Annotated in this window: 57 protein-coding genes, 1 tRNA gene and 3 pseudogenes (1 of these 61 running past the window's edge); 43 read left to right on the top strand and 18 right to left on the bottom strand. The window is 63.6% G+C overall.

Annotated features, from left to right (window positions below; all coding sequences use genetic code 11):
* Both YA0848_RS02895 and ung read right to left on the bottom strand, forming a co-directional pair.
* Positions 1–1,056, bottom strand: partial view of a hypothetical protein gene (locus YA0848_RS02895; protein WP_169903308.1) — the 5' portion only. It extends 909 nt beyond the left edge of the window; only the first 1,056 of its 1,965 coding nucleotides appear in the window; its start codon is at positions 1,054–1,056; its stop codon lies beyond the left edge, outside the window.
* 230 nt (positions 1,057–1,286) lie between these two features.
* A complete protein-coding gene (gene ung / locus YA0848_RS02890; protein WP_034096376.1) occupies positions 1,287–1,979 on the bottom strand; it encodes a uracil-DNA glycosylase in 693 nt (230 codons plus the stop codon).
* Positions 1,980–2,116: 137 nt separating this feature from the next.
* Here ung and YA0848_RS02885 point away from each other — a divergent pair.
* From YA0848_RS02885 to YA0848_RS02845, 9 genes and pseudogenes are all read left to right on the top strand, one after another.
* A pseudogene (locus tag YA0848_RS02885) lies at positions 2,117–2,392 on the top strand (enoyl-CoA hydratase/isomerase family protein); the annotation flags it as partial.
* Between the two features lie 176 nt (positions 2,393–2,568).
* Positions 2,569–3,768 carry a tyrosine-type recombinase/integrase gene (locus tag YA0848_RS02880; protein WP_023101691.1) on the top strand — a complete coding sequence of 400 codons (1,200 nt, stop codon included), beginning with the start codon at positions 2,569–2,571 and terminating at the stop codon, positions 3,766–3,768.
* A complete protein-coding gene (locus YA0848_RS02875) occupies positions 3,765–4,829 on the top strand; it encodes a PDDEXK nuclease domain-containing protein (protein ID WP_023101690.1) in 1,065 nt (354 codons plus the stop codon). The genes YA0848_RS02880 and YA0848_RS02875 overlap by 4 nt, the downstream gene beginning before the upstream one ends.
* Positions 4,830–5,181: 352 nt before the next feature.
* On the top strand, positions 5,182–5,691 hold the full coding sequence (locus YA0848_RS02870; protein WP_023101689.1) for a JAB domain-containing protein: 510 nt from the start codon (positions 5,182–5,184) through the stop codon (positions 5,689–5,691).
* A gap of 279 nt (positions 5,692–5,970) precedes the next feature.
* On the top strand, positions 5,971–6,321 hold the full coding sequence (locus tag YA0848_RS02865; RefSeq protein WP_023101688.1) for a DUF2958 domain-containing protein: 351 nt from the start codon (positions 5,971–5,973) through the stop codon (positions 6,319–6,321).
* Positions 6,322–6,386: 65 nt separating this feature from the next.
* A complete protein-coding gene (locus YA0848_RS02860; protein ID WP_023123544.1) occupies positions 6,387–6,665 on the top strand; it encodes a hypothetical protein in 279 nt (92 codons plus the stop codon).
* 719 nt (positions 6,666–7,384) lie between these two features.
* A complete protein-coding gene (locus YA0848_RS02855) occupies positions 7,385–8,215 on the top strand; it encodes a DUF932 domain-containing protein (protein ID WP_023101686.1) in 831 nt (276 codons plus the stop codon).
* A 75-nt stretch (positions 8,216–8,290) separates the two neighbouring features.
* Positions 8,291–10,357: a ParB/RepB/Spo0J family partition protein gene (locus YA0848_RS02850; RefSeq protein WP_023123543.1), complete on the top strand. Its 2,067-nt coding sequence runs from the start codon at positions 8,291–8,293 to the stop codon at positions 10,355–10,357.
* A 63-nt stretch (positions 10,358–10,420) separates the two neighbouring features.
* Positions 10,421–10,630, top strand: coding sequence for a hypothetical protein (locus YA0848_RS02845; RefSeq protein WP_023101684.1), 210 nt, complete (start codon positions 10,421–10,423; stop codon positions 10,628–10,630).
* A gap of 128 nt (positions 10,631–10,758) precedes the next feature.
* On the opposite strand, the gene YA0848_RS02840 is transcribed toward YA0848_RS02845, so the two are convergent.
* Positions 10,759–11,277, bottom strand: a complete 519-nt coding sequence (locus tag YA0848_RS02840; RefSeq protein WP_023101683.1) for a GNAT family N-acetyltransferase — start codon at positions 11,275–11,277, stop codon at positions 10,759–10,761.
* A gap of 826 nt (positions 11,278–12,103) precedes the next feature.
* Between YA0848_RS02840 and YA0848_RS02835 the strand changes: the two genes are divergently transcribed.
* Positions 12,104–12,418: a DUF736 domain-containing protein gene (locus YA0848_RS02835; RefSeq protein WP_023101682.1), complete on the top strand. Its 315-nt coding sequence runs from the start codon at positions 12,104–12,106 to the stop codon at positions 12,416–12,418.
* Positions 12,419–12,776: 358 nt separating this feature from the next.
* On the opposite strand, the gene YA0848_RS02830 is transcribed toward YA0848_RS02835, so the two are convergent.
* The gene (locus YA0848_RS02830) at positions 12,777–13,073 is read right to left on the bottom strand and encodes a helix-turn-helix domain-containing protein (RefSeq protein ID WP_023101681.1); all 297 of its coding nucleotides are present in this window, start codon (positions 13,071–13,073) and stop codon (positions 12,777–12,779) included.
* 242 nt (positions 13,074–13,315) lie between these two features.
* On the opposite strand from YA0848_RS02830, the gene YA0848_RS02825 reads away from it, so the two are divergent.
* The 10 genes from YA0848_RS02825 to YA0848_RS02780 all read left to right on the top strand — a co-directional run bounded on the left by YA0848_RS02825 (position 13,316) and on the right by YA0848_RS02780 (position 20,790).
* Positions 13,316–13,666, top strand: a complete 351-nt coding sequence (locus tag YA0848_RS02825; RefSeq protein ID WP_023101680.1) for a DUF2958 domain-containing protein — start codon at positions 13,316–13,318, stop codon at positions 13,664–13,666.
* A gap of 109 nt (positions 13,667–13,775) precedes the next feature.
* On the top strand, positions 13,776–13,955 hold the full coding sequence (locus tag YA0848_RS02820) for a hypothetical protein (protein WP_071560086.1): 180 nt from the start codon (positions 13,776–13,778) through the stop codon (positions 13,953–13,955).
* Between the two features lie 54 nt (positions 13,956–14,009).
* Positions 14,010–14,780 carry a DUF7011 domain-containing protein gene (locus YA0848_RS02815; RefSeq protein ID WP_023101679.1) on the top strand — a complete coding sequence of 257 codons (771 nt, stop codon included), beginning with the start codon at positions 14,010–14,012 and terminating at the stop codon, positions 14,778–14,780.
* Between the two features lie 126 nt (positions 14,781–14,906).
* On the top strand, positions 14,907–15,173 hold the full coding sequence (locus YA0848_RS02810; protein WP_020228437.1) for a helix-turn-helix domain-containing protein: 267 nt from the start codon (positions 14,907–14,909) through the stop codon (positions 15,171–15,173).
* A gap of 26 nt (positions 15,174–15,199) precedes the next feature.
* Complete coding sequence (locus tag YA0848_RS02805) at positions 15,200–16,057, top strand: replication initiator protein A (RefSeq protein WP_023101678.1); 858 nt, start codon at positions 15,200–15,202, stop codon at positions 16,055–16,057.
* Positions 16,058–16,310: 253 nt separating this feature from the next.
* Positions 16,311–16,949, top strand: coding sequence for a ParA family partition ATPase (gene parA, locus YA0848_RS02800; RefSeq protein WP_016452353.1), 639 nt, complete (start codon positions 16,311–16,313; stop codon positions 16,947–16,949).
* Positions 16,946–17,230: a hypothetical protein gene (locus YA0848_RS02795; protein WP_023101676.1), complete on the top strand. Its 285-nt coding sequence runs from the start codon at positions 16,946–16,948 to the stop codon at positions 17,228–17,230. The genes parA and YA0848_RS02795 overlap by 4 nt, the downstream gene beginning before the upstream one ends.
* Positions 17,227–17,790 carry a DUF2840 domain-containing protein gene (locus YA0848_RS02790; protein ID WP_023123541.1) on the top strand — a complete coding sequence of 188 codons (564 nt, stop codon included), beginning with the start codon at positions 17,227–17,229 and terminating at the stop codon, positions 17,788–17,790. Before YA0848_RS02795 ends, YA0848_RS02790 begins: the two co-directional genes overlap by 4 nt.
* Positions 17,787–18,362, top strand: coding sequence for a S26 family signal peptidase (locus tag YA0848_RS02785; protein WP_023123540.1), 576 nt, complete (start codon positions 17,787–17,789; stop codon positions 18,360–18,362). The genes YA0848_RS02790 and YA0848_RS02785 overlap by 4 nt, the downstream gene beginning before the upstream one ends.
* 424 nt (positions 18,363–18,786) lie before the next feature.
* The gene (locus YA0848_RS02780; protein WP_000132148.1) at positions 18,787–20,790 is read left to right on the top strand and encodes a relaxase/mobilization nuclease domain-containing protein; all 2,004 of its coding nucleotides are present in this window, start codon (positions 18,787–18,789) and stop codon (positions 20,788–20,790) included.
* A 66-nt stretch (positions 20,791–20,856) separates the two neighbouring features.
* On the opposite strand, the gene YA0848_RS02775 is transcribed toward YA0848_RS02780, so the two are convergent.
* From YA0848_RS02775 to YA0848_RS02735, 9 genes are all read right to left on the bottom strand, one after another.
* Positions 20,857–21,456, bottom strand: a complete 600-nt coding sequence (locus tag YA0848_RS02775; protein WP_003124411.1) for an ABC-type transport auxiliary lipoprotein family protein — start codon at positions 21,454–21,456, stop codon at positions 20,857–20,859.
* A 92-nt stretch (positions 21,457–21,548) separates the two neighbouring features.
* Positions 21,549–22,478: an MlaD family protein gene (locus YA0848_RS02770; protein ID WP_000433686.1), complete on the bottom strand. Its 930-nt coding sequence runs from the start codon at positions 22,476–22,478 to the stop codon at positions 21,549–21,551.
* 91 nt (positions 22,479–22,569) lie between these two features.
* Entirely contained in the window at positions 22,570–23,382 is an 813-nt protein-coding gene (locus YA0848_RS02765) for an ABC transporter ATP-binding protein (protein WP_024944155.1), read from the bottom strand.
* A gap of 5 nt (positions 23,383–23,387) precedes the next feature.
* Positions 23,388–24,545, bottom strand: a complete 1,158-nt coding sequence (locus YA0848_RS02760) for an MlaE family ABC transporter permease (RefSeq protein WP_000063629.1) — start codon at positions 24,543–24,545, stop codon at positions 23,388–23,390.
* Positions 24,542–25,162: a DUF3313 family protein gene (locus YA0848_RS02755; RefSeq protein WP_000837791.1), complete on the bottom strand. Its 621-nt coding sequence runs from the start codon at positions 25,160–25,162 to the stop codon at positions 24,542–24,544. Before YA0848_RS02755 ends, YA0848_RS02760 begins: the two co-directional genes overlap by 4 nt.
* A gap of 15 nt (positions 25,163–25,177) precedes the next feature.
* Positions 25,178–25,525: a DMT family transporter gene (locus YA0848_RS02750; RefSeq protein ID WP_038421338.1), complete on the bottom strand. Its 348-nt coding sequence runs from the start codon at positions 25,523–25,525 to the stop codon at positions 25,178–25,180.
* Between the two features lie 80 nt (positions 25,526–25,605).
* Positions 25,606–28,710: an efflux RND transporter permease subunit gene (locus tag YA0848_RS02745; protein ID WP_095158519.1), complete on the bottom strand. Its 3,105-nt coding sequence runs from the start codon at positions 28,708–28,710 to the stop codon at positions 25,606–25,608.
* Positions 28,711–28,734: 24 nt separating this feature from the next.
* Positions 28,735–29,766: an efflux RND transporter periplasmic adaptor subunit gene (locus YA0848_RS02740; RefSeq protein ID WP_225984323.1), complete on the bottom strand. Its 1,032-nt coding sequence runs from the start codon at positions 29,764–29,766 to the stop codon at positions 28,735–28,737.
* A gap of 131 nt (positions 29,767–29,897) precedes the next feature.
* Positions 29,898–30,539: a TetR/AcrR family transcriptional regulator gene (locus YA0848_RS02735; protein WP_023093369.1), complete on the bottom strand. Its 642-nt coding sequence runs from the start codon at positions 30,537–30,539 to the stop codon at positions 29,898–29,900.
* Positions 30,540–30,639: 100 nt separating this feature from the next.
* On the opposite strand from YA0848_RS02735, the gene YA0848_RS02730 reads away from it, so the two are divergent.
* From YA0848_RS02730 to YA0848_RS02715, 4 genes are all read left to right on the top strand, one after another.
* The gene (locus YA0848_RS02730) at positions 30,640–32,043 is read left to right on the top strand and encodes an efflux transporter outer membrane subunit (protein ID WP_000078291.1); all 1,404 of its coding nucleotides are present in this window, start codon (positions 30,640–30,642) and stop codon (positions 32,041–32,043) included.
* 93 nt (positions 32,044–32,136) lie between these two features.
* Entirely contained in the window at positions 32,137–33,042 is a 906-nt protein-coding gene (locus YA0848_RS02725; protein ID WP_000405670.1) for a LysR family transcriptional regulator, read from the top strand.
* Positions 33,043–33,074: 32 nt separating this feature from the next.
* Entirely contained in the window at positions 33,075–33,338 is a 264-nt protein-coding gene (locus YA0848_RS02720) for an EexN family lipoprotein (RefSeq protein WP_000717310.1), read from the top strand.
* Between the two features lie 58 nt (positions 33,339–33,396).
* Positions 33,397–33,714: a DMT family transporter gene (locus YA0848_RS02715; protein ID WP_000539741.1), complete on the top strand. Its 318-nt coding sequence runs from the start codon at positions 33,397–33,399 to the stop codon at positions 33,712–33,714.
* A gap of 228 nt (positions 33,715–33,942) precedes the next feature.
* Here YA0848_RS02715 and YA0848_RS02710 read toward each other — a convergent pair.
* The 3 genes and pseudogenes from YA0848_RS02710 to YA0848_RS02700 form a co-directional block, all read right to left on the bottom strand.
* A pseudogene (locus tag YA0848_RS02710) lies at positions 33,943–34,122 on the bottom strand (integrase core domain-containing protein); the annotation flags it as partial.
* Between the two features lie 101 nt (positions 34,123–34,223).
* Complete coding sequence (locus YA0848_RS02705) at positions 34,224–34,754, bottom strand: hypothetical protein (protein WP_000043569.1); 531 nt, start codon at positions 34,752–34,754, stop codon at positions 34,224–34,226.
* 281 nt (positions 34,755–35,035) lie between these two features.
* Positions 35,036–35,941 (bottom strand): LysR family transcriptional regulator, encoded by a 906-nt coding sequence (locus tag YA0848_RS02700; protein WP_023093368.1) that lies wholly within the window; start codon positions 35,939–35,941, stop codon positions 35,036–35,038.
* Positions 35,942–36,246: 305 nt separating this feature from the next.
* Here YA0848_RS02700 and YA0848_RS02695 point away from each other — a divergent pair, with 305 nt between their 5' ends.
* From YA0848_RS02695 to YA0848_RS02630, 14 genes and pseudogenes are all read left to right on the top strand, one after another.
* Entirely contained in the window at positions 36,247–38,244 is a 1,998-nt protein-coding gene (locus tag YA0848_RS02695) for a conjugal transfer protein TraG (RefSeq protein ID WP_001163195.1), read from the top strand.
* Positions 38,241–38,717 carry a ribbon-helix-helix protein, CopG family gene (locus YA0848_RS02690; RefSeq protein ID WP_000085131.1) on the top strand — a complete coding sequence of 159 codons (477 nt, stop codon included), beginning with the start codon at positions 38,241–38,243 and terminating at the stop codon, positions 38,715–38,717. The genes YA0848_RS02695 and YA0848_RS02690 overlap by 4 nt, the downstream gene beginning before the upstream one ends.
* Positions 38,714–39,784, top strand: a complete 1,071-nt coding sequence (gene trbB / locus YA0848_RS02685) for a P-type conjugative transfer ATPase TrbB (protein WP_023093367.1) — start codon at positions 38,714–38,716, stop codon at positions 39,782–39,784. Before YA0848_RS02690 ends, trbB begins: the two co-directional genes overlap by 4 nt.
* Positions 39,781–40,167: a TrbC/VirB2 family protein gene (locus tag YA0848_RS02680; RefSeq protein WP_000150010.1), complete on the top strand. Its 387-nt coding sequence runs from the start codon at positions 39,781–39,783 to the stop codon at positions 40,165–40,167. The genes trbB and YA0848_RS02680 overlap by 4 nt, the downstream gene beginning before the upstream one ends.
* Positions 40,164–40,433: a VirB3 family type IV secretion system protein gene (locus tag YA0848_RS02675; RefSeq protein WP_003092280.1), complete on the top strand. Its 270-nt coding sequence runs from the start codon at positions 40,164–40,166 to the stop codon at positions 40,431–40,433. The genes YA0848_RS02680 and YA0848_RS02675 overlap by 4 nt, the downstream gene beginning before the upstream one ends.
* Positions 40,434–40,445: 12 nt before the next feature.
* On the top strand, positions 40,446–42,896 hold the full coding sequence (gene trbE / locus YA0848_RS02670; protein WP_095158518.1) for a conjugal transfer protein TrbE: 2,451 nt from the start codon (positions 40,446–40,448) through the stop codon (positions 42,894–42,896).
* On the top strand, positions 42,893–43,636 hold the full coding sequence (gene trbJ / locus YA0848_RS02665) for a P-type conjugative transfer protein TrbJ (RefSeq protein ID WP_003092277.1): 744 nt from the start codon (positions 42,893–42,895) through the stop codon (positions 43,634–43,636). Before trbE ends, trbJ begins: the two co-directional genes overlap by 4 nt.
* A gap of 12 nt (positions 43,637–43,648) precedes the next feature.
* Positions 43,649–43,975, top strand: a complete 327-nt coding sequence (locus tag YA0848_RS02660) for a hypothetical protein (RefSeq protein WP_014603538.1) — start codon at positions 43,649–43,651, stop codon at positions 43,973–43,975.
* Positions 43,972–45,339, top strand: coding sequence for a P-type conjugative transfer protein TrbL (gene trbL, locus YA0848_RS02655; RefSeq protein WP_001000746.1), 1,368 nt, complete (start codon positions 43,972–43,974; stop codon positions 45,337–45,339). Before YA0848_RS02660 ends, trbL begins: the two co-directional genes overlap by 4 nt.
* 18 nt (positions 45,340–45,357) lie before the next feature.
* Entirely contained in the window at positions 45,358–46,062 is a 705-nt protein-coding gene (gene trbF, locus YA0848_RS02650; protein ID WP_001211312.1) for a conjugal transfer protein TrbF, read from the top strand.
* Positions 46,059–47,051 carry a P-type conjugative transfer protein TrbG gene (trbG, locus tag YA0848_RS02645; protein WP_000776560.1) on the top strand — a complete coding sequence of 331 codons (993 nt, stop codon included), beginning with the start codon at positions 46,059–46,061 and terminating at the stop codon, positions 47,049–47,051. The genes trbF and trbG overlap by 4 nt, the downstream gene beginning before the upstream one ends.
* A gap of 2 nt (positions 47,052–47,053) precedes the next feature.
* Complete coding sequence (locus YA0848_RS02640) at positions 47,054–48,334, top strand: TrbI/VirB10 family protein (protein WP_003092274.1); 1,281 nt, start codon at positions 47,054–47,056, stop codon at positions 48,332–48,334.
* Complete coding sequence (locus YA0848_RS02635) at positions 48,331–48,576, top strand: DUF2274 domain-containing protein (RefSeq protein ID WP_198712311.1); 246 nt, start codon at positions 48,331–48,333, stop codon at positions 48,574–48,576. Before YA0848_RS02640 ends, YA0848_RS02635 begins: the two co-directional genes overlap by 4 nt.
* 288 nt (positions 48,577–48,864) lie before the next feature.
* Positions 48,865–49,707 (top strand): annotated as a pseudogene (locus YA0848_RS02630) (enoyl-CoA hydratase/isomerase family protein); the annotation flags it as partial.
* Between the two features lie 4 nt (positions 49,708–49,711).
* Here the strand turns inward: YA0848_RS02630 and YA0848_RS02625 are convergent.
* Complete coding sequence (locus YA0848_RS02625) at positions 49,712–50,146, bottom strand: DUF3757 domain-containing protein (RefSeq protein WP_034112381.1); 435 nt, start codon at positions 50,144–50,146, stop codon at positions 49,712–49,714.
* Between the two features lie 144 nt (positions 50,147–50,290).
* On the bottom strand, positions 50,291–50,674 hold the full coding sequence (locus YA0848_RS02620; RefSeq protein WP_034137340.1) for a hypothetical protein: 384 nt from the start codon (positions 50,672–50,674) through the stop codon (positions 50,291–50,293).
* 316 nt (positions 50,675–50,990) lie between these two features.
* On the opposite strand from YA0848_RS02620, the gene YA0848_RS02615 reads away from it, so the two are divergent.
* From YA0848_RS02615 to YA0848_RS02595, 5 genes are all read left to right on the top strand, one after another.
* A complete protein-coding gene (locus tag YA0848_RS02615; protein ID WP_169903309.1) occupies positions 50,991–52,613 on the top strand; it encodes a methyl-accepting chemotaxis protein in 1,623 nt (540 codons plus the stop codon).
* Between the two features lie 84 nt (positions 52,614–52,697).
* Positions 52,698–52,910 (top strand): cysteine-rich CWC family protein, encoded by a 213-nt coding sequence (locus YA0848_RS02610; RefSeq protein ID WP_034096371.1) that lies wholly within the window; start codon positions 52,698–52,700, stop codon positions 52,908–52,910.
* Positions 52,910–53,602: a pseudouridine synthase gene (locus YA0848_RS02605; RefSeq protein ID WP_034096370.1), complete on the top strand. Its 693-nt coding sequence runs from the start codon at positions 52,910–52,912 to the stop codon at positions 53,600–53,602. The genes YA0848_RS02610 and YA0848_RS02605 overlap by 1 nt, the downstream gene beginning before the upstream one ends.
* Positions 53,603–53,906: 304 nt before the next feature.
* On the top strand, positions 53,907–54,791 hold the full coding sequence (locus YA0848_RS02600; protein WP_034096369.1) for an alpha/beta fold hydrolase: 885 nt from the start codon (positions 53,907–53,909) through the stop codon (positions 54,789–54,791).
* 140 nt (positions 54,792–54,931) lie between these two features.
* Positions 54,932–55,005 (top strand) — tRNA-Gly (locus tag YA0848_RS02595).
* Positions 55,006–55,064 lie beyond the last annotated feature (59 nt).

Below are 55,064 nucleotides of genomic sequence, written 5' to 3'. Positions count from 1 at the left end.
CTGCTCAAACCCCTCGGCTGAAAGGATCTCCCACTTCACAGGTACACGGATGGGCCAAGCGTGGGCCACCCCAATTGTCACGACGGCAAGCGTATGGGTATTCCACCAAATGACGAGTGTGTCGTTCGGCTGCGCCCCGAAAATCTGTTCGATTTCGACAATAACGCCTGTACGAGCATCGTCCAGGTTTATAAGGCCGTCGTCTTCACCCAGGGGCACTTCAGCACGGGGAAGATCCGGCAACATTATGGTGCTGACTTCAATTTCGGTGGGCGCGGAGAACGGGCCGATATTACCTGCACGGTCGATCAGCCGATAAGAGGCGGACCTGAGGCCTGGCCCACTCTTACGAATAAAGTCTTCAGGGAAATGGATCAGAATCGGCGCACCCGCCACATGATTTGGCCCGATGATCAGCTTACCCACAAAATTGACGTTGGCTACCGCTCCCCAAAAGAACTCGACCTCATCTTCAAGGCGAATATCCGTCCAACGCTCGACTTCTGCCCCTATACCGTTGTTTGCCACCAGTTCATCGTCGGTGACAATGCCATCTGCCACTTCAGGGCCAAAAATCAACTCCGGACCTGGATTATTATTATTGGGTTCAGTCTTGTCGACGTTGATCATTGTGATAAACGAGGAAGTCGTCGTTAGCAACGGCGCACTCACCTGATATCTGAGCTGGCGTATACCGCCAGTACTTAACACGCTTGCCGGCAAGTACTCAACCAAAGGAAACACAGCATTGGGATCGTAAGGCCCCACGATTTCACGGCGATGAACTTCAAGGTTCTGCCAAAAATATACAACCGTTGTAGTCATGGCGACGTGAGAATAGTGGACTGGCCATACGTCTTCGATCGTCACCGCCAACGGTTGATTCTGGAGGTCCGAGTGAATCGTCCAAGCCGCCTCGTCCGGCAGTAATGGCAACGCTTCAGGCACTGTTGGCATCTGGAGGGTCTTGGCGGAACCCGAGCGCTTGCGCCCGGACACGTCGACATTTTTTGAGCCCATCGCCTCCGCATTTGAAGAAACTTTAGAATTAGACATTTCTACTCTCCTCAAGCATTGAACCAATGATTGACCACTGACAAGCGAGCTGGCGCGTACCAGACCGACGAGGCCAGGGAGATTATTTAATGCTGATACAAGAAGGTCGGATACTGTCAGGAATAACAGGTACCCCTTGATGCATACACATCAAGAGGCCGCAGGTCATCACGCAAGCATCGAGTTACGCGAGGCGCATGGTTAATGAAATGGCATGCCGGGCGGCGTGCTCAGACAGGCGGCAACCGCCACTCAATTGGGGTTTCGCCGTTCTGCTCAAGGAACTTGTTAGCGCGACTGAAATGCCCACAACCGATAAACCCGCGATACGCCGACAGCGGCGACGGATGCACCGATGTCAACACCAGATGCTTGGTGGCATCGATCAGCTTCTGCTTGCTCTGGGCGTGGGCGCCCCACAGCAGAAACACCAAGTGCGGCTGGTGCTCGCTGACCACTTCGATAATCCGGTCGGTAAAGAACTGCCAACCCTTGCCGGCATGGGCGTTGGCGTTGGCGCGCTCCACCGTCATGGTGGTATTGAGCATCAGCACGCCCTGCTCGGCCCAGCTCTGTAGGTAGCCGTGGTTGGGAATGTCGATGTTCAGGTCGCGCTTGAGTTCTTTATAGATATTGACCAGCGACGGCGGCGCCGGCACCCCCGGCTGCACCGAGAAGCACAGGCCATGGGCCTGGCCGGGGCCGTGGTAAGGGTCTTGGCCGAGAATTACCACCTTCACTTTGTCCAGCGGCGTGGAGTTGAGGGCGTTGAAAATCAGCGGGCCAGGCGGGTAGATCTGTTTACCGGCGGCATGCTCCTGGCGCAGGAATTCGCGCAGCTGGGCCATGTAGGGCTTGTCGAACTCATCGCGTAGGGCATGTTTCCAACTGGGTTCGAGTTTGATGCGGTCGCCGTCGGTCATCGTTGAAGTGTCTTGTAAAAAAAGAATGAGGCGAACCCTAGGAAAGCCGCCTCCGCTTGTCAATTGATCTGACACACCACCGGCACTTTCCCACCAAAGGATCATACTGATTTTTCACTTTCTCGATTGAGGTCACGATGAATCTGCACTTCGAAGAACTCACCGGCAGCGGCGGTGCCCGTATCGGCATCGCCAGCCTGGACGCTGAAAAGTCGCTCAACGCCCTCTCCCTGCCGATGATCCTGGCCCTCGGCGACCGCCTGGAGGCCTGGGCCAAAGACCCGCAAATCGTCTGCGTGTTGCTGCGCGGCAATGGCGCCAAGGCGTTCTGTGCCGGTGGCGAGGTACGCAGCCTGGCCCAGGCGTGCCTTGAGCACCCGGGCGAAGTACCCGCCCTGGGCGCGCAGTTTTTTGTTTGACGATGACTCCAGCCCGGTACTTCGCTGGACTACGCCGAAGCTCGATACAGCAGGTTTATCAATAACTTAGGCGCGTCCATCATATGCCGGTGCTTTCTGAAACTTGACCCGGTTTCCCCTCGCGCCGCTCCTATGTGGCTCTTGGAACCGGGTCGTTCCAAGGAGTCATCATGGCAAAGATCAAGCTCACCAAGACCGCCGTAGAGGCGGCGCAACCCCAGGCCAAGGACGTCGAACTGCGGGATACCGTAGTGCCCGGCTTCCTGTGCAAGATTACCCCAGCGGGCCGCAAGGTGTTCATGCTCCAGTACCGCACGAACGCCGGTCAGCCCCGCAAGCCCTCGCTGGGGCTGTACGGGGAACTGACCGTGGAGCAGGCGCGCGTCATGGCGCAGGACTGGCTGGCCGAGGTTCGCCGGGGTGGCGACCCCGGCGGCGCCAAGGCCGAGGCGCGCAAGGCGCCCACGATGGAGGCGCTGTGCAAAAAGTTCATGGAGGACTACTCCAAGAAGCGCAACAAGCCCACCACGCAGCGCGGCTACCAGGCCGTCATTGACCGCTGCATCGTTCCGGTGCTGGGGCGCAAGAAAGTGCAGGACGTGAAGCGGCCCGACATTGCCGCGTTGATGGAAAAGTTCGCCTACAAGCCGGCCGAGGCGAACAACGCCTTTGGCGTGCTGCGCAAGATGTTCAACCTGGCCGAAGTGTGGGGCTACCGCCCGGACGGCACGAACCCGTGCCGCCACGTTCCGATGTTCCCGCCCGGCGAGGAAACCCGGCTCATCGTTGACGACGAGCTGGCGCTGATCTTTCGCCAACTGGAGAAGCTGGAGGCCGAAGGGCTGGAGAACTACGTCATCCCGCTGGCGATCCGCCTGCAATTCGAGTTCGCTGGCCGCCGTTCTGAAATCTGCACGCTCGAATGGAGCTGGATCGACCTGGAAAATCGCCGCGTCGTGTGGCCCGACAGCAAGACCGGCGGCCTTTCCAAGCCCATGAGCGCGGAAGCCCATCGGCTGCTTTCGACGGCCCCGCGCCGGGAGGGTTGCCCGTATGTCCTGCCGTCTCCCAACGACCCGGCCCGGCACCTGACCTTCGGCGAGCACTATGGCGGCTGGTGCCGGGTACTCAAGGCCGCTGGCGTCCCGCATGTCGGCACGCACGGCATCCGCCACCGCTCCACGACCGACATTGCCAATTCGGGCGTACCGACCAAGGTAGGCATGAAGCTGACGGGCCACAAGACCGTGGCGATGTTCATGCACTACGTCCACACCGAGGACAAGCCGGTGCGCGATGCGGCCGAGCTGGTGGCCAGCCGACGCCAGGCCATCACTGGCGCACGGCAGGCCGAAGGAGTGGCGGCATGAACCAGCGCAAGGCATCCGTAGCGTCACCCGCAGCGCCTTCGGCGCTGCTGGGCGACATTCGGGCACTGATCGAGGCGGCGCGGCAACGCGCCGCCTCGGCGGTGAATAGCGAGTTGACGATGCTCTATTGGCGCATCGGCCAGCGCATCCACACGCAGGTCTTGGAGGGCCGGCGAGCCGACTACGGCGAGGAAGTGGTGTTGACCCTGGCGGCGCAGTTGGTCAAGGAGTACGGCGGCAGTTTCGCGGTCAAGAACCTGCGCCGCATGGTGCAGTTCGCCGCCGCCTACCCGGACGAGCGAATTGTCGTATCACTGATACGACAATTGAGCTGGACGCATTTCATCGCCCTGATCCCGCTGAAAGACCCGCTCCAGCGGGACTACTACGCGCAGATGGCGAGCGCCGAACGCTGGAGCGTGCGAACGCTGCGCGAGCGCATCGACTCGATGCTGTACGAGCGCACGGCGCTGTCGCAGAAGCCAGGGGAGATGATCGCGCAGGAGCTGGCGACGATGCGCGATGCGCAGCGCATGTCGCCCGCGCTGGTCATGCGCGACCCGTACATTCTCGACTTCCTGGGGCTGCGTGACACTTGGCAGGAAAGCGACCTCGAAGCCGCGATCATTCGTGAAATGGAGTCATTCCTGCTGGAGCTGGGCGCAGGTTTCAGCTTCGTGGCCCGGCAGAAGCGCATCCCGATTGACGACGAGGATTTCCACCTCGACCTGCTTTTCTACAACCGCAAGCTGCGGCGGCTGGTGGCGGTGGAGTTGAAGGTCGGCGAGTTCAAGGCGGCCTACAAGGGCCAGATGGAGCTTTACCTTCGCTGGCTCGACAAGCACGAACGGGAGCCGGAGGAAGCCTCGCCGCTGGGCATCATCCTTTGCACCGGCAAGAAGCGCGAGCAGATCGAGTTGCTGGAGCTGGACAAGTCGGGCATCCACGTCGCCGAGTACCTGACCGCCTTGCCGCCAAGGGGTGTGCTGGTGGAGCGGTTGCAACAGGCAACGCAGCGGGCACAGTTGCAGATCGAGCAGCGCAAGACCGATAGCGGGTAGTCCTGTTCCCAGCAGTCGGGCGTCCCGGCGTTCCGCCGTCGCGCTGTCGTGCTGCGCATCGAGCCACAGCTGCGCCGTGTCTCGCCCCTTCGGGCTTCAATCCCTCTCGCCTGCGCACCTGGCCCGCCAGGCGCTGCGCGCTCCGCTTGCCCCAACAGCCGAGGGTGTGCAGTGGGCGGGGTGTAGGCGGTCTTGCTGTTCCCTTCACCGTATCACGGCGTTCTCGCCGTCAAGGGCGGCGCGCGCCATGCGCGCTTGCGTCCTGGCGGCCGTCTGCGACCCCTGACTGCTTGCGCTGCGCCGTGCTGGCGACGGTTCCGGGCAATTCCGCCCGAGCAACCGGAGCACGATCATGTCGCAACTGTCCTTTTCCTCGTTCGATTCCTCGCTGATGGTGCGTGACACGCAGGGCCGCTACCTGCTGGCGACTGCCGAGCAGATTCTGGACGCCGCGCGCCAGGCCATCGAGCGCAAGATGCAGCGCGGTACGTCGTTCACATCGCCGGCGGCAGTCAAGGAATACCTGTGCGCCAAGCTGGCCGGCTTCGAGCATGAAGTCTTCGCGGTGCTGTTCCTCGATACACACCATCGGTTGATCGAATACGCCGAGATGTTCCGCGGCACCATCGACGGCGCATCGGTGTATCCGCGCGAGCTGGTCAAGGAAGCGCTGCGGCACAACGCGGCGGCGGTCATCATTTCGCACAACCACCCGAGCGGCAATCCCGAGCCGTCGCAGGCCGACAAGGTACTGACGCAGCGGCTCAATGAGGCGCTGAGGCTGGTGGACGTGCGCGTGCTGGATCACGTCATCGTCGCGGGCAACAGCACGGCATCCTTCGCCGAACGCGGCCTGATTTGACCTTGGGGGCTTCGGCCCCTTTTTGCTGCGCCTGGTGGCGCAACTCCGGCCCTCGCGGGCCTGCGCGTGCTGCGCACTTGCCGAAAGCCGGGGTGCGTGGAGGTGTGAGGGAGGCGGTCTTGCTGTTCCCTTCATCGTGCCACGGCGTTCTCGCCGTCAAGGGCTGCGCGCCGATGGCGCTTGCGTCCTGGCGGCCGTCGTTGACCCCTGACTGCTTGCGCTGCGCCGTGCCCCGGAAGGGTCGGGCAATTCCGCCCGGCAACCTTTCAGGAGTTCACCATGAACAACCTACTCATCACTACCGAGCAGCGCATCGTGCTGCTGGCCAACGGCCGCGCATCGCTGGAGAACCCGGACTTCGATCCGGCTCCAGTGGTCAAGCTGTTCACGCCGGACGGCGGCGCGACTTGGCTGCTGACCGAGATTGATCCAGACGACCACGACCACGCCTTTGGTCTTTGCGACCTGGGCCTGGGGGAGCCGGAAATCGGCTGGGTCAGCTTGGACGAGCTGGCGAGCGTGCGCGGCGGGCTGGGCCTGCCGATCGAGCGCGACCTGTCTTTCCGGGCAGAGAAGCGTCTAAGCGGCTATGCGCGTGATGCGCGGCTGGCCGGGCGAATCGTCGTCTGACTTCGCCCTTGGAGCGCCGCAAGGCGCTCCTTGCGCTTTTTCGACCATCACAGGAGATCAATGCCATGAGCAGCCATCACGACTACATCATCGAAATCACCGCCCAGCATGATGCGCTCAAGCCGTTCGCGCCGGAGAACGGCCAGCCGCTGCGCTTCAAGATCGGTGACGCGGTGATCTACACCAACGAATACGGCGTGCAGTTCCGTAGCTGCATCAACGGGTTCTACCGCCCGACCGAGCCTTCGGGGCTGTATGCGCGCGGTATGCGCTACTACCTCGATTCGTCAGCGCCGTGGATGCCGGTTGCGCAATCCAGCCTGCGCCCTGACGACTCGGCCTGATGCCTTCGCGCCCCTTCCGGGGCGCTGCGCGCTGCGCTTGCCTCCAGGGGAAAGCCCTGCGGGCTATCCCCGCCGCGCGAGGCTTGGCACCCCTAAAGACCGCCGAACCGGCTGCGCCGGATCGGCCAGAAATCCGCAGCCACAGCAGAACCCGCTTCCCGATGTGTGGGGCGTAGTGCGCTTGGTGCTCATCGAACCTTGAAGGCTGGGCGTCCCCGGCCACCTGGGAGATGGCCGGTCGCGCTGTCGTGCGCGTAGCGCATCAAACCCCCTTCGGGGTTTCGCCCCTGTCGGGCTTCCATCGTTCCCTCGCTCCGCTCGGCTGACGCCTCCGGCCCGGCTTCCAGCTTCGGGCCTGCGCGCTTCGCTTGCCGTGCGGTCAGCGCAAGGGGAAGGCCGTTGCCATGTCCAGCCGTCTCCCCTGACTTCATCACCTTGTCCGCGACTGTAGCCCGCGCCCGTGTGCCGTCAAGGCGCGCAGGGCCGTGTCCTCGGCTGCGCCTGCGGGCCGCACCAACCCTGCGCTTGCCTCCTTGACGGCACACGTTCGCGCGCTCCTGACCGTCGCGGGCGATGAACTCAGGAAAGACGGTGGCAACAGGGCCAACCGGGTTCCTCTCGCCGACCGCACCAAACAGCCGAAAGGCTGGGCTCCGAATCTAGGAATCCGGTGTGCGGTGTGAACAGCAAACCCTTTTTTCTTTGTCAGGAGAAATGAAATGCAACTCGCATCCCGATTCGCTTCCCGTTCCCCCTCGCTGCGCAGCGACTACCCGCTGTCCGATGACCAGATTCACCGCGTAGCGCCGTCCATCTTCGCGGACGCGCCGCATGAAAGCCGTTCGCAGCGGTACGCCTACATCCCCACCGCTGCCGTGCTGACCGAGCTTCGCAAAGAGGGGTTTCAACCCTTCATGGTGACGCAAACCCGCGTGCGCGACGAAGGCAAGCGCGAGCACACCAAGCACATGATTCGCCTGCGCCACGCCAGCCAGATCAACGGCGCGGAGGCCAATGAAATCGTGCTGCTGAACTCGCACGATGGCACGAGCAGCTATCAGATGCTGGCCGGGATGTTCCGGTTCGTGTGCAGCAATGGCCTTGTGTGCGGCGACACCGTGGCCGATGTGCGCGTGCCCCACAAGGGCGACGTTTCCGGGCACGTCATCGAAGGCGCTTACGAAGTTTTGCGCGGCTTCGACCGGGTGAAGGATTCCCGCGATGCCATGCGCGCAATCACGCTGGACGAAGGCGAGGCCGAAGTGTTCGCCCGCGCCGCGCTGGCCCTCAAGTACGACCCCACCGACAACAAGCCCGCGCCCATCACCGAATCGCAAATCCTGATGCCGCGCCGGTTCGACGACCGCCGCCCGGACTTGTGGAGCGTGTTCAACCGCACGCAAGAAAACCTGACCAAAGGCGGATTGCATGGCCGCAGCGCCAACGGACGCCGCCAGCAAACCCGCCCGGTGCAGGGCATTGATTCCGATGTGCGCCTGAACCGCGCCCTCTGGATGCTGGCCGATGGCCTGCGCCAGTTGAAAGCCTGACCCCTTCCGATGTTTCACCCGCCGGAGGGGCGGTTTCCCCTCCATTCCCTTGTTTCACTTGATTGGAGAACCACCATGAACGCCATCACCTACACCGAAGCCCGCGCCGTCAACACCGCCGCCGCTGTCCCGCTGGAAGCCGCCGACCCGACCAAGAACCTGATTCTGGTTCCGCTGTCGCGGCTGGTGCTGCGCCCCACGGGCCGCAACGTGCGCAAGACCCCGCGCATGTCCATCCCCGAATTGGCCGCGAGCATCCAGCGCGTGGGCCTGCTGCAAAACCTGATCGTGATTGCATCCGCCGATGGCGAGCACTACGAAGTCGTGGCCGGTGGCCGCAGGCTGGCCGCGTTGAAGCTGCTGGCGAAGAAGCACCGCATCAGCAAGGAATGGGAGGTGCCTTGCCTGCTGGTGGCCGATGGCACCGCCCGCACGGCCAGCCTCACCGAGAACGTGCAGCGCGAAGCGATGCACCCGGCAGACCAGTTCGAGGCATTCGCCGCGCTGGTGGCCGAAGGCCGACCCATCGAGGACATTGCAGCGGATTTCAGCGTGTCCCCGCTGGTGGTGCAGCGCCGCTTGAATCTGGCGAACGTATCGCCCCGCCTGCTGGCCGACTACCGCGCCGAAGCCGTGAGCCTTGACCAGTTGATGGCCCTGGCCATCACCGACGACCACACCGCGCAGGAAGTCGCCTTCTACGATGCGCCAACATGGCAACGCCAGCCGTCCGCGCTGCGCGACCGCCTCACCGAAAGGGAAATCGACGCCTACCGGCATCCGCTGGTGCGCTTCGTCGGGCTGGACACCTACGAGGCCGCAGGCGGTGGCGTGCGCCGTGACCTGTTCGCCGAAGGTGACGCGGGCGTGTACCTGACCGATGCTGCGTTGCTGGACAGGCTGGCGCAAGACCGGCTGGCGGGCATCGCCGCCGAAGTGAAGGCCGAAGGCTGGGCATGGGTAGATGCCACGCCGGGCGTGACCCATGCCGACCTGCACGCCTTCCAGCGTGCGCCGAGGGAGCGGCGCGAACCGACCAAGCGCGAAGCGCAGCGCATCGAAAAGCTGCAAGCCAAGATGCAGGAACTGGCCGCAGCCGTGGATGACGCGCTGGACGTCGACGACGAGGAAAAGGCCGATGCCTTGCAGGAAGAAGGCGAAGCCGTGGGCGAGCAGTTGCAGGCGCTGGAAGATGGCTTGCAGGACTACAGCCCGACCGTGAAGGCCGCAGCCGGTGCCATCGTCACCATCGACCGCAACGGGCAGGCCGTCATCCATTGCGGCCTGCTGCGCGAGGCCGAGGCCAAGGCGCTGCGCACGCTGGAACGCCTGCGCCAAGGTTTCAGCGGCGAGGATGCCGTGAACGACGACGAAGGCGAAGACGGAGACAGCGAAGGGCAGCCCAAGACCGCCGCCATGTCCGACCGGCTGGCGCAACGGTTGAGCGCCCATCGCACCGCCGCGCTGCAAATCGAAGTGGCACGGCATCCGCAAGTGGCGCTGGCCGCGCTGGTGCATGGCATGGTGCAGACCGTTTTGCAGGAAAGCCACTACGGCCACGATCTGCCGCTGGGCGTGAGCCTGAAAGTGCAAGACCGGCTGGAAGGCATGGCCCCGGACTGGCCGGAATCGCCCGCCGCCGTGGCGCTGCGCGAACTGCAACAGGTGGCGGGCGAAGCCTTGCCCGAGGACAGCGCCGAACTGTTCGCCGCGCTGCTGGCGAAGTCGCAAGACGAACTGGTGCGGCTGCTGGCGGTATGCGTGGCCGTCACGGTGGACGTGGTGACACCCCGCACCACGCGGCAGCAGCCGGGCGAAGAACTGGCGCAGGCCGTGGGGCTGGACATGGCCGCGTGGTGGAAGCCATCCAATGAAGGTTATTTCCGGCATGTGCCGAAGGCCGCGATTCTGGAAGCCGTTGAGCAGTTCGCACCGTCGCACGTCACCCGGCTGGCGAAGTTGAAGAAGGCCGACATTGCCAGCGAAGCCGAGCGGCTGGCGGATGGAACCGGATGGATGCCCGCCATCTTCGCCACCGAAGGCACGCAGGAAGCCACGCAGGCAGAACCGCAGGCGCAGGATGACGCCCCGGAGGATGCCGAGGCACTGGCGGATGAACCCGCCGTGGCGCTGGCCGCTTGACCTGCGCCGATGGCAAGCGCCCCGGCCTTGAACCGGGGCGCTTCGCTTGAAGGAGAACGCCCCATGACCCACACCACCACCAGCCGCCTACGCATGGCGGCGATCTACGCCCCCGGCGCGGTACGCGCCCGCCGCTGGCACGGCGACGGCGACGTGCGCGGCTACCGCCCGCCCTCGGGCTGGTTAGCCCGTGCCGACCTGACCGACATTCACCCCATCACGGGCCGCGCCTTGCCGCGTGCCGTATGGTGGCTCATCGAGACGAAGAAATAACCCGAACAGCACCGCGCCCAGGCCGTTCCGTCCTGGGCGCGGTGAAATGCAAATCCGGGCGCGGCGGTGGCCGCGCCCGGTGTTCAAGGCCAACAGCCGAATCAGAACGCCGCCGCCTTCGCGCTCGCTCAGGCGGCGGCGTTGAAGGCATCGCTGTAGTGCGCGACGCCTTCCGGCACTGGCCCGTGCAGAGCCAGCGCCATGAAGTAGCCGGGCGGTACGCCCGGCAGTTGCAGACCCGCATGGGCCTCAAAACCAAAGCGCGCGTAATACGCGGGATCTCCCAGCAGCACGCAGCCTGCGGCCTGCATGGCTCGCAGTTCGGACAGCGCCTGTTCCATCAGGCGCGAACCGATGCCGTTTCCCTGCCTTGGCGGCAGGACGGAGATTGGCCCCAGGCCGTACCAGCCTTGGGCCTCTCGCCCGTGGTCATCGGTGATCGTCACCGGCGACAGCGCGACGTGGCCGACGACCTGGCCATGTTCTTCGGCCACGATGGAAAGCGTCAGTTCGCCGGCGGCTCGCAAGGCCCGCACGATGAATTGCTCGGTGTGGCTGGTATGTGGTGCATCGGCGAAGGCGGCCACCGTGACTGCCTCGATGGCGGCAACGTCGTCCGGGGTTTCGTGTCGGAGCTGGAGGGTCATGGACTGGTCTTGGTTTTCTTCCTGAGAGCATAGAACGGCCTGGGCGTGTCGGCGCGATGCGCCGCCGGGCTTTGCGGGCTTCGCCCCGTGCCGACTTCGCTGTCACGGCCATTCGGCTTCAATCCCTCACGTCTTCGCGCCTGCGGCGCTGCGCGCTGCGCTTGCCTCCAGGGGAAAGCCCTGCGGGCTATCCCCGCCGCGCGATGCTTGGCACCCCTTGATACCGCCGAACCGGCCTACGCCGGATCGGCCCGGCCAGCGCCCCACCGCGATGGGCGCGGCACTGGCGAACACGCTGGCGCTTGCTGCGGCAGGTTGTGCAAATGCAGGCCGTCCTCAACGCTGGCGGTTCGTACCCATCACGTCACGAAGGACGGTTCACGCCAGTTCACGGTATGCCTTTCCGGCATCGCTATGGAGCTTCCACGCCACGCCTCAAGACCGGCACCGCAAGGTGCGGCAGGGGCGTTCTCGCGTGTCGTCGGGGGGTTGACCTGGCCCGCGTCAGCGGGCGAGCCGGTGCAGCCTTCATGCGGGGATGCCGAGCCGGCCCCATCTCCTTTCGGAGCGGTTCGGCCCAAGGCGTCCTTGTCTCGTTGTGAATCCTGGCGGTGGCGCGGCTGCGCCTCGGGCTTCATGGCTGCAACCGTCCTTCGAAAACAATTTCCCCGCCGCTGCGCGGCTTCCTCGCGCAGCAAATTCTTTTCGCCTCCCGGCTCTCCACTGCGTTTCGACCGCAAGCGGTGCAGCCAGCCCGTCCCCCGCCGGCCGGATCACAACAAGGACGCGATGGGCGCGAACCTTGTTCAACCGAAAGGAAAACATCATGGCCAACATCGGCACCTTCACCGCAGAAAAAGACGGCTTCACCGGCACGCTTCGCACCCTGACGCTCAACGTCAAGGCCAAGCTGGTTCCCAACGACAAGGGGGACAACGAGAAAGCCCCTGACTTCCGCTTGCAGGCGGCCAGCCACGACATCGGCGCGGCGTGGAAGAAGACCAGCGAGGCCGGGCGGGAGTACATCTCCGTGACCCTCGACGATCCATCGTTCCCAGCCACGGTCTATGCCCGCCTGATCGAAAGCGAGGACGGCACGCACGACCTGATCTGGTCGCGCAGCAAGCCCCAGGCGGCGTGACCGCCGCCCGCAGCGCCCCGCCCCACGGCGGGGCGCTGCGCTGTTTCTTCGCCCCAAACCTGGCAGCGGCAAGCAGCAATCCATAGCAGGTTGCGTTTCCATACGCGGAAGCTGCGTTGGTGCCGTCGGTCAGGGCATGGCGTGTCGGCGCGATGCGCCGCCGGGCTTTCGGGCTGCGCCCCGTGCCGTCGTTGTCGTCACGGCCATTCGGCTTCAATCCCTCACGCCTTCGCGCCTGCGGCGCTGCGCGCTTTGCTTGCCTCCAGGGGAAAGCCCTGCGGGCTATCCCCGCCGCGCTGCGCTTGGCACCCCTTGAGCGCCGCCGAACCGGCCTGCGCCGGATCGGCCGGGCCGGCGCCTACGGCTGGGCCGCTGCTGCTGCGAGCTGGCTTTCAGCCTCGCTCATCAGCACCGCCGTGCTGCATTCGAGCGCGCTGGCGATCTTGAAGATAAGCGCCAGCGTGGGCATGTGTTCGCCGCGCTCGACCTTGCCCATGTGCGAACGCTCGATGCCGGCCAGGTGTGCCAGCGATTCCTGCGCGATCCCTCGTTCCGTCCGTAGCGCGCGCACCGCCGCGCCGAAGGCTTGCGCCAGTTCGGCATCGAAGGTGGTGGCACCGGCCGGGCGGCCAGGTTGGACGGAGCGCTTCTGCATGGACAGAAGCGTCAAATCGCAGGACAATTAAAACCACGTTATCTTTAACTCATTGCCAAAAAATCGCTGTTCCGTGCTTTTACGGAAATCCGCATTTACGGATTTCCACAGAACCGGGGAATCGCATCCGTGTCTTTCCGGCTTCCTGCAATTGCGCTTCCGCGCTTGCGTTCTTCTACGGATGCGATGGCTTGTGCATCCGTGCTTCCACACGCATGCACGGTTCCGTGGGGGTTCTGCCCATGACCTTGCCGCTTGTCACCGCTGATGAACGCGCCCGGCTGCTGGCCCACGGCGCGGCGCTCGCCGCTGGTCAGCGCCTCGACCCGCTGCCGGTGGTGCGCCTGTTCACCCCTGACGCGCATGTGACCTGGCTGCTGGTGTCGCTCGACCCCGCCGATGGCGATACGGCCTATGGCCTGATCGACCTCGGCATCGGCATGCCCTCGCTGGGGACGGTCAGGCTGTCCGACCTGGCCGGCATCGTCGGGCCGCGCAAGCTGCCGTTGCAGCGGGATCGGTATTTCCAGGCGGTGCGCCCGCTGTCGGAGTACGTCCGGCTGGCGCAGGAGAACGACGCGATCACGGACTGATGAACGCCAGCGCGGCCCGGCCAGCCGGGGCGCACTGTGACTATTTCAGTCTTGGTCAAGACCGGGTAGGTCTGAATCGGCATTGATGCACCGAAGCGATGCCAGTCTGATGCAAACAGTCCTGATCTTTGGCGCGGGCTGCGGCACGGTATCCGGTGCCGCGCACCATTTCCGGGTGGCGCAGCCGTCGCATTCAGACGATTTCCCCAACACGCCGGAGCCAAACGGTCTTGACACCGACAGTTACAGCTTAACCGTTTTTGATGATGACCTGATGGCATTTCGATAGCTCCCGCATCGCGGAAATCGTGGCGACGCATCCCAAGCACAGGGAGCTTTCGCCATGACTGATCGCAGCGCCGACCACTGGTATCCGACAGCCGCCTATCTCTACGTCCTGCACCTCGATGGCCCCGCGCTGGCCTGGGAATACCTGCGCAGGAATCCCGACTACCGCCGCGACTGGCTGCGCCGTCGCCGCCGACCGGACGCGGCGCAGGCTTGGAGCCTGCGCCTGTTGGAAAACCCAGCCCTGGATGCGCGCGAAGCGCATCCGGCCTGGTTCCCTGACCACGATGCCGTGGTGCAGCTCTATCCCGACGCCGACCCGCCACCCGAAGCCCATGCCTTCGAGTTCTGGCGCGTTCCTGGCCGCAAGCAACTGATCCACGATGGCAAGCGCCTGGTGCTGGTGGCGCATTGGCCCGGCTGCTGCCTGCGGCTCGCGCTCGCGCCGGGCCTGGAGGACGGTGTGGCCTACCTCTACGCCACTCGTGCCTGCGCCACGCCCTGCACGCGCTATCGCACGCTCGCGGCGGAACTCGACGCCCTGGCTGCCGCCACGGTTGCCGCGCCTGCGGCGGCGGCCCGTTCGCGGCCCACGCCTGCCGCACTGCTGGAGCTGCACACCTTGCAGGCGCTCGACGCGACCCTGGCGGGCGCGTCCTTGCGCGAAGTGGCCGAAGGGCTGTTCGGCGCCGATACCGTCGCGGGCGACTGGCACAAGGACGGCGCCTTGCGCGCCCGCGTGCGTCGGCTGGTGCGCCGTGGCGATGCGCTGATGCGCGGCGGCTATCGCCGCCTGGCACAGCTTCCGCCACTGCCGTTGCAGTAGGGGGGACGTTTCGCAGCCCCTGCAATTCGTCCCTTAGCAAGAAGCCTCGCTTTCTTGAAAGTGCCTTCATCCGGCTGCGTGGTGTGGCCGGGCTTGATGGAGGTTCATCCCATGCGACCAGCTCCCTTGCGGCCTGCCGCCACTGTCTCGACCGCTGCCGCGCAGCCGCAGCGTTACCTCACCAACGACGAAGCCGCCGAGTACCTGCGCTTGTCGCCGCGCACGCTGGAAAAGCAGCGCGTGATCGGCGGCGGCCCGCGCTTTCGCAAGTTCGGCCGGCGCGTCATGTACGCCGTGGCCGACCTCGACGCCTGGGCGGCCGACCGCAGCTTCGAGACGACTTCCGATCCCGAGTACGCCGAGCACCACTCGGCGGACAGCCGTGCGCGCTGATCGCTGGCGCGCGCCAGGCCACAGCCATGTCCATCTCCGCGCTGCCATTCCGGCAGCGGCCCCCGCAAGAACGCGAACAGCTCGACCTGTTCCGCGCCTTGCCGGGCGACATGGCACCGCGCGACAGCCAGGACTTGATGGCCTATCCGTTCTTCTCGCTCGCCAAGTCCAAGCGGGTCAAGCCCATCGACTTCCGGGCGGGCAACGTCACGATCCGCGTGGAAGGCACGCAGGAGCATGGCATCGCCACGATTTGGGATGCCGACGTGCTGATTTGGGCGGCCTCGCAGATCGTGGAGGCGAAGGATGCGGGCCTGCGGCCATCACGGCTGATCCGCGCGACGCCCTACGAGATCCTGCGCTTCGTCGGGCGCGGCAAGTCGCTGCGCGACTACCAGCGCCTCAAAGCGGCCTTGGATCGCCTGCAATCGACCACGGTGGCCACGTCCATCCGCGAGACAACCGGGCGGCGTTTGCACCGCTTCTCGTGGATCAACGAATGGAAGGAACTGGCCGATGCCAGCGGCACGCCGTTGGGCATCGAGCTGATCTTGCCGGACTGGTTCTATACGGGCGTGCTGAATGCGGCCCTGGTGCTGACCATCGACCCGGCGTATTTCCGGCTGACCGGCGGCATCGAGCGGTGGCTGTACCGCCTGGTGCGCAAGCACGGCGGCAAGCAGGCATACGGCTGGCAATTCGACTTCCGCTACCTGCACCAGAAATCCGGCAGCACCGCCAAGCCCTACGACTTCGCCTGCGACTTGCGCGCGCTCGTCGCGCGGCAGTCGCTGCCCGGCTACGTCCTGGGCATCGAGCGGATGCCGGACAGCGGCGCCGAGCTGCTGACCTTCCGGCCCGTGCCGCATACGGCACGGGGATAACTCCGGGAGAGCCTGTGAATAGTGTCGTGCTATCAGGCGTGCGGGGTATCGTGCTATCAGGCGTGGGACTATCGTGCTATCAGGCGTGCCAATCGGCCGCAAACCCGCGCCAGCACTGGGTTTGCGCGCCCTCTAACTTCCCTAACTTAATTTCTCTAACTTGTAGTAGGGAAACGCCGCTGCGGTGGACAACCGCCACGCGGCCACCAACGCAGCAGGAACAGCCAGGCTTTCCAACACGAAGGGCCAGGCCATGATCGTCGCGCTGCTCAACCAGAAAGGCGGCGTGGGCAAGACCACGCTCGCCACCCACATTGCCGGCGAACTGGCAATGCGCGGCCAGCACGTCGTGCTGCTGGACGCCGACCCGCAGGGGTCATCGCTCGACTGGACACAGCGCAGAAGCCAGCAAGGCTTGCCACGGCTTTTCAGCGCCGTGGGCCTCGCACGCGAAACGCTGCATCAGGAAGCCCCGGAGCTGGCACGCCGCGCCGATCACGTTGTCATCGACGGCCCGCCGCGCATCGCCGCCTTGGCGCGCTCCGCGCTGCTGGCGGCCGAGCGCGTGCTGATCCCGGTGCAGCCCAGCCCCTACGACCTGTGGGCCAGCGCCGAGATGGTGGCGCTGATCCGCGAGGCGCAAGTCTTTCGGCCTGCGCTGCGCGCGGCCTTCGTCATCAACCGGCGTGTCAGTACCACCGTGATCGGGCGCGAAGCGCGCCAGGCGCTCGCCGATCAGCCGCTTCCTGCGCTGCGCGCGGAAGTGCATCAGCGCATCGTGTTCGCCGACAGCGTGGCCGCTGGCCGGCTTGCACGCGAGACGGCGCCGGACAGCGCCGCCGCGCGCGAAATCACCGCGCTCGTGGACGAACTGCTGCGGTGGACGACATGACCGCGAAGCCACCACCGAACAGCAAGCGCGCAGCAAAGCGCGTCGGCATCGGCGCGCGTCCACCTGCGAATCCGCACGCCGAGGCGTGGATTCGCCAGGGCGACGCCGACGCGCTGGGCAAGGGCGACCTCTACACGGCCCGCCTCACCCTCGACATCACGCCCGCCATGCGGGCGCGCATCAAGGTCTCTGCCTTCACGCAAGGCGTGACCGTGGCCGACCTGCTGCGCGGCCTGCTGGAACGGGAGTTTCCCGAGAACCGCAGGGAGAACACACCATGACTGCATCCACTGCACTAGCCGCCGCGCCTGCCGCTGTCGCGGCCACGGCCACGGCTGCGCCACAGCCATCATTCATCGCACCTTCCGGCCAGCCAGCCAGCGCGCCGCTGACGCGCGTGGCGCTGGCCTACATCGAGGCCCGTTTCAAGCTCTACCTGCGCTTCGGCGAACCCGCGTGCACGCACCAGCTCGACCGCTGGCGGCGCAGCGCGGTGTTCCTGCCGGGCGCGGTGTTCTGCCGCATCCGCTGGCAGGCCAACGACTACGGCACCGTGCGCTGGCAGCTCATGGTGATGCAAGCCTGCACGCCGCTGGACGCGGCGCAGCGCATCCCCGGCGTACAGCCGGGCGCGCGCCTGCTGCTGCACGCCGAGGGCGACGGGCAAGTGCGCGCCGTGCTGGAACGCATCGACGCCATCGAGGCGCTGGGCATCGCGCCCATCGCCGTCTCGCCTGCGTACTGGCGCACGCTCGCCAACCGGCTCGCCGCGCGCCTGCCGCTGCCCGAGTACACCGCCGAGCGGCACGCCGCCTGGTTAGCCGGGAGGGTGCTGCCATGACCGCCGTTTCCACTGGCGCCAACACCACTGGAAAGGCACCGCGTCCTCGCTCGCGCCTGCGCGCTCGCATCGTGCTCGCGGGCTTCGCCGCCTGCGGCCTCGCTGCGCTCGCCTGGGCGTCCTTCGTGCATCCGATGCCGCGCCTGATCTACAACCCGTCCGACAGCGTTCCGGTGGGCTGGTATCGCATCGCACCACCCGATGCGCCGCGCGTCGGCTCCATCGTGCTGACCACGCTGCCGCCAGACGCCGCCGCGCTGGCCGCGCAGCGCGGCTACCTGCCGGCGCGCGTGCCGTTGCTCAAGCGCGTGGGTGCCGTCGCGCCGCAGGAGGTGTGCATCGCTGGCGGCATCGTCCGCATCGACGGCGTGCCTTTGGCCGCCGCGCTGCTCGCCGACCGCTGGGGCCGCCCGCTGCCATCCTGGCAGCAGTGCCGCCGCCTTGAACCCGGCGAGCTTTTCCTGTTGAGCGTGACCAACCCGTCGTCGTTCGACAGCCGGTATTTCGGGCCGGTTGCCGCATCCGCCGTGATCGGCGTCGCGCACCCGGTCTGGCTGGAGAAGCGCCCATGATCGCCGCCGATTCGCTGCGCATCATCGTGCTATCAGGCGTGTCGATCCCGTGGTGTTCCGCGTGTCATCGCGCGTGCAGTGCGAGCGCATCCGCGCCGCGCTTCGCGCCGCCTTCCCATGTGCAGGCGTCTTGCCTCGAACGCTGCCGGCCTGCGGCCGTCGCCGCGTTCGCCGGCGCGCTGGCTGCTCGCGCAGCAGCGCCGCCGGGCCGCCGCTGCCCGGAGCGTCAGCGAGGGGCAAAGGCGGAAGGCAAGACAAAAGGGTTCGGCACTCTGCCGCCCGCAAAGCCAGTCTGCACGTGGGGGTGGCGCGGCACGGCGCGGCTTCGCCGCCGTGCCGCGTGGGGCGCGAGGCACGCGCCGATGCAGGCATGTCCGCGTGCTTCGCACGCTCGGACACGCCGGAGCTTGCAGGGAGCACAGCCATGACCGACCGCGGCGACCATGATTTCTGGGTGCGCCCTGGCGCGCCGAAGAACCGAGGCAAAGGCCAGGGCCAGAGCTTCGTTTCCAAGGTGCTCAAGCAGGCTGGCAAGGCCAGCGGCGGCAAGTCGGCGGTGCGCCGTCCTACCGCTGGCGGGAGCGGCCAGCACGCCGGCCAGCGGCCCGGCTCACGGCTTGGACGCGGCCATACGGCGGCGCGCTTCGCAGGCGCAAAGCTGACCCCTATGTCACGGCGCGTGACCATCAAGACGCTGCTGGTCAACCAGCGCAACGCCAGTCCGCAGTCGCTCGCCAAGCACCTGCGCTACATCGAGCGCGACGGTGCCGGCCGGAACGGCGAGCCGGGCCGTGCCTACGGGCCGCAGACCGACGAAGCCGACCTCGATGCCTTCAAGGAACGCTGCCAGGACGACCGACATCATTTCCGCTTCATCGTCTCACCTGAAGACAGTGCGGAGCTGGACGACCTGCGCACCTACACCCGGCACCTGATGAACCGGATGGAGGCCGACCTGGGGACGCGGCTGGATTGGGTGGCGGTCGATCACTGGAACACCGACAACCCGCACACGCACCTGATCGTGCGCGGACGCGACGATACCGGCAAAGACCTCATCATCGCGGGCGACTACATCGCCCACGGCTTCCGCCATCGCGCCGCCGAGCTGGCGACGGAATGGCTGGGGCCGCGCACCGAACTGGAGATCCAGCAGACCTTGCAGCGCGAGGTGGAGCAAGAGCGGTGGACGAGCCTCGACCGCACGTTGCAGCGCGAGGCCGGCGAGGATGGCCGGGTGCAGATCGAACGCTTCAACGAACCCCGGCTGCAACGCCAGCGCCTGCTGCTGATCGGCCGCCTGCAACACTTGCAGCGCCTGGGCCTGGCCGACGAGGTGCAGCCCGGCACCTGGGCCGTCCATGCGGACGCGGAGAAGACCTTGCGTGCCCTGGGCGAGCGTGGCGACATCATCCGAACGATGCAGCGGGCCATGAGCGGCAAGCCTCGCGAGCTGGCGGTGTTCGAGCCGGGCGACGACGGCCGCACTATCGTCGGTCGCGTGGCTGCTAAGGGTCTGGCCGACGAGCTGCACGACCGCGGCTATCTGGTCATCGACGGGTTGGACGGCAAAGCCCACTACGTCGCGTTGGACGCCCGCGACGAGCTGGCGAACTATCCCATCGGCGCGGTGGTGGAGGTACGCGGTTCCGCCGAGGTGCGGGCGGCCGACAAGAACATCGCCACGCTGGCGAGCAATGGCCTGTACCGCACCGATCACCACCTGGCGATCGAGCAAGGCCGAGCCAAGCCCGGCCGCGACCCGCAAGAGGCTGTGGCGGCCCATATCCGCCGGCTGGAAGCCCTACGGCGGGCCGGCATCGTGGAGCGCGTGGCCGAGGGGTTATGGAAGGTGCCGGACGACTTGGCCGAGCGTGGCCGCCAGTACGACGCGCAGCGGCTGGGCGGCGTGGCGGTCGAACTGAAATCGCATCTGCCGATTGAACGGCAGGCCCGCGTCATCGGCGCGACCTGGCTGGATCAGCAGTTGATCGGCGGCGGCAAGGGACTGGGCGACCTGGGCTTTGGCGGCGATGCTAGGCAAGCCTTGCAGCAGCGCGCCGACTTCCTCGAAGAACAGGGGCTGGCCCAGCGGCGCGGGCAGCGGCTGATTCTCTCCCGGAATCTGCTGGAAACGCTGCGCAATCGGGAGCTGGCGCAGGCCGCCCAGCACATTGCCGCCGATAGCGGATTGGAGCATCGGCACGTCACAGACGGGCAGCGCGTAGCCGGCATCTACCGGCGCTCGGTCATGCTCGCCAGCGGTCGCTATGCGCTGCTCGATGACGGCATGGGATTCAGTCTGGTGCCTTGGCGGCCGATAATCGAGCCACGACTGGGGCAGCAGATCGCCGCGACTGTACGCGGCGGCGGTGTGTCATGGGAGGTTGGACGGCAAAGAGGTCCTGGGATTGGATCGGGGCCGTAGGCTGTCGTACCGAGTTAAGGTGTCGAGCAGCGTTTTGGCCCTAGCTTCTGTGCTCCGTTAAGACGACTAGTCTGTGCTTATCGACGACGCTGTGGGTGCATGGTTGCTTGCCAATTCCGGTGCAACTCGCAAACGCGCTGCCCCGACCTGAACTGCCCATTCAACGATCTGCCCGGCCAATATATCCGTGGCGACACCGAACGCGCTCACCACATCGGCCTCTCGCTTGCTGCCTGTGGCTTGGATTGCTTCGAAGCGTCTACTGGCAATAGCAGTCCGTTTGGCCGGATCGACCAGTTGCACATCGAGCCGAACCGCGGCGATCGCTTCAGTGCCGCGGTATTCGAGCTGGAACGCCCGCAGCGTACTGCGCAACTCCATATCGGCGCTCATTGGGGTGCTATCGGTAATCACGGAAGTCGACCGCCCATCGCGCATGAAGGCTTCGACGATTCGGTCACGCAGCAGCACCGGTGCGGGGTCGGCCCAACGCACTCCTTGCCAAGCCGACAAGCGACCATCGGGCTGCGCAATGAACAGCCGCTCCGAATCCAGGACGCGACTACTCTCAGGGGCGTAGACGCGCAGCGCCCCGGGTCCCGGAACGGCGCGCGGCGTACTCTCCGCCTGGGCGATGTGATAGTCGGGCAATTTGTAGGTGACCATTGGAGCTGCTTTGGGAAGCACACTGCACGCGGACAAGCCGAGTACTAGCGTCATAGTCACGGCAGCGACGGGAATCATCCTGGCGGAAGTGTTCACGGCTTGGTTTCCTCAATGTTCTCTCCACCGAGCAGGTATTGCGCCGGATTGCGATCCAGTCGGCGCAGCACGGTGTTTAGATTGGCCAGCGCCTGCTGGAGTTCGTGCATGGCAGGACCTGTGGCGGCCAAGCCCTGGTTCAGCGATTCCTGATTGTTTTGCAGTAGCGTCTCAACCCTGAAAGCGGCGCGTTCGAGGGATGCCGTTGCATCACGCGTGTTCACCATGATTTGCTTACCATCGTTATTTAGTAGCAGGTTGGCATCGCGAAGAGTGCTATTTGCTTGGCGCACGGCAGCTGTCGATTCTCTGCTTGCTTCGGTCAGATTGCTGATTAACGTCGCGATCTCGGCCCTCTGGTCAGCGACCGCGCCCGTGGTCTGTTCAAGATTCACCAGACTGCGGTGCACAAGAGCCAAATTCTCCTTCGACAGTAACTCCTGCGTGCGCAGCAAGATGCCGTTGAGTGTCGTCATGCTGTTCCCCTCACCGGAGACCAGGGATGCCATCGCCGAACGTGGTGCGAGGATCAACGGTTCCTCGTCCTCTCTCCGATCCAGCAATGGCACGTTTGGCCCACCGTCGCTCAACTCGATCACCGCGTTGCCGGTAATTCCCGTGATGACCAATTCAGCGCGGGTATCCTGCCGGACCGGGATGGTGGCATTGATGCGTACGCGCGCTATCGCCCGCCTTGGGTCTCGCGGTGAAAGAGAAAGTGCAACGACTTCGCCAATCGTGATTCCGCTGTACTGAACCTGGCTGCCGGGCGTAAGCCCGGTCACTGGCTCATCGAACATAATCCGGTAATACTGGTAATCGTGGTCGGAACGTGTGTCGCTGAGCCAAAGCGCGAAGCCAATACCAATCGCACCGAGCAGCACGACGAACAGACCAATGAATACATGATGGGCACGTGGTTCCATGATCAGACCACCTCGTTCTCAGAGTTTAAATATTGCGTGCGCCCAGCCCAATGCGTGCGCGACGGAAGAATGATGCAGATGCGGAGGGGTTTCATGGCTGCGTCTCTTGGCTGGAAGCACCAGTGGCCTGTGCGGCCGCACGGCCACGGGGGCCGTGAAAGTATTCCTGTATCCACGGGTGCTTGAAGCGCTCGACTGCCTCGATGCCGTCGTTGATGAGTACCTTCTGGTTCGCCAGGACCGCGACACGGTCGCATATGGTGTACAGCGTATCGAGGTCGTGGGTTACCAGAAACACCGTGAGGCCCAGTGCATTGCGCAGGGTCAGAATCAATTGGTCGAAAGATGCAGCCCCGATTGGATCCAGTCCTGCGGTGGGTTCGTCAAGAAACAGGATGTTCGCATCAAGCGCCAAGGCTCTCGCCAGTGCTGCTCGTTTCACCATGCCTCCGGACAACGAGGCCGGATACTTGTCTCCCGCTCCGGCAGGCAACCCCACCAAGCCCAGCTTGCTTCTTGCCAAACGCTCGGCAAGAGGCCGCGCCAGACCGACATGCTCGATCAAAGGAAGAGCGACGTTCTCCAAGACGGTCAGCGATGAATACAACGCGCCCTTCTGGAACAGAATGCCGAACCTTCGCTCCATACGCGCGCGCGCAAGCCATTGGGCTCGCAGTAGGTCGCGCCCCCCGATACGGACCACGCCCGAATGCGGCTTCTGCAGCCCGACGACGCTACGCAAGAGCACGGATTTCCCGGTGCCTGACCCTCCCACCACGCCAAGGATTTCCCCGCGCCGCACGTCCAGGTCTAGGTCCTGATGGACCTGCTGGGTTCCAAACCTGTTGTCCAGGCCGCGCACTTCAATAGCGTGTCGCACACCGTTGTCGGTGTCTTGCTTCACCGCGCTCACCAGCCCATCTCCATGAAGAACAGTGCAGCGATGGCGTCTATCAGGATCACCATGAAGATTGATTGCACGACACTAGACGTCGTGTGGTCGCCTACCGACTCAGCGCTACCGGCGACCTTGAACCCTTCATGGCAGCCGATAGCGGCGATCATCACCGCGAAGAGCGGGGACTTGCTCATTCCGACAAGAAAATGGCGCACCTCGATTTTTTCCTGCACGATGGCAAGGAACTGTGCGGGAGGAATTTCCAAGCTCAGTGCGCATACGGTGGCGCCGCCCGCAATGCCAGCCAAGATGCCTACTAAGGTGAGCAGTGGCAAGGACACAAGAAGCGCCAGCACGCGTGGCAGCACCAGTAACTCGATGGGGTCGAGCGCGTTGGAGCGAAGCGCATCGATCTCTTCATTTGCCTTCATCGAACCGATTTGGGCGGTGTACGCGCTTGCGGTACGGCCTGCAATCAATATGGCCGGGAGCAGCACTCCGAACTCGCGCATGAACGAGAAGGCGACCAGATGCACCGAGAAGATGCTCGCACCGAAGTTGGCCAGCACCGTTGCTCCCAGGAACGCCACCACCATTCCTACCATGAAGCTCAGTAGCGCCACGATGGGAATGGCGTCCACCGCTGATCGCTGGATTTGAGCGATCACCGAGGTCGCGCGCCAGCGACGCGGGTGACGAACGGTACGGCTCCATGTTTCGATGATCTGGCCCACGAACCCGGCCAGACCAAGACACGCACGACAGCCCTGTTCCAAGGTCAGGCCTATGCGTCCCAGACCGCGGAGCAGAGGATTCCCGCTCACCGCTGCTTTCTCCGTCTTCTGCTGATCGGTAGCAGCGGCGGCCAGCGCTCTCATTAGGGCGAGGCGATCCGAGGACAGATTTGGAGCTGCCTCCGGCCGGTCGAGTATCGAGTCTGGCCCGAGAATTTCCACCAGCAGAGCCGCGCCGGCGGTGTCCAGTCTCTGGACTTGCGTCCAGTCGAGTAAGGGAGTGGCGTACCCCTCGGCATGACTGATGCGGGCGGCGGACACGGATTTTGCCAGACTGGCGTAGTGCTCTATCGTCCAGTCGCCACCCGCCAGCCATTTGTGATCACCGCCGACCATGGCATCCTGCCGGAGCCAAGCCTGTGAAGCGTTGCTCATGGCTGCGTGTCCCGCCAAGCGCTGTCGATGCGCTCGATGCAGTTCGTGATCGCCGCTTTGGCATGACCCAGCAATGTGTACGAACCGGCGAACTCTTTAATGACGTTGCCGCGCTCGAAGCAACTGGCGGCAGCAACCCGGCGTCCCGTCCTTAAATCGACTGCTTCGAACTCTAGGCTGGCACCACCCGTCGTCACGGGTCCAACCAGCAGGGTCGTCATTGCATTGACTGCCCGATTCGGTGTCTGCAGTTCGGTGACCGCTACACGCACCCGAACCTGTCCCGCGCCACCTGGGGGGGCGGGACTTTTGCCTTCCTGGCGTTTCAGTTCGCTCGTCACATGGTCTAGCACTTCGCGCTGCTGCGCGTCATCGAGCCCATCGATGCGACCCGAGGCGGTCTTGATCTGCGCTTCTTCCACCACGACAGCGGCATAACGCTTGGGCTCGAATCCCGCTGCGCGGTACATCAGTACGTTCTCGTATCGTGTCGGCGATAACTTCTCGTAGTCGCCGAGAAATCCGGAGCGCGTCATGCTGTTGGTCGCGCATCCAGAGAGCGCGCCTGCTACGCAAAAAAAGATGCCGCCGCGGATCAATGCAGTTTTGCTCTTCATAATGGGTCTCCTTGATCAAACGAAACTAAGACAGGCAATGCCTGCTGCGATGAGGGCGGTGCCAGACCAGCGCGTTACCGATGCGACATCGCCTAGTAGGAGGGCGCCGACGCCCAAGTTTCCAAGTAGCCCGATTCCTGCCCAGGCTGCAGAGGCCGCGCTGATCGGAATCCGCTTGAGCGCGAACCACAAAAGTGCGCCGCTGGCCGCCATGCACGTCACTGCCACACAGAGGCCGACCCAGCGCATCGGACCGCCCGCCGTGATGGCCCGCAGGCCCAGTGGATAGCCCGCTCCTAGAACCCCTGCGGCAATGACAATCGACCAGGATTTCCAGATCAGCGGATGGGTGCTGAATCGCATAAGCCTAGCGAGACATACGCATGAAGCGTGGGTGCATACGAATTCTGAGAATGCGCAGCACGCGGCGGCTCGCAAGAGACTCATGAGCGATCTCCATGCGCGGTGGCGACACTCAGGTTCCACGGCCCAATTCGCTTGATTCCAAACAGGACTTCGTAAAGCAGCGGAATCAAGCCCAACGTCACCAGCGTTCCGAGTGCCAGCCCACCGATCATCGCGATCGCCATCCCTTTCCATAATGGTCCGGAGAAGAGCATGAGTGGCACCAGTCCCGAAATGCAGGTGACCTTGGTCATCACGATTGGACGAAGCCGTTGTATCGCGGCCCCAACCAAGGCTTCATGGCGTGGCAGGCCTTCCGCTAGCCCCTGGTCGATGCGTTCCAGCAAGAGCACGGCGTTGTTGACAATGATCCCGAACAGGGCCAGTACGCCGAAGGTCGCCATGAAGCTGAAAGGTGTGCCGGTCAGCTTCAGAGCCAATACCACGCCGATAAGCGTGAAAGGGATCGTCGCGAGGATCACACCGAGCTTGCGGAAAGAATTGAACTGCCATACGAACAGCATCAGCATCGCCAGAAATGCGAGGGGCATGTAGGTCAACAGCGCGGCGTTCGATTCGGCGGCTTCCTCGATCTCGCCGCCAAGTTCAACCGAGTAGCCCGCGGGCAGGTCCAGGGCAGCGACGCTAGGCGCCAGGCGGTTGATGATCTCCTGGGCGGTGTAAGAGGTGTTCTGTCCTTGCACGGTGATCGTGCGGATGAGATTGCGCCGTTGGATGACCGAGGGCTCGCTCGCGAGCGATACGTCTGCGACCTGAGCCAGCGTCACCGCTGGACCGCCGTTGGTGGGATAGATGAGCGTCGCGCCTACGTCTGCCGTGCTGCGACGCTCGCTTACGATACTGCGCAGGACGATCGGGACGGAGGTGTCACCGTCGCGAATAACCGAGATCGATCTGCCGCTGTAGCGGACATCCAGCCCGCCAGCGATGTCTTCAGTCGTCACGCCCGCCCGACGCGCGCGGTCCTGGTCGACCCGTACGTCGATGCGGCCAACGCGCGTATCCCAATCGTTCTTGACGTTGATGGTGCCGGGCAGCTTGCGCAGCGCTGCTTCGATTTTGGACGCGGCCCCCAACAATACCTCCTCATCCGGACCGCTGACGCGATAAATGGCAGTCCCTGACTCGGTCGCACCGAGCGAGAAACGCTTGGGCTCGGCGCGCACGTCGCCATGTGCTTGCGCAAAGTAGCTGCGGGTGCGGGCGAGGACGGCGTCGATGTCGCTCTTCGGCTTCAATGTGACAACGAAGTACGCGATGTTCGATGCCGGCAGTGGTGGATTCAGGCTAAGGATGAAGCGCGGGCCACCATCGGCGACGTAGCCGATGTGATCGGAGACTTCTGGATTGATGTTCGTGTCGCCCAGCCAACCACTGATCTGCTTCACGCGGGCGAGCGTTTCGCGCGAGTCGGTACCGGGGGCGAGCTGCACCGGAATCTGGAACTGAAGCCGGTCGGACTTGGGCATGAAATCGTACGGCAGGGTGGTGAAGCCATACAGCGCAATGGCAAGCGCCGCGATCATCGACGCTACATAGACCGCCTTATGGTGGAGCACCCACTCCAGTACGCGCCGGTAGCCACGGTAGAAGCGGGTGTCATAGGCGTCGCCCTGCTCCTGCTTGTGATGGGGTTTGGCGAAGTGGTAGCACAATAGGGGCGTGACAGTCAGGCACAGCAGCCACGAAGCGAACAACGTCAGTGCCAGCACGACCACGAGATTGTGCAGATACTCGCTCGTGGCGTTCTGGCCAAAAAAGAACGGCGAGAACACGATCACGATCACGAGCGAGGACGTGAGCAGCGGAATGGCGAGCGTGCGGCCCGCCTCGAGGCAGGCATGCTTACGATCTTCGCCACCGGCCAGGCGGCGTTCGATGTCTTCGGCAATCACAATGCCGTTGTCCACCAACAAGCCGAGCGCAATGATGATGGCGCCCATCGAGACGTTCTGAAGCTCGATGTTCATCGCGCGCATGACGATGAGTGCACTGAGGATCGTCAACGGCACGATCATGCCCACGATGATCCCGGTGCGCCAACCGAGAAATAGCACGACGACACCGAGGACGACGATGATCGTCTCCATCATGACTTGGTTCATTTTGCCCATCTCGTGCTTGACGACATCGGCCTGGAAAGTGACGTATGACAGATCGAAACCCGCCGGCAGCAGCTTCTCCTGGTCTGCAACCCGTGCTTTGAGCGCTTTTCCGAACTGCTCCACGTTCTGACCGGAGGCCATCGAAACCGCCATGACGACAGCGGGCTGGCCTTTGTAGATGGCAGCAGATTCCGGCGGATCGGCTGGCCGCACACTCACCTGCGCCAGTTCACCCAATGCGATCGTCGGCACGGGCGCCGTACTACTTTGCGGTCGTGGCAGCGCGATCGGCATTGCTCGCAGGGAGGGAGCGTCACGCACTTCGCCACTGACCGCCAAGGTTGCATTGATGCCGCCGACAACAATTTGTCCACCCGAAGCGACGACGTTCTGTTTGACGAGTTGGTCGATCACCCCCTGTGGTGTCAGCTCCAATCGCGCGAGCCTAGGCCGATCGAATTCGAGATAGACGCGCTCTTCCTGCAGGCCGTAGAAAGTGATGCGCTCAATACCAGGCACGGTGTACAGGCGGTCGCGCATCTGCTTGAGCGCGACGCGCATCTCGCTCATGGAGTAACCTGGTGCAGTGACCGCAATCGAGGCAACCGCGACGCGGCCGAAGTCTTCGTCGACGAAAGGCCCCATCGTGCTCTGTGGTAAGGCATCCTTCGAATCGGCGACCTTGGCCCGGACGCGCTGCCAGATCGGTGCCAAGTCGGTGTAGCGGTCCCAGATCGTGACCTGGATCATGGCGCTGCCTGCGCGCACGGTGCTCGTCACGCGCTTGACCTCTGCCAGTTCGCGCAAGCGCTCCTCGATCGGCCGGGCAATGAGTTGCTCAACGCGTTCGGCGGGCAGCCCCGGGTTCAACGCCGTGACCATCGCATCGCGGACCGTGACAGTCGGCTCCTCCTGAGAAGGAAAATTCAGGAAGGTCGCGATGCCGGCGACGAAAATGATGAGCGCTACAAAGTAGGTAAGTCGACTGGCGCGCAGCGCCATCTCGGTGATCTTCATGATGAAGTAACCTGGTGGATCGCGTTAGCGCTTGGTCAATTGAGTGGTGGCTTCCAGTGGTGTCACTGGCTGTCCATCGGTGAGCCATCCTCCTCCGGCGGCAACCACCGTCTCGCCGGGCTTGAGTCCAGCGAGGACGCGCGCGCTGTCTCCTTCCTGTACCGGCGTGAAGCGCACCGCGCGACGGTGCACCTTCTTATCTTCAGGGGTGTAGACGAAGACGGAAGCCTCGCCCGGCTTCGTGCCGAGCACCAGCGAGGCATAAGGTATGGATACAGTCTCGGGCCGAGAGGTCTTGGAGGTTGCCGCAGGTGCGTCGAGCACGACCTGTACGGGAATACCTGGCCGAAGTGCGCGCGCTTGCGCGTTATCTTCAGGCACTAGCACCACGGGTAGGAGCGAGCCATTTTCGGCGCGCAGACCGACACGACGTACCACCGCTCGGATTGGTTGTTCGGCTCCGCTCCAGCTCAGTTCTGCGCGTTGGCCGACATCTATGTGAGGTGCCTGTGTAGTAGACGCGTTCGCGATGATCTCAGTGCCACTGCGCACGCCGTCGACCTGAAATACCGGCGCACCAGCAGCAATGTCGGTGAACGCCAAAGCCAGCTTTTCCGCCACGACACCATCGAAAGGAGCGACGATCATCGTGCCACGTTGTGCTCGTTCGGCCAGGCCAAGCGCCGCCTTGGCAGTGCGCGCTTGACCCTCTGCGACCGCTAGCTGCGCCTTCGCGCTCTCGAACGCAGCAGGGGAGATGACTTCGCTTTCGAGCAACCGGCGCTGTTGATCTGTCTGTACACGTCGATCCATCAGGCCGGCTTCGGCGGCCGCCAGGGATGCTTGCGCTTGTGTCACGCGAAGCCGGTCAGGTTGCGCATCAAGTTCTGCCAGGACTTGGCCGCGGGAGAACCGTTCACCCACGTCGACGTTCAACTTGGCGATCCGTCCTCCTGTTTCAAATCCTAGGATGCTGCGCTCGGTTGCTCGCGCCGAGCCAGTCAATTCGATGCGAGAGCTATGCGGGAGATCCGACTGCGCGGCGGCGAGCTTCACTGCGCGCGGAGGCTCGGATACGGTGGATTGCGAGTTTCCGCACCCTGAGAGCAGAGTCGAAATGGATAGTGTGCAAGCAACCGCCAAGGAGCGCGGTGCGCACGCGGTCATGACACCGCTACGGACGCGACTCATGTGCGTCCTTTTGCCGGGACAAGTTCGAGATGGCCCGAGGCGAGATCCTGGAGCGCCCGAAAGAAATGCCGCCGCTCTGCGGGTGCGAGTATTGGCAAACCCAGAAGATCGGCGAACAGGGCGCCATCCAATGCCAGCATGATGAGTGCCGCGGTCTCGGTGCCACGCGGGGATCGACGCACGCGTTCGTACTGCACGCGGTACCACTCGCGCAGTGGGTCGAGAAGTGTTGGATCTTCCGCAGCTGCCGCGAGCAGCGCTGCGCCCATCTTCTGCATCTCGTCGTCGGGCATCGCTTCCACCTGGCTCGACAGCCAGGGGTCCGGATCTCCGGCAAACCTGCGCTCGTGATTGGCTTGTACCGCGTCGAACGCCCGGATCATCTCGTCGATCAGTGTCACGAACAAATCGCGTTTGGTCTTGAAGTGATAGAGAAACGCCCCTTTGCTCAACCCGGCCCGCACAACGACGGCGTCCAGTGTCAAGCGACTGGCACCTTCCTCCAGCACCAGTTCGCGGGCGGCCTGCAGGATGCGGTCGCGAGTTCGCTGGGCTCCTTGCTGGAGGCCGGGCTGCGCATCGGCGCTGCTATGGGCAGTGGACGGGGGGGGCAACTTTGTTTTCGCGCGGGGCGGCATGGTCGTGCTCCAAAAAAGCTTGAGTCATATACAGTCCAGACGGTATAGTAGAAGCCATACAACAGTCCGTCAAGACTTTTTCGGAACGCAAGGAGCTGCCATGTCTCAAATTCTTGAACGCTATCGCCTCATTGCCATGATTTCTCCGCTACTGCTTCTTGCGGCCTGCAGCCATGCCCCGCACTCTGCCGATCCACCTCGCCTGGATGTACCGGCCCATTTCTCAAATGAAGAGGGAGGTGAAGGCATCTTGGACAAATCGTCCCGCCGTACTCTTCCCGTCGATTGGTGGACGGCCTACGGCGATCCGCACCTCAATGCCTTGGTCCGGGCGGCGCTGGAGCGCAATACCGAACTGACGATTGCGCGAGCGCGCGTGGACGAGGCATCGGCCGCCACGCGGCGAGCACGGGCCTCCCTGCTCCCCTCGTTGTCCGCGGGCACGCAGGCAACTCGAGGACGCGACTATTCAGAGAACGTTGCAATCGGCAATGATGGCCGCGCCACGTTGTCCGCATCGTGGGAGGCAGACCTGTCGGGACGGCTTTCGCAGGCAGCAGAAGGTGCGCGCCTGGATGCGGTGGCAGCCGAACAAGCGTGGGTTGCCACGCGGTGGCAGGTCGCGTTTGAAACAGTGTCGGCGGCTGTGCAGCAGCGCCAAGCCAGTGAGCTCGAAGCGCTAGCCGCGGCGCGGCTGGCATCCGCAGAACGACTCGTCTTGCTGATGCAACGGAAGTTCGAGGCCGGACAAGCTACCGGCTTCGACATCGAGCGTACCCGCGCCGGCGTCGTCGCACTGCGCGTGGAGCAAGAGCAACTGCGGCGTGCGCGCGGCGAGGCGACGCATGCACTCGATGTACTAGTGGGACAAACGCCCGGAGCGCCTGCAGCTTCCCCAACTCTTGCGTCGCTCGCCGTCCCGGACTGGACACCGACACGCATACCTGCGGACCTGCTGAGTGAGCGGCCCGACGTGCGCGCCGCCGAAGCGAAGTTCGCCGCCGAAACCGCGCGCTGGAACGCAGCCGAAGGCGAACGCTTCCCCAGGCTGGTGTTGGACCTGAGCGGCGGACGGCAGCGCGTAGAGAGTGTGGGAACCCGCATCACTGGAAACATTTTTTCACTTGGGGCCGGGGTGTCGTTGCCGATCTTCGATGGTGGCGCGATCCGTGCCGGCATCGAGACCGGAGAGGCGCGCAGCCGAGCTGCCCGTGCGGAGTTCGAGCGCACTTTGTTGAGTGCTTTGCAGGACGTAGAGAACGCATATCTCGGTTGGCATACGCAGCACGCAGCACTGGAGCATCAGGCCGAGGGTGTCGCAGTCGCGGAGCGTCAGCTCGATCGCAGCCGACGTCTGTTCGAGGCGGGACAAGTGGACGCCACGGTGGTGGCCGAGGCTGAGGCCGGGGTGCTGTCAGCGCAGGCTTCGCTGATCCGCACGCGGGCCGAGACAGCCATGCAATGGGGCGTCCTGGCAAAAGCATTATCCGGCTCTCCTGTTTGATCGCAGAAACATGCTGGAGCAGCTTGCGAAGGCTAGCTAAATAGCGTGACGCAAGGCGAAGGTGGTGAGGCCTGAGTGATGAGGAATGCGAACATGGAAATTCGACACCTGCGCTACTTTCTGGCGGTGGCAGAGGAGCTGCACTTTGCCCGAGCCGCAGAGCGCCTCCACATAGAGACATCGCCGCTGTCGCGCGCCATCAAGGAACTTGAGGAAGAGTTGGGCGTAGCGCTATTTGCGAGAACCACTCGGAGCACCCGCTTGACTCGTGCGGGCAGGCTCTTCTTTGAGAGCGTGCCGCGTGTCTTCGCAGCTTTGCAGCAGGCGCGCGACAGTGTGAACGCCGCAGCCAATGGCTTTCATTGCCAGCTCCGTATTGCATTGTCTGATGGAATCACGCCATCGCGCCTGCCTGCGTTGTTGGCGCTCTGCCGGCAGGAAGAGCCGGAAGTGGAAGTTCGCTTCTTCGAGGTGCCTTTGGCACAGCAAATCAAGGGATTGTGTGGCGAACTGTACGATCTCGGCTTCGCTCAATCGGATGAAGTCGGCGAAGGCATCATCGCCGTGCCGGTGTGGAGTGACCCTCTGATGGTAGCTGTGCCCGCACGGCACCCCTTGCTATCCCACAAACAGATTCCCCTAGAAGAGCTGTTGCGGTATCCGCTGGTGCTCTGCGACGCGGTGGCGTGTGAGGGCCATGCTCGGCAAGTTGAACGGGTGCTACGTCGCGTGGACATAGAGCCACTGATTGCCGAACGCGTGACTTCCAGCGATCTAATGATGGTCCTGGTTTCGGCGGGACTTGCACTAGGCCTCACAGGAGGCGCGCATATCACAGCCAGCAGGGAACAGGGGGTGGTCGCACGGCCGCTGACTGGACGTTCGCCAATGCTCACGACCTATCTACTACGGCCGGCCAGCGAGCCGTCAGAAATGCTGACTCGCTTCATGGAACGCGTTCATTCGATCAAATCTCCAGATGCCAAAGGTCGGCGGTAAACCATCACACAATCTCCCAAAGAAAATTAACCATGAAGAAGATTGCTCTCATATTGCTTTCCTCGACATTGGCAGCCTGCAGCCCATCTGGGAAACCAGATAAAGCCAACCTTCCGACAGTCGATGAATTAGCGCTCAATCCTGAGCGTCTGAAAGAGTTGCGCAAGCAATGCAAGTTGGATCGACCAATGCTGGGCGACCAACTATGTAACCGGGTTGCCGAGGCTACGCGAAAGCGCTTTTACGAAGATGGCGATGTGCCCCACACCACGCCTAAAGAGCCGCCGAAGTTCTAAGCTGGTGGTCATGCCGGAGTATGTATGCCGGATATGAAAAATTTGAAGGAGAATCGCAATGGGTTGGATCTATCTTGTTTTGGCTGGATTGTTTGAAATCGGATGGCCGGTCGGGCTGAAAATGGCGCAAGAGCCAACATCGCGTTGGAGTGGGGTCGCAGTAGCCGTCTCTTTCATGACAATTAGCGGCGCCTTCCTATGGCTTGCTCAGCGTCAGATACCGATTGGGACTGCTTATGCGGTGTGGACGGGTATCGGAGCGGCGGGAACTTTCTTAGTCGGAATTCATTTCTATGGCGACCCAACCTCCCTGATGCGATACCTTGGCGTGGCGTTGATCATCCTGGGCGTTATCACGCTCAAGTTATCGAGTTGATCGCTAGCTCCATTGGTAGCGTAGTCGCTAGGCGACCCAGCTCCCAGAGTGGATCGGGCGCTGGGAACTCGTACGGTCACCTCCTCTCTCTAGTCGCTATGTGACGAGCTTGCCGGCGCCTCGGGAGAGTTCGAGCCAGTGCGCGTAAGGCGGTGGGAGCACCCATTCCGGGTGGCTCCACCTTCAGTGCCTGCGCCAAGGTGACCTGAGTACGAACTTTGTAGCCAGTCAGGCAGTGAGTTCGGAGGGGATGCTATCGGATTGGATCCAGTTGCGCCGGATCGTCGCCGGCGGTTTGTAAGCATGCGCGCTATGCGGCCGCTGCTCGTTGTAGAACTGTCGCCAACGTTCGATCAGCACCTTCGCTTCGGTCCGACTGCGGAACCATTCGCGGTTGAGCAGTTCGTCGCCCATCGTTGCCTGCGAAGTCAGGACCAGCAGAATCCTGAGGGGAGTTCTCATCATGGTTTTCTCCGTTCAGACGCTTGGGATCAAGCGGCCGGAGACCACTACGCCTGCTTGGCTTTGCGCGCTGCCTCGACCAAGCTGTCGAGCCAGTCCTGATGGCCGTTGATCATCGGGTTGGGTTTGGCGTTGTGCAGCTCCTCGGCCGGTTTGCCCTTCTGAGTTTCCTGCGTGAGGATGCGCACGCGCCTGCCGTCCAGGTTCTCAACCAGCCAGGCGTGATGCACATCCAGGCGCGTATCTGTGCCTTCCTCGCCGGACCAGCCGTGCCAGGCCACGCGGCCGGGTTGCCCATCCGCAGGTGGCACGTATTCGTTGCACTGCCCCTCTACCGGGAAGCCGAAGGTCTCGAAGTAAAACCGATCGCCGTCGGCCAGTACCGGGCCTTTGCCGTCATGAAAGCACACGTTAGCCGAGTTGGCGTAGTAGCTTGGCCACAGCGATGGTGTGACGAGTAGAGGCCATACGTCGGCCGCGCTCAAGCCGGCGGCGATGATCTCATTGGAGGCGAAATTCTCAGTAAAGCCCGGCGTGTAGCCTTCGGGCCAGAGGATGGCGTTCTGTTGCTTGCTCATATCGAAGCTCCTTCACAAAATGTCGATGACGCAACAGGGGTGGCTGCGTCATTCAAGTGGTCATGGAGCAAATCATGAGCCTCCATCTGCAATAAGTGAAATCCTAAGTTTCTATTTTTGATATCATAAAATATGATATCAAGGCCTAGGTTCTGCCATCCACCGACTAGGCTATCTCGCAGCGGCGCTACGAAAGGGCGCGTCTCCAATTGAGCCGACTGATTGCTTATTTGTAGTGCGAGGTAGAGTTGTGCTGAGCATGACGATAGGAGCGATCTTGCCTACTTGTTGTTAGCACAGGAAGTGAACAGCAGTGCTCGTATCCAGCGATGTGCTGGATCGTGATGGGTGCGTTCGTGCCAAGCAGCCGTCTTGGTGAACCCCGGTATCTTCACCGGCGGCAGGGAGATAGCCAGCTTGTCCATACCGGCGACCAAGCGGCTCGGCAAGATCGCAACCATGTCACTGGCACGCAGGATGTCTGGCAAGATCAGAAAGCTCTTGACCGACAGTGTGACGCTGCGTCGTTTGCCCAACTGTTCTAGCGCATCGTCGGTGACGCCGCGGAAACCTCCACCATCGTAGGAAACAAGCGCATGGTCGAGAGCACAGAACTGTTTAACGGTCAGCTTGCGCCCCATAGCCGCAGGATGGTCTTCCCGCAGGACACACACATAGTGTTCCTTGAACAGCTCTCGGGCATGCAGATTTGGCGGAGTGATCTCTGGCGTCAGGAGGGCTAAATCGATCTGACCGCGCTCAAGCTGGTTCTGTAGCTGCCCGCTCTCGACTGGCACTAATGAGACTCGTACACGCGGTGCGTGCCGTTTAAGTGCCGATAGAAATGGGACAGCAACGGCACGCAGCGCATAGTCCGTCGCGGCGATGGAGAAGGTCAGTTGTGCGGTGGCCGGATTGAAGGAAGGTGGCTGGAGCAGCGCGTCGATTTCGGCGAGCACCTGCTTGACAGGCATCCCTAGATCCAGCGCCCGCTGCGTTGGAACGATACCCCGCTGCGAGCGCGCGAAAAGCGGGTCACCGAAGCTCTCGCGCAACCGCGTCAGCATGCCACTCAAGGCCGGCTGGGTTAGTCCCAGACGGGCCGCCGCCCGTGTCACATTGCGTTCGTCTAACAATGCGTCCAGCGCCTTGAGCAAGTTGAGATCCATACTCTTGATATTTTTCATTTTTATTCCAATCTTAAATATCATCGTTTTTCATGATATCTAAATATTGCCTATGAGTGGAAGCAAGGCCCATTGACGGCTTTTTTTGGGTAACTTGCTTGGAACTCTGTATGCGCCGCAGTGCGCTTTCGCTTGCGGCGCTTTTCTTTGACTCGCCACCGCGCTCATTCTTTCTTTTCCCTCGACCATTGTGCTGCGAACGGTCTTTGACCGGCACTAGCCCAGAACCGATCCTGACGCCTGCGACACCCCCTGTGCAACGCTTTCAATGAGACACCAGCGCAGGAGAAATCGGAGGACAGGTCATGCAAGGGACGAACGTTCTGTTCGGCCAGATCGCTGTGGTAATCGGCATCGTGATCGCCGGCGTCTGGGGCGCCACACAATGGACAGCAGCGACCCTTGGCTATCAAGTACGCCTCGGATCGCCCTGGTTCGATCTTCTAGGTGTACCGGTTTATCACCCGTGGCGCTTGTTCGAATGGTGGTTCTTCTTTGATGCCTACGCGCCGCACGTCTTCGACACAGGCGGTGCGATTGCGGGTGGTAGCGGTTTGTTCGCTTTACTCGTCGCCATCGCCATGTCGGTATGGCGTTCTCGGCAGTCGCGGCTGGTTACGACTTATGGTTCGGCACGCTGGGCCGATGCCGTCGACATCCGCAAAGCTGGACTGACCCTCCCGGCGGGCGTCTTCCTCGGCCAACACGACGACCAATACCTCCGACATGAGGGGCCGGAACATGTCCTGAGCTTCGCACCCACGCGCTCGGGCAAGGGCGTGGGCTTGGTGGTGCCTACGTTGCTTTCGTGGCCGGCGTCCGCCGTCATTCACGACATTAAGGGAGAGAACTGGAAGATCACGGCGGGCTGGCGTTCGCGCTTTTCGCACTGCCTGCTTTTCAACCCCACCGATAGGCAGTCGGCCGCCTACAACCCGCTGCTTGAAGTCCGGCGCGGCGCACATGAAGTGCGCGACGTGCAGAACATCGCCGACATTCTGGTTGACCCTGAAGGTGCGTTAGAGAAGCGCAATCATTGGGAGAAGACCAGCCACGCGCTACTGGTCGGTGCAATCTTGCATGTTCTGTACGCAGGCGAGGACAAGACGCTGCGCGGCGTCGCCAACTTCCTCAGCGACCCGGCGTGTCCGTTCGAGCTGACGCTGCACCGGATGATGACGACGAAGCACCTGGGCGATGCGCCTCACCCGGTTGTCGCATCCGCTGCCCGCGAAGTGCTCAACAAGTCGGACAACGAGCGATCGGGCGTGCTCTCCACCGCCATGTCGTTTCTCGGCCTGTACCGCGACCCGACCGTGGCCGAAGTCACATCGCGCTGCGATTGGCGCATCGCCGACCTGATTTCCGCCGAGCACCCGGTATCGCTCTATCTGGTGGTGCCGCCCTCCGACATAAGCCGCACCAAGCCGCTGATCCGGCTCATCTTGAACCAGATCGGGCGGCGGCTGACCGAATCGCTCGACGGCAGCGATGGCATCGCGCGCCGGCACAAGCTGCTGCTGATGCTGGACGAGTTTCCGGCGCTGGGTCGCCTCGATTTTTTCGAGTCCGCGCTTGCCTTCATGGCCGGCTACGGCATCCGCAGCTTTCTCATCGCTCAAAGCCTGAACCAGATCGACAAGGCGTATGGGCAGAACCATTCCATCCTCGACAACTGCCATGTCCGGGTGACTTTCGCCACCAACGACGAAAGGACGGCGAAAAGGATTTCCGAAACCCTCGGCACCGCCACCGAGCTTCGCGCGCAGCGCAACTACGCGGGCCACCGCCTCGCTCCGTGGCTGGGGCACCTGATGGTGTCGCGTCAGGAAACTGCACGTCCGCTGCTGACGCCCGGCGAGGTGATGCAGCTTCCACCTGAGGACGCCGTAGTCATGGTGTCCAGCGTTGCCCCGATCCGCGCGAAGAAGCTGCGTTACTACGTCGACGCCAATTTCAAGGATCGCGTCCTGCCACCGCCCGTGCTCGCAGTCGGGAGGTACGCCGACGCGCCGCCAGCCCGCCCCGACGACTGGAGCGGCTTGGCGATCCCGGCCGTACCTACGGCGCCGACCTCGGTATCCGCCGATGGTCCGGGCGGCACCGATGACGGCGGCCCGCGCCGCCAGCTCGAACTCTCCGAAACCGTCGCCTACGAGCCCGAGTTGGACGCGTGTGCGAACGACCTGGAGCTGCTCGATGACGACGACCTGGCGCTCCCGCTTCCCGGCCAGCTCGACCCGGCCATGCAGCGCACGGCCCGGCTGGCTTCTCTCGACCCCAACGACGGAATAGACCTATGAGCCAATACCGCCTCAATCTTTTCATCCAGCCCGAGCACGCCAAGCGCCTGGATGAACTTGCCGCCAAGAAAGGCGTGTCCAAGTCCTCCATCGTCGCAGCGGCCTTGGCGTCCTGGCTGTCACCCGATGCGGGCGACCAGCGTGAGGCCGCCATTGCCAAGCGGCTGGATCGACTGTCGCGGCAGACCGAACGCATGGAGCGCGACCAGAACATCCAGATCGAAACGCTGGCGCTGTTCATCCGCTATTTCTTGACCATCAGCACGCCGGTGCCAGAAGCCCACAAGGACGCGGCCCGCGCCCAGGGCAAAGCGCGCTTCGAGCAGTTCGTCGAGCAGTTGGGTCGCCACCTGCTGCGTGGCCGCAGTCTGGTGCGCGACGTGGTGGAGGAACTGCACCCCGATCCGATGCGGATGGATGACGCAGCAGCGATGGCGTCCGCCGATGAGCGAGCTGCAGAGCGTGCGTCATGAGTGCCGTTCCGCAGATTCCGCCTGAATCTCGCTCATCCGCCGCGGCGTCCCAGGATCGCCGCATCCAGATGCTGCGCACGGCGATGGGGCCGCTGATCGCCGCTGCGCTCGAAGATCCGGATGTTGTGGAAATCATGCTCAACCCCGATCGCACCCTGTGGGTGGATCGGCTGTCGTCGGGTCGCTCGCCGCTGGGCGTGGAGATGCCCGAGGCCGATGGTGAACGCATCATCCGCCTGGTCGCCGCGCATGTCGGCGCGGAGGTGCATCGCGGCCAGCCGCTCTTGACCGCCGAGTTGCCGGAAACCGGCGAGCGTTTCGAGGGCATCCTGCCTCCGGCCGCCCCGGGGCCAGCCTTCGCGCTACGCAAGCGGGCCGTGAGCATCATCGGCCTGGATCGCTACGTGGCCGACGGCATCCTGACCGCCGGGCAGGCCGAGTTCCTGCGCCGCGCCGTGCGCGAGCGGCAGAACATCCTGATCGCCGGCGGCACCAGCACCGGCAAGACCACGCTGGCGAACGCGCTGCTGGCCGAGATCGCCGCCACAGGCGACCGCGTGCTGGTGCTCGAAGACACCATCGAGCTGCAATGCGCGGCCCGCGACCATGTGCCGCTGCGCACCCGCGCCGGCGTCGTCACAATGACCGAGCTGGTGCGGGCCACGATGCGCCTGCGGCCTGACCGCGTGATCGTCGGCGAAGTGCGTGGCGGCGAAGCCCTGGACTTGGTGAAGGTCTGGGGCACCGGCCACCCCGGCGGCATTGCCACCATCCATGCCGGCTCCGCCTTGGGCGCACTGCTGCGTCTGGAGCAACTGATCCTCGAAGTGGCAGTGAATCCGCCCCGCGCCCTGATCGCCGAGGCGGTCAACGTGGTGATTCACATCGCAGGCCGTGGCCGCAAACGTCACGTCGAAACCATCTCCCGTGTCGTCGGCTTCGACGGTGCGGGCTATCGCCTGACAGATGCGCTGGAAACGCCGTTTCCCGAGCTGCCGCCGGTTCCTCTTGCAGCCGCTGCCGCTGCGCCTTCCTCGACCCCTGACCAACCTGGAGAACTGCCATGACGCACGTTGATGCTTTCCGTCTTTCCGTAAATCCTATTTCTCGCCTGTCCAGCATGGCGCGGCTGCGCCACCTGGCCCGTCCCGCAGGGCAAGGGCTGCTGCTGGCCGCGCTGATGCTGTTGCTGGCGGGCACGGCGCAGGCCGCCGGTTCCTCGATGCCGTGGGAAGGGCCGCTGACCTCCATCCTCGAATCCATCCAAGGGCCAGTCGCCCGGATCGTGGCGGTGATCATCATCATCTCGACGGGGCTTGCGCTGGCGTTCGGTGATACCAGCGGCGGCTTTCGCAAGCTGATCCAGATCGTGTTCGGCCTGTCCATCGCGTTCGCCGCGTCCTCGTTCTTCCTGTCGTTCTTCAGCTTCTCCGGAGGGGCCGTCGTATGAGTAAGGCCACCGATCTTCCGGGCTTTGAAGTGCCGCTGCATCGCTCGCTGACCGAGCCGATCCTGCTGGGCGGTGCGCCGCGCACCGTGGCGATTGCCAACGGCACGCTAGCCGCCGCCGTCGGGCTGGGCCTGCAACTGTGGATTCCCGGCGTGGTGCTCTGGATCGTCGGCCACTCGCTGGCCGTATGGGGTGCGCGCGTCGATCCGCAGTTCATGCAGGTCTTCGCGCGGCATATCAAACACCGCCCGCTTCTGGACGTGTGAGGGGAGGACGCCATGCTGAACCTTGCCGAATATCGTCAGCGCCCGGCCTTGCTTGCCGACTGGCTGCCCTGGGCCGGGCTGGTCGCGCCGGGCGTTGTGCTGAACAAAGATGGTTCGTTTCAACGCACGTTCCAGTTTCGCGGCCCCGACTTGGACAGTGCGACACAGGGCGAGCTGATTGCCACGTCGGCGCGGCAGAACAACGCGCTTCGCCGTACCGGGTCTGGCTGGGCCTTCTATATCGAGGCCGAGCGGATGCGGGCATCGAGCTATCCGCAATCCTCCTTTCCCGAACCACTGTCCTGGCTGGTGGATGAGGAGCGACGCGCGGCGTTCGAGGAGTCGGATGGCCATTTCGAGAGCGTCTATCACTTCACGTTGCAACACCTACCGCCGCAAGAGTCTCGCGCCCGTGCGGCTGGGATGCTGTACGAGAACCGGCCCACTGAGGGTGTGGACTGGCGTGGTCGGCTTGATTCCTTCGTGGCAGAGACCGATCGCGTGTTCGACCTGCTCGATGGTGTGATGCCGGAGATTGCCTGGCTGGACGATAGCCAGACGCTGACCTACCTGCATGCCACAGTCTCCACGCGGCGCTATCGCGTCGGCGTGCCCGACGTGCCGTTCCATATCGACGCACTGCTGGCCGATGCCGCGCTGGTCGGCGGCCTGGCGCCCATGCTGGGCGATCAGCACCTGCGCGTGGTGTCGGTACGAGGCTTCCCGACCTCGACCTGGCCGGGGATCTTGGACGACCTCAACCGCCTGGGCTTTGCGTATCGCTGGAGTACGCGCTTCCTGTGCCTGGACAAAGCCGAGGCGGAACGGGAATTGGGGCGCTTGCGGCGCCAATGGTTCGCCAAGCGCAAGAACGTCATCGCGCTGCTGCGCGAAACGATCTTTCAGCAGGAAAGCCCGCTGGTCGATACCGATGCCAGCAACAAGGCCGCCGACGCCGATGCCGCCTTGCAGGAGCTGGGCAGCGATCAAGTCGCCTTCGGCTACCTCACCGCCACGGTGACGGTGCTCGACGCCGACCCGGCCGTGGCCGACGAGAAGCTGCGCATGGTGGAGCGCGTCATCCAGGGCCGGGGTTTCGTGACCATCCCCGAAACCCTCAACGCAGTCGATGCCTGGCTGTCGTCCGTCCCCGGCAACGCATACGCGAACGTGCGTCAGCCCATCGTTTCGACGCTGAACCTGGCGCACATGATGCCGATGTCAGCGGTATGGGCTGGGCCGGAGAAGAACGAACACCTCGATGGCCCGCCGCTGATCGTCACCCGCACCGATGGCGCGACGCCGTTCCGGCTGGTGACGCACATCGGCGACGTGGGGCACACCCTTGTCGCCGGGCCGACCGGCATGGGCAAGTCGGTGCTGCTCGCCATATTGGCCATGCAGTTCCGGCGCTACTTCGGCTCGCGGATCTTCGCCTTCGACATGGGGCGCTCGATGCGCGCCACCATCCTCGGCCTTGGCGGTGAGCACTACGACCTCGGTGCCGATGGCGGCATCGCCTTCCAGCCACTCGCGCGAATAGCCCACGAGGGCTACCGCACCTGGGCCGCCGAATGGGTGGAGGGCCGGCTGCTGCACGAAGGCGTGACGGTCGGCCCGGACGAGAAGGCTGCCATTTGGTCGGCGCTGCGAAGCCTTGCCGGTGCGCCAGTGGAGCAGCGCACCATGACCGGCTTGTCGGTGTTATTGCAGTCCAACGCGCTGCGCCAAGCGCTCGCGCCCTATGTGTTGGGCGGCGCCCACGGCAAGCTGCTGGACGCTGACCACGACCGGCTGGGCATGGCCGACGTGCAGGGCTTTGAGATGGAAGAACTGATGCACAGCCCCGCCGCCGTGCAAGCAGTGCTGCGCTACCTGTTCGCCCGCTTCGACGAACGTTTTGACGGCGCGCCCACGCTGCTGATCCTCGATGAAGCGTGGCTGTTCCTCGATGAGCCGTCCTTCGCGGCCCGCATCCGGCAATGGCTCAAGACGCTCAGAAAAAAGAACGTCAGCGTCATCTTTGCCACGCAGTCGCTGGCCGACATCAAGGACTCGACCATCGCGCCAGCCATCATCGAAAGCTGCGCGAGCAGGATCTTCTTACCTAACCCGCAGGCCTCCGAGCCGCAGATTCGCACGATCTACGAAGGCTTCGGCTTGAACAGCCGCCAGATTGAGATCGTGGCGACCGCACAGCCCAAGCGCGATTACTACTACCAGTCGCGCCTCGGCAATCGCCTGTTCGACCTCGACCTGGGGCCTGTCGCGCTCGCATTCGCGGGCGCATCCACCCCTCAAGACCAACGCGATATTGACCGCGTGCTGACGCAGGCCGGCGCTCCCGGCTTCGCCGGCGCGTGGCTGCGCCATCGCGGCCTCGGCTGGGCCGCCGACCTGCTGCCGTCCGCTCCGGCGGCAGCTTCCTTTCTCGCTTCTCAACCGCTGGAGGTTTCACCATGAAGACCAAGCCCCGTTTGCTCTCTGTCTCACTCGCTGCCGTGCTGTCGGTATCGCTGCTGGCCGTGCAGCCCGCATCCGCGCTGACGGTGTTCGACCCGTCCAACTTCGTGCAGAACACGCTGACCGCCGTGCGCACGCTGGAACAGATCAACAACCAGATCAACCAGCTTCAGAACGAGGCGCAGATGTTGATGAACCAGGCCAGGAACCTGGCAAATCTCGACTTCAACATCGTCAACCGCCTGCGCTCGACGCTCGCCACCACCGAGCGCCTGATCGCCGAGGCGCGCGGCTTGGCCTACGACGTGCAGAGCATGGATGCCACGTTCGCCCGCCTGTACCCGGAACAGTACGCCGCCACCATCAGCGGCGACCGCATGGCACAGGACGCCCGCGAACGCTGGCAGAACACCTTGAACGGCTTGCACACCGCGATGCGGATGCAGGCGCAGGTGTCGCAGAACCTCGCCCAAGACGAAAGCGCGCTGGCCGATCTCGTGAGCCAGAGCCAGTCGGCCACCGGCGCGCTGCAAGCGATGCAGGCGACGAACCAGCTCCTGGCTTTGCAGGCCAAGCAGTCGATCCAGGCGCAGCAGCTCCAGATCACGCAAGACCGGGCCGCTTCACTGGAACTGGCGCGGCAAGCGGCGGCTATGGAGCGCGCCCGCGAAGTGCGGCGGCGCTTTCTGGGCACCGGCACGCCGTACACGCCGCAGTCCGTCAACTTCTATAACAACTGACCGGAGGCGGCCATGCGATGCGCTTCCGTCCTGATGGCCGTGCTGCTGACCGCGTGCGGCCAGCAGCCGGCCGAGAACCTGGCCGACGCCCTGGCCGCAGATCCGGTGCGGCTCAAGGCGTTGCGCGGGCAATGCGCGGCCGACCGGCAGGCCGTGGGCGAGGATGCCTGCCGCGCCGCCGCTGAAGCCTTCCGGCGGCGCTTCTTCGCCGGCCATACCGGGCCGGATGAATACAACTCGCTGGCTGAACTCCCGCCGATTCCGCCGAGCTTCGATACGCCCGCAGATGAATTGCCAGAGGGCGCCGTTCCGCTCACTCCGCCCGAGGATTCGCCATGAACGACGTGACCATCATCGACCGTTTCCTCGATACGTTCTCGCGCTACATCGACTCGGGCTTCGGCTTATTGCAGGGCGAAGTGGCATTTCTCACCGCCACGCTCATCGTCATCGACATGACGATCGCTGGCCTGTATTGGGCCATGAGCCACGCCACCGGCCAGGGCGACGACGTGATCGCCAAGCTGCTGCGCAAGGTGCTCTGTGTCGGCGCGTTCGCCTACATCATCGGCAACTTCAACTGGCTGGCGAGCATCGTGTTCCGCTCGTTCGCCGGCTTGGGAATTACCGCTACCGGCTCGGCCATCACGATGGAGAACTTCCTTCAGCCGGGCCGGCTGGCGAAGACCGGCATCGACGCAGCCGCGCCGATTCTGGAACAGATCGGGGACATGGCTGGGTTCCCCGAGGTGTTCGTGAACATCGACCCTATCGTGGTTCTGTTCATCGCCTGGCTGGTGGTGATCCTCTGCTTCTTCGTGCTGGCCGTACAGCTTTTCATCACGCTGATCGAGTTCAAACTGACTACGCTCGCCGGCTTCGTCTTGATCCCGTTTGCACTCTGGAACAAGACCTCGTTCCTCGCGGAAAAGGTGCTAGGCAACGTGGTGTCGTCAGGCATCAAGGTCTTGGTGCTGGCCGTCATCGTCGGCATCGGTTCAGGCCTGTTCGCCGAGTTCCAGGTGCATCCCGACGAACCATCCATCGACCACGCGCTGGTCGTGATGCTGGCCTCGCTCGCGCTGCTGGCGCTGGGCATTTTCGGCCCCGGTATCGCCACCGGCCTGGTGTCCGGTGCGCCACAGCTTGGTGCGGGCGCGATGGCTGGTGCTGCGGTCGGGGCTGTCGGCACCGGCGTTGCCATCGGCGCCGCCGTAACGGGCGTGGGCGGCGCCGTCATGGCCGGGGCACGAATGGCCCCGGCGGCCGCAAAGCTGGCCGGTGCCGGTGCGCGTGCCGCGACTTCGGCGGCCGGCAGTGCCCGATCGGCGTTCCAGGCCGGTTCCGCTGCGGCCGGCGGCGGTGCCAAGGGCGCGGCGGCTGGCCTCGGCAATGTCGCCAAGACTGGCGCACAAGCCGCAGGCCGCAGCGTCACCTCTGGTGCTTCCGCTGTTGGGCAGAAGGTGGCCGACTCCTTCCGCGCTGGCTGGAACGGCACAGAAGCCGGCAGCGACGGTGCTGGCCCCGGCCAGACCGCAGACGGCACCGCAGGCTCGCAGAAGCAAGAGCAACCGGCCTGGGCCAAGCGGATGCACCGCCGCCAGCAGGCTACCCATGCCGCGACCACTGCCGCCCACACGCTGCGCGGCGGCGACGGCGGCGGCTCCGGGCAAGGCCCGAGCCTGCGGGATTCCGATACCTAACCTTCAAGGAGAACACCCATGCGATTCAAACGACCGCAGGTGCGCTACGCCGATACGCCGCAGCCTGCCACCCCGTATCAAGCCGCCGCCCAGGTGTGGGACGACCGTATCGGCTCCGCCCGCGTGCAGGCGAAGAATTGGCGCCTGATGGCCTTCGGCTGCCTAGTGCTCGCGCTGTTGATGGCCGGCGGCCTGGTGTGGCGCTCGGCGCAGTCCATCGTGACGCCCTATGTCATCGAGGTCGATCAAGCCGGGCAGGTGCGCGCCGTGGGAGAGGCCGCCACGCCGTACCGGCCCGGCGACGCGCAGATCGCGCACCACCTGGCGCGCTTCGTGACGCTGGTTCGCTCGCTGTCCATCGACCCCATCGTGGTGCGGCAGAACTGGCTCGATGCCTACGACTACACCACCGACAAGGGCGCGGCGGTGCTCAACGACTACGCCCGCACCAATGACCCATTCGCCCGCATCGGCAAGGAATCGGTAACGGTGCAAATCACCAGCGTGGTTCGCGCGAGCGACACGTCTTTCAACGTGCGCTGGACAGAGCAGCGCTATGTCAACGGTGCGCCCGCCGGCACCGAACGCTGGAACGCCGTGCTTTCGACCGTCCTGCAAACCCCGCGTACTGAACAGCGCCTGCTCAAGAACCCATTGGGTATCTACGTCAACGGCCTGTCATGGAGCCGCGAACTGGATTCTTCCGAAGGAGCCAAACCATGAAACTTCGTTTCCGCCTTTACGTTGTTCCTTTGACGCTGCTGGCCCTCGCGGGCTGCGCCTCGCAGGGGAAGCCGCCGCCATCCATCTCGCTCGACGAGACGGTGCTGGCCCAGCCGTTGCCCGAACCGCCCAAGCCCGTCGAAGTCGTCGCCGTCCCTGAACCGCTGGCGCTGCCGGCGCAGTTGAAGCCCCTGCCGGAACTCGATGAGGCCCCCGTTGCGCCGGAGCCGGCCGACGAAAAGGTGCGCGTTTCCCGTGCCAATGCAGAAGCGCGTATCGCGCCTACCCGTGAGGGCTACGTCAACGCGATTCAGGTGTGGCCGTTCACCGATGGCGCGCTTTATCAGGTCTATGCGTCGCCGGGGCGCGTGACGGTGGTTTCGCTTCAACCGGGCGAGGAACTGGTAACGGTCGCCGCCGGCGATACCGTGCGCTGGATCGTGGGCGACACGTCCAGCGGCGGCGGGGCCGATCTGCGCGTCAATGTGCTGGTCAAGCCTATCCGCTCCGGTCTGAAAACCAATCTCGTCATCACCACCAGTCGGCGCACCTACCTGCTGGAGCTGACCTCGACCGAGAGGGCATGGATGGCGTCGGTGTCCTGGGACTATCCGAAAGACCGAATGCTCGCGTTGCAGCGCCAGGCGCAGGCAGCGCAGGCAACAACGCCTGTCGATACGGGCCTGTCGCTGGACAAGATCCGCTTCCGCTACGCGGTATCGGGCAGCAACCCGCCGTGGAAGCCTCTGCGCGCCTTCGATGATGGAGAGAAGGTCTATATCCAGTTCCCGCCGGGCATCGCCCAGGGCGAGCTGCCGCCGCTGTTTGTCATCGGCGCGCAGGGCGACGGGCAACTGGTGAACTACCGTTTTCGCTCGCCGTACTACGTCGTGGATCGCCTGTTCGGCGCGGCCGAACTGCGGCTGGGCGGCGATGGCGGCGACGTGGTGCGGATCGAGCGCACCGATGGTGTTGCACGGAGGAACTGACCATGAGCCAGGATGACACTCCCGACCTTGCCGCGCCGCAGGCGGACAAGGTGGCGCCGGAGGCAGTGGCGCTGCGCGCCCAGCCGCGTCCAGTCACACGCCTGAACCGGCGCTCGCTGGCCATCCTTGCCGGCGTCCTAGCGGTCGCCGTGCTCGGCGCGCTGATGTGGTCGCTGCAACCTCATCGACGCAGCACAGGCGAGCAGACCGAGCTTTACAACGTCGATCGCGTGTCAAAGTCGGAAGGACTGGATGCGCTGCCGACGGACTATTCCAAGCTGCCGCCGGCGTTGCTGCCTGCCGTTCCCGAACTAGGGCCACCGCTGCCGGGCGATCTTGGCCCGGCTATCGTGAAGTCGCAGCAACCGGCGACGGCTGCCTACGCGGCCCCCGGTCACGACCCGAACGATGCCCTGCGAAAAGAAGCCGAGGCGGCCGCGGCCTCGTCCGTGTTCTTCCGCTCGGGTGGGCAGAATGCGGCGCCGGTAGCGCAGACACAGGTGGCCGCTGCGCCGGGCTTCGCCGCCAATGCGGCGTTTGACCCGCTGGCGGCCGGGCCGGCCTCCACGGCGGCCCAACCTGCTGACCCGACAGCGGTGCAAAACCGGCAAGACCAGAAAGAGGCTTTCATGAAAGCTGGCCCCACTGAAACCCGTAATTCCGGCAATCTGACTCTGCCAATTTCGCCGTATCAGGTTATGGCCGGAACAGTGGTCGCAGGTGCCTTGGTGACGGGCATCAAGTCGGACTTGCCCGGCGACGTGATCGCCACGGTGACGGAGCCGGTCTATGACACAGCCACCGGGCGCTTCCTGCTGATTCCGCAGGGTTCGCGCATCCTGGGCAAATACAACAGCCAGGTCAGCTACGGGCAGAGCCGCGTTCAAGTCGTCTGGAACCGGATCATCCTGCCGGACACGTCTTCGCTCACGCTCGACAACCTGGCCGGCACCGACCCAGCCGGCTATGCCGGGCTGGAGGACGATGTGGACTACCACTGGGGCCGCATCTTTGCCGGTGCGGCACTCACCACGCTGCTGGGCGTCGGTGCCGAGCTGGCCGCGCCGGAGAACCGGCAGGATGGTGATCGCGTCATCATCGCTGGGCGCGACAGCGCGCAGGACAGCATCAATCAGGTCGGCCAGGAGATGACCCGGCGCAACCTCAACATCCAGCCGACCTTAACGCAACGGCCGGGCCTGCCGGTTCGCATCATCGTCAACCGGGATCTGGTGCTGCGGCCGTACCAGCCGCTGTTCTTCAACCGGGGGACTTCACGATGAGCACGACCAAGAAGCTGCGGCTCGGCCCGCTGCCGAAGACCGAGAGCACCAAGCTGACTTTCGTTTGCCCGACCAGCTTGAAAGTCGACCTCGACCGCTACGCCGCGCTACACGCGCAGGCGTATGGCGAGGCCGTTGATGCGGCGACGCTGATCCCGCATATGCTGGAAGCGTTCATGGCGGGGGATCGAGGATTCAGGAAGGGCACGGCGACCCACAGCACACCACCGAAGCCGCCATGATTGCACCGCATGCTATTCAACGGCATCCATCGAACGCGCAGCCCAGGCTGCGCGTTCTTCATTCTGGATGCCGCCGAGCCTGTTGGGCTATGATGATGCGACAGGCCCGCCGTTCCTCGGCAATCCAGCACTACACAGTGCGATGCGGCTTTCTCTCCCAACGCTCCTATGTCGCTCCTAGCCGACAACGCCGCTCTTCTTCTAAGCGGCCCCGAAAGGAGCTAACCTACTGTCCCATATACGGTTTCAAGTCCTTCTTGATTTGCGCGAAAGAATTGACACCGGCACTTTTTTGCCGCCGAATATCGACTCGATTACCGTTTGCACACCTACCCCAAACCGCTGATCTGCTGGGGTCACGGTTATGTGCTGGGCGGCGGCATGGGCCTGCTGCAAAGCGCGGCGGTGCGCATCGTCACGCCCAGCAGCCGGCTGGCCATGCCGGAAATCAGCATCGGCCTGTACCCGGACGTGGGGGCCAGTTGGTTCCTATCGCGCCTGCCGGGCAAACTCGGTTTGTTTCTGGGCCTGACCGGAGCGCATATCAATGGGCGTGACGCGCTGGACCTGGGGCTGGCCGACCGTTTCCTACGGGACGACCAGCAAGATCAGCTGCTCCAGGGCCTATTGCAATTGAATTGGCAGGAACAGACCGCGATGCAGCTCAACAGCCTGCTCAAGGCGCTGGCCCAGGAGGCGCACGACCAGCAACCCGACGCGCAATGGCTGCCGCGGCGCGCGCAGATCGACGCTTGGCTGGACGTGGGCGATGTGCGCTGTGCGTGGCGGGCCTTGAGTGCGTTGCGCGAGCATGCCGACCCGCTGTTCAACCGCGCGGGCAAAACATTGAGTGAAGGTTGCCCGCTGACGGCGCACTTGGTGTGGGAGCAGATCCAGCGCGCGCGGCATTTGTCCCTGGCCCAGGTGTTCCAGATGGAATACACCCTCAGCCTCAATTGCTGCCGTCACCCGGAGTTCGCCGAAGGCGTGCGTGCGCGGTTGATCGACAAGGATCAGACGCCTCATTGGCACTGGCCGGACATCAATACGATCCCGGACGCCGTGGTGCAGGCGCACTTCAACAAAGCGTGGGAGGGTAGGCACCCTCTGGCAGACCTTTCCGACTTTTGACAGCTCAGTGCTTGGAACGGTCGATGGTGAAAGAGCAATTATCGGGCTGGCTGTCATCGCAGATATAGATGTCCTGGCCGAAGGGATCCTTGGCCAGGCGCCAATGCAGGCTGCTGGTCAGCGACACGCTGTCGACCTCCTCCGAGCCGCCATAGCGCAGTGCAATTACTTGATCGCCGTTGGTTCGGTAGATGCACTTCTCAACGTAGCCGTTTTCCCGGGCCTGCCCCTGGGTAGGAATGAACAATGCGCCCACGAACCCGCTGACGAAATCCAGTTGGGTAACCTTAGGCCCCTGCCACAAAAGCTGCCCATCGCGCGCCTGGAAACGCCCCTCTTTTAATTGAACGGAGGACGCGTACGGACACCCCTGCTTCGCGCTGGCGTGCATAACGCCGCAGATCATCACCACAAGCAGGCAGATTGATCGCTTAACCACTGGACGCTCCATGCCTGACCGGCACTCTGATCCCTGTGAGTGAAATACATCTGGAGCGCGAAGGATACCTGTCAAATATGACAGTTCCGACAAACGGCAGACGAAAAAAAGCGGCGCTAGATGCGCCGCTCGATAGTGGGAAACTTACCAATGACCGCCGCGTCCGCCACCACGGTCGCCACGGTCGCCTCGACGGTCATGCCCACCGCGATCCCCCCAGCCCTGATTGGGATAAGGCCGGTAGCCGGCGCGCGGCCCGGACGGGTAGTAACGCGGCGCCGAGTAATAGCGCGGGGCCGGCTGGTAGTAGCGCGGCGCAGAGTAATAACGCGGTGCCGGTGCGTAGTAACGGGGCGCAGGGTAGTAATCACGCCGGTATTGATACACCGAGCCACCCCCGTAGTAGTACGTCGGCGCGGGTGAGGTATAGACCTCGGAACGGTAGTAGCTCTGGCCTCCCTCGTAATAAGGCACGCAAGCGGAAAGGGTCAGACCGAGTAAAGCGCTGAGCAGCATTCGTCGATACATGGCGGCCTCCTGGACCGCGAAAGAGCACCTTCAGCGACGCTGAAGGGCGGCATTCAGCTTTCACTGAATGACGAAATATCTGACATCAAAAACGGAATCTGGTGCGTTCCTGTAACAACTTGATACACCTAGGCCGCCTCTGATAAATGCCTATGGACGCTGCACTTCCGCAGCTCGAATCCAATCTTGAGCTTTAACGTTTCAGTTAATTTTTGGATGTTGAAACTCTTCGCTTTACCATGATGTCACTATGATGTCGCGTGCAGCCAGGGAGGCTCTAGCGTGCATACTTCGCTAACGTCCCCGGATTCGAACCATGAAAATTTCAACCAAGCTGCTGCTTTCGTTTTTACTGTGTGCGCTGGTCACCCTCGGGGTTGGCTTGCTGGGTATCAAGGGCGTGGTCAGGCTGTCCACGGCATTGGAACTCACGTTTTCCAACAACCTTGTATCTGTGAGCACCACGGCCGCCACCCTCAATGGGATCGTCGCGCACAACCGAGGCTTGTACCGCCTGATGGACGCCAGCCAAGGCGATGTGTCCCAGCAAGACCGCGACCGCGTACGCCAAGACATCGCCAACGAACTCAAGCGCAGCCAGGATGCCTACGCCACCTACCGCGCAACGCCACTGGCAGATGACGAACGGGCAGCGGGTGACAAACTGGATAAAGTGCTACCGAGCTATATCAGCAGTGCCGAACGCATTACAGCGATGCTCGACAGCGGCAAGATCGATCAGGCTCGGGCTGAACTCAACACCACCAACAACGAACTGTTCCGCCAGGCCCGCGAGTTGATCCGCGTGATCATCGAGTCCAACAACCGCCAGATCAAAGAAGGCGCCATCGCCGCCGACGAGCTGCGCAACAGCGCCTTGACGTGGATGATCAGTGGCATCGTACTGGCGTTCATCATCGCCATCACCGTGGGCGTGCTGATCACCCGTCTGATCACCCGCCCCATTGCCCAAGCGGTGCAGAGCGCCCAACGCATTGCCAGCGGTGACCTGACCCACGCCATCCTCACCGAACGTACCGACGAAGCCGGGCAACTGTTGATGGCACTGTCGGACATGCAGGGCGGCCTGAAAAACACCCTGATGGAAATCGCCAATGCTTCGGATCAACTGGCCTCGGCCGCCGAAGAACTGAGTGCGGTCACCGATGAAAGCACCCGTGGCCTGACCCGTCAGAATGACGAAATCCAACAGGCCGCCACTGCCGTCAACCAGATGACCGCCGCGGTGGACGAAGTGGCCGGCAATGCCGCGTCCACCTCCGAAGCCTCGCGCCAGGCCACCGCCGAAGCCGAAGACGGCCGCCAGCAGGTGGAGCAGGCGGTATCCGGCATGTCGTCGATGGTGGTGGAGATCAACGACTCGACGCAATCGGTCGTCGACCTGGCCAACCAGGTACGCGAGATCGGCAAGGTGATCGACGTGATCCGTAGCATCGCCGACCAGACCAACCTGCTGGCACTCAATGCTGCCATCGAGGCGGCGCGGGCCGGTGAGCAGGGTCGCGGCTTTGCGGTGGTTGCCGATGAGGTGCGGGCATTGGCCCATCGCACCCAGACCTCCACGGTCGACATCGAAAAAATGATCGGCGAAGTGCAGGTGGGCGCCGACGGCGCGGTGGCGGCAATGAACAAGAGCCTGACCTGGGCCAACAATACCCAGACCTTGGCGCAAAGTGCCGGTCAAGCGCTGCAACGCATTACCGCCAGCGTGGCCAAGATCAACGAACGCAATCTGGTCATCGCGTCCGCATCGGAAGAACAGGCCCAGGTGGCCCGTGAAGTGGATCGCAACCTGCTTAACATTCAGGACCTGTCCACTCAGACAGCCGCCGGTGCGCACCAGACCAACGCCTCCAGCCAGGACCTGTCGCGCCTGGCTACCTCGTTCAATGTGCTGGTCAGCAAGTTCCAGCTCTGAGTAGCCGAGGCAAGGTCGGCCCTGTATCGTGCAAGGCACGCCGGAATGGACCGGCTCCTTGCCCGATACCGCCCGAACCGACCGATGACCACGCCCACCCTCTGCCCCGCCTGCGGCGCCCGCAACGACTGCGCCCTGGCCGACCCTCGCCGCGTCGACCAAGCCTGCTGGTGCTACAGCGTCACCATCGATCCGGCGGTGCTGCAAGCCCTGCCGGACGCCCTGCGTAACCAAGCCTGCCTGTGCCCGCGCTGTGCCCAGGTCGACCAACAGTTGCGCGACGCCGAGCGATCCTGATGCGGGTCGATCGTTTCCTCAGCAACCTGCCGCGTTTCAATCGAAAACAGGTACGCCTGTTACTGGTGGAGCGGCGGATCCGGGTCGATGGCGTTGCCGTCAGCGATCCTCACCATGAAGTGCGCGAATTCAGCCGGGTATGCCTGGACGATGAGGTGCTGCAGGCGGGCAAGCCGGCGCGTTATTTCATGCTCCACAAACCCAGGGGCTGTGTGAGCGCGACGTTGGATCCTGAACACCCGACCGTACTCGATTGGCTCGATGAGCCGGATAAGGGCGAGCTGCATATTGCCGGGCGGCTGGACTTCAACACCACGGGCTTGCTGGTGATCACCAATGACGGCCAATGGTCGCGCCGGCTGACTCAACCGCAGACCAAGTTGCCCAAGGTGTACCGGGTCGAGACGCAACAGGACATCGGCCCCGAGTACGCGCCTACGTTCGCCGCAGGCTTGTACTTTGCCTTCGAAGACCTCACCACCCAACCCGCCGAACTGACGCTGCTGGGGCCGAGGACCGCGCGGTTGAGCATCGTCGAGGGCCGCTACCACCAGGTCAAACGCATGTTCGGACATTTCGACAATAAAGTGATCGACCTGCATCGTGAGCGCATGGGCCCGCTGGTGCTGGACGCGACCCTTGCGCCGGGCGAGTACCGGGCATTGACCGACGCAGAAATCAGACAGGTCTGACGACCATTCAGCCGGCGACTGCAAAAACCTATTTGAGCGCCTTGCGGCATCCCGGGTCTGCTGCTTGAATCAAACCGTCAGCCGCAATATGACTGACGAGTCGCCTATAAACTCCAAGACCCACCTTGCCCTGCCCGCGCTTGATCCACGGGCCCTCCAGGCAAACCGCCCGCCATAACAACACCCGCCGGCCAGCCGTAATCGGACCGACATGGGCCTTCCTTTTCCAGGCGTATGCCTACCTGTCACAAAGCTCGTGCAGAGTGTTCTGCGCGCCCTACCCGCTTGCCAGGAGTCTTACGACATGAGGCCAGAAATCGCTGTGTTGGATATACAGGGTCAGTATCGGGTTTACACGGAGTTCTATCGCGCGGATGCCGCTGCAAAGACCATCATTCTGGTCAACGGCTCAATGGCCACCACGGCATCCTTCGCCCAAACCGTGAAGAGCCTGCACCCGCAATTCAATGTGGTGTTGTACGACCAGCCCTACGCCGGCCGTTCCAAACTCCATAACCGCCACGAGCATATGCTCACAAAGGACGTCGAAGGCCATATCCTGCTGGAGCTGATCGAGCACTTCGCCGCCGAACATGTGTTGTCGTTTTCCTGGGGCGGCGCCGCCACCCTGGTCGCCCTCTCCCAGCGCCCGCGCCGGGTGGAAAAAGCCGTGATCAGCTCATTCTCACCGGTGATCAATGCGCCCATGCGCGACTACCTGGAACGCGGCGTCGATTACCTGAGCAACCTCGACCGCGACCGTGTCGGCCACTTGGTCAACAGCACCATCGGCAAGCATCTGCCCTCGCTGTTCAAACGGTTCAACCACAAGCATGTGAGCAGCCTGGCCGAGCATGAATACGGGCAGATGCATTTCCACATCAGCCAAGTGCTCGACAGCGACCGGTTGTGCTACCTCAAGGCGGCCAAGCAGATCGACATTCCGGTGCTGTTCGTCAACGGCGAATGGGACGAATACACCAGCGCCGACGATGCCAGGCTATTCGGTCAATATGTGAAGAACAGCAGCTTCAGTAGCATCCAGGCCACCGGTCACTTTCTGGACATGGAACACAAAGCCGCGTGTCGGGACAGCCGTGACGCCGTGGTGGGTTTCTTGAAGCCGGAGCAGCGTATCAACCGGCCGCGCTACGACCGCGGCCAAACGCAACATGCGTTCGCACTCTGAACCGCAGAGGCCTTGCCGGCTCACCATGGTGAGCCGGCAAGAAGCCGTTCGTCACCTCGGCAGATGCACGCAACCTGCACATTTTCCAAAGAAAAACTTCAAATCCCAGCGCGCATCTGGTACAAAGTCAGCCGCTCTGAGCGGGTGTCGTATAATGGCATTACTCCAGCTTCCCAAGCTGATAACGAGGGTTCGATTCCCTTCACCCGCTCCACTCAGATTCGCTCCCCGTCACGCCGTTGCTGACGGGGATGCATCGGCATAGGGGACGGC

Source organism: Pseudomonas sp. S4_EA_1b (assembly GCF_016307435.1).
In the GTDB taxonomy this organism is placed as follows: Bacteria; Pseudomonadota; Gammaproteobacteria; order Pseudomonadales; family Pseudomonadaceae; genus Aquipseudomonas; species Aquipseudomonas rhodesiae.
The sequence above is the reverse complement of the archived record's forward strand: the minus strand, read 5'-3'. Positions and strand labels throughout refer to the sequence as shown.

Excerpts from the sequence above, each read along its gene's own strand:
- YA0848_RS02825 (WP_023101680.1), top strand. The coding sequence starts at position 13,316 with ATGACCTTGCCGCTTGTCACCGCTGATGAACGCGCCCGGCTGCTGGCC.
- YA0848_RS02760 (WP_000063629.1), bottom strand. The coding sequence starts at position 24,545 with ATGAGCAACGCTTCACAGGCTTGGCTCCGGCAGGATGCCATGGTCGGC.
- trbG (WP_000776560.1), top strand. The coding sequence starts at position 46,059 with ATGAAACTTCGTTTCCGCCTTTACGTTGTTCCTTTGACGCTGCTGGCC.
- YA0848_RS02875 (WP_023101690.1), top strand. The coding sequence starts at position 3,765 with ATGAACCAGCGCAAGGCATCCGTAGCGTCACCCGCAGCGCCTTCGGCG.
- YA0848_RS02805 (WP_023101678.1), top strand. The coding sequence starts at position 15,200 with ATGTCCATCTCCGCGCTGCCATTCCGGCAGCGGCCCCCGCAAGAACGC.
- YA0848_RS02695 (WP_001163195.1), top strand. The coding sequence starts at position 36,247 with ATGCAAGGGACGAACGTTCTGTTCGGCCAGATCGCTGTGGTAATCGGC.
- YA0848_RS02610 (WP_034096371.1), top strand. The coding sequence starts at position 52,698 with ATGACCACGCCCACCCTCTGCCCCGCCTGCGGCGCCCGCAACGACTGC.
- YA0848_RS02780 (WP_000132148.1), top strand. The coding sequence starts at position 18,787 with ATGACCGACCGCGGCGACCATGATTTCTGGGTGCGCCCTGGCGCGCCG.
- trbB (WP_023093367.1), top strand. The coding sequence starts at position 38,714 with ATGAGTGCCGTTCCGCAGATTCCGCCTGAATCTCGCTCATCCGCCGCG.
- YA0848_RS02860 (WP_023123544.1), top strand. The coding sequence starts at position 6,387 with ATGAGCAGCCATCACGACTACATCATCGAAATCACCGCCCAGCATGAT.
- YA0848_RS02660 (WP_014603538.1), top strand. The coding sequence starts at position 43,649 with ATGCGATGCGCTTCCGTCCTGATGGCCGTGCTGCTGACCGCGTGCGGC.
- YA0848_RS02795 (WP_023101676.1), top strand. The coding sequence starts at position 16,946 with ATGACCGCGAAGCCACCACCGAACAGCAAGCGCGCAGCAAAGCGCGTC.
- trbE (WP_095158518.1), top strand. The coding sequence starts at position 40,446 with ATGCTGAACCTTGCCGAATATCGTCAGCGCCCGGCCTTGCTTGCCGAC.
- YA0848_RS02855 (WP_023101686.1), top strand. The coding sequence starts at position 7,385 with ATGCAACTCGCATCCCGATTCGCTTCCCGTTCCCCCTCGCTGCGCAGC.
- YA0848_RS02830 (WP_023101681.1), bottom strand. The coding sequence starts at position 13,073 with ATGCAGAAGCGCTCCGTCCAACCTGGCCGCCCGGCCGGTGCCACCACC.
- YA0848_RS02720 (WP_000717310.1), top strand. The coding sequence starts at position 33,075 with ATGAAGAAGATTGCTCTCATATTGCTTTCCTCGACATTGGCAGCCTGC.
- YA0848_RS02605 (WP_034096370.1), top strand. The coding sequence starts at position 52,910 with ATGCGGGTCGATCGTTTCCTCAGCAACCTGCCGCGTTTCAATCGAAAA.
- YA0848_RS02725 (WP_000405670.1), top strand. The coding sequence starts at position 32,137 with ATGGAAATTCGACACCTGCGCTACTTTCTGGCGGTGGCAGAGGAGCTG.
- YA0848_RS02815 (WP_023101679.1), top strand. The coding sequence starts at position 14,010 with ATGACTGATCGCAGCGCCGACCACTGGTATCCGACAGCCGCCTATCTC.
- YA0848_RS02845 (WP_023101684.1), top strand. The coding sequence starts at position 10,421 with ATGACCCACACCACCACCAGCCGCCTACGCATGGCGGCGATCTACGCC.
- YA0848_RS02635 (WP_198712311.1), top strand. The coding sequence starts at position 48,331 with ATGAGCACGACCAAGAAGCTGCGGCTCGGCCCGCTGCCGAAGACCGAG.
- YA0848_RS02745 (WP_095158519.1), bottom strand. The coding sequence starts at position 28,710 with ATGAAGATCACCGAGATGGCGCTGCGCGCCAGTCGACTTACCTACTTT.
- YA0848_RS02620 (WP_034137340.1), bottom strand. The coding sequence starts at position 50,674 with ATGTATCGACGAATGCTGCTCAGCGCTTTACTCGGTCTGACCCTTTCC.
- YA0848_RS02715 (WP_000539741.1), top strand. The coding sequence starts at position 33,397 with ATGGGTTGGATCTATCTTGTTTTGGCTGGATTGTTTGAAATCGGATGG.
- YA0848_RS02775 (WP_003124411.1), bottom strand. The coding sequence starts at position 21,456 with ATGGTCACCTACAAATTGCCCGACTATCACATCGCCCAGGCGGAGAGT.
- YA0848_RS02675 (WP_003092280.1), top strand. The coding sequence starts at position 40,164 with ATGAGTAAGGCCACCGATCTTCCGGGCTTTGAAGTGCCGCTGCATCGC.
- YA0848_RS02785 (WP_023123540.1), top strand. The coding sequence starts at position 17,787 with ATGACCGCCGTTTCCACTGGCGCCAACACCACTGGAAAGGCACCGCGT.
- ung (WP_034096376.1), bottom strand. The coding sequence starts at position 1,979 with ATGACCGACGGCGACCGCATCAAACTCGAACCCAGTTGGAAACATGCC.
- YA0848_RS02705 (WP_000043569.1), bottom strand. The coding sequence starts at position 34,754 with ATGAGCAAGCAACAGAACGCCATCCTCTGGCCCGAAGGCTACACGCCG.
- YA0848_RS02700 (WP_023093368.1), bottom strand. The coding sequence starts at position 35,941 with ATGAAAAATATCAAGAGTATGGATCTCAACTTGCTCAAGGCGCTGGAC.
- YA0848_RS02865 (WP_023101688.1), top strand. The coding sequence starts at position 5,971 with ATGAACAACCTACTCATCACTACCGAGCAGCGCATCGTGCTGCTGGCC.
- YA0848_RS02870 (WP_023101689.1), top strand. The coding sequence starts at position 5,182 with ATGTCGCAACTGTCCTTTTCCTCGTTCGATTCCTCGCTGATGGTGCGT.
- YA0848_RS02840 (WP_023101683.1), bottom strand. The coding sequence starts at position 11,277 with ATGACCCTCCAGCTCCGACACGAAACCCCGGACGACGTTGCCGCCATC.
- trbL (WP_001000746.1), top strand. The coding sequence starts at position 43,972 with ATGAACGACGTGACCATCATCGACCGTTTCCTCGATACGTTCTCGCGC.
- YA0848_RS02640 (WP_003092274.1), top strand. The coding sequence starts at position 47,054 with ATGAGCCAGGATGACACTCCCGACCTTGCCGCGCCGCAGGCGGACAAG.
- YA0848_RS02835 (WP_023101682.1), top strand. The coding sequence starts at position 12,104 with ATGGCCAACATCGGCACCTTCACCGCAGAAAAAGACGGCTTCACCGGC.
- trbF (WP_001211312.1), top strand. The coding sequence starts at position 45,358 with ATGCGATTCAAACGACCGCAGGTGCGCTACGCCGATACGCCGCAGCCT.
- YA0848_RS02730 (WP_000078291.1), top strand. The coding sequence starts at position 30,640 with ATGTCTCAAATTCTTGAACGCTATCGCCTCATTGCCATGATTTCTCCG.
- YA0848_RS02615 (WP_169903309.1), top strand. The coding sequence starts at position 50,991 with ATGAAAATTTCAACCAAGCTGCTGCTTTCGTTTTTACTGTGTGCGCTG.
- YA0848_RS02850 (WP_023123543.1), top strand. The coding sequence starts at position 8,291 with ATGAACGCCATCACCTACACCGAAGCCCGCGCCGTCAACACCGCCGCC.
- YA0848_RS02750 (WP_038421338.1), bottom strand. The coding sequence starts at position 25,525 with ATGCGATTCAGCACCCATCCGCTGATCTGGAAATCCTGGTCGATTGTC.
- YA0848_RS02880 (WP_023101691.1), top strand. The coding sequence starts at position 2,569 with ATGGCAAAGATCAAGCTCACCAAGACCGCCGTAGAGGCGGCGCAACCC.
- YA0848_RS02790 (WP_023123541.1), top strand. The coding sequence starts at position 17,227 with ATGACTGCATCCACTGCACTAGCCGCCGCGCCTGCCGCTGTCGCGGCC.
- YA0848_RS02770 (WP_000433686.1), bottom strand. The coding sequence starts at position 22,478 with ATGGAACCACGTGCCCATCATGTATTCATTGGTCTGTTCGTCGTGCTG.
- YA0848_RS02680 (WP_000150010.1), top strand. The coding sequence starts at position 39,781 with ATGACGCACGTTGATGCTTTCCGTCTTTCCGTAAATCCTATTTCTCGC.
- YA0848_RS02735 (WP_023093369.1), bottom strand. The coding sequence starts at position 30,539 with ATGCCGCCCCGCGCGAAAACAAAGTTGCCCCCCCCGTCCACTGCCCAT.
- YA0848_RS02690 (WP_000085131.1), top strand. The coding sequence starts at position 38,241 with ATGAGCCAATACCGCCTCAATCTTTTCATCCAGCCCGAGCACGCCAAG.
- YA0848_RS02820 (WP_071560086.1), top strand. The coding sequence starts at position 13,776 with ATGCAAACAGTCCTGATCTTTGGCGCGGGCTGCGGCACGGTATCCGGT.
- YA0848_RS02755 (WP_000837791.1), bottom strand. The coding sequence starts at position 25,162 with ATGAAGAGCAAAACTGCATTGATCCGCGGCGGCATCTTTTTTTGCGTA.
- parA (WP_016452353.1), top strand. The coding sequence starts at position 16,311 with ATGATCGTCGCGCTGCTCAACCAGAAAGGCGGCGTGGGCAAGACCACG.
- YA0848_RS02600 (WP_034096369.1), top strand. The coding sequence starts at position 53,907 with ATGAGGCCAGAAATCGCTGTGTTGGATATACAGGGTCAGTATCGGGTT.
- trbJ (WP_003092277.1), top strand. The coding sequence starts at position 42,893 with ATGAAGACCAAGCCCCGTTTGCTCTCTGTCTCACTCGCTGCCGTGCTG.